The sequence below is a fragment of the Geodermatophilus sp. SYSU D01176 genome (genome assembly GCF_054050015.1).
In genome coordinates this window covers 1-53600 of the sequence record NZ_JBJGYN010000033.1, presented here as the reverse complement: position 1 = coordinate 53600, position 53600 = coordinate 1, and the positions used below count along the sequence as shown (strand labels likewise).

The following is a 53600-nucleotide window of genomic DNA, read 5'->3' as shown; positions in this document are numbered from 1 at the left end:
ACCACGAACCCCAACGCCATCACCGCAGCGATCGCGAACAACACCCGATCCACCGCCCAGTGCCGATCCGCAACACACGGCGGCGGCTCCGCGATCGCCGGATGCGTCCCACTCACCGACACATCCGGCACCGTGGCGGTGGAGCGCTCCTCCGCGGCTCCGTCGGGCGACGGGTCGTCGGCGACCGCCCCCGACCGGCTCGGGCGGTGGGGCGGCGGGGATCCCTGGCTACGCGACTGCTCCATGACACTCCTCAAGGCGTTGCGTCATACGAGACGGATCTCGCAAGAGGGAACCAGAAGAGTGGGCTCTGTCACAAGAGGCGCAGGGGAGGTTGCGCGGACGACCTGTCGACCACGGACGCGGGATCCCGGTGTCGCCGATCGGTTCCCCATGGCCGATCCGACCCGGCAGGGTCGGTGGGTCGAGGTGCGCGCCGGGCGTCCGTGGCGCGTGACACCATGCGGCCTGCCGGGTCCCCGCCTCGCGCCGGACCCTCGGACCCGTCGGGGCCGTACCGGCCCGACGGGTCGACGCCTCGTGATCGTGAGGAGCTCAGATCGTGGACAGCATCGGTGTGGTGGGCTGTGGCCTGATGGGCGCGGGCATCGCCGAGGTGAGTGCGCGCGCCGACCTCGACGTGGTCGTGGTCGAGTCCAGCCAGGCGGCGGCCGAGGCCGGCGAGGCGAGGCTGGAGCGCTCACTGCAGCGGGCCGAGGCCAAGGGCAAGGTGCGCGACGCGGCGGAGGTGCTCAAGCGGATCCGCGTGGTGACCGACCTCGAGGCGCTGGCCGACCGCGACCTGGTGATCGAGGCGATCGTGGAGGACGAGACGGCGAAGGTCGCGCTGTTCCGCCGGCTGGACGCCGTCGTCGAGTCGCCCGACGCCGTCCTGGCCTCCAACACCTCGTCGATCCCGATCATGAAGCTGGGCGTGGCCACCTCGCGGCCGCAGCAGGTGATCGGCATCCACTTCTTCAACCCCGTCCCGGTCCTCCAGCTGGTCGAGCTGGTGCCGTCGCTGCTGACCTCGGACAAGACGACCGAGCGGTCGCGGCGACTGGTCGAGGACACCCTCGGGAAGCGGTCCATCGCCTGCCAGGACCGCGCCGGGTTCGTGGTCAACGCGCTGCTGATCCCGTTCATCCTGTCCGCGATCCGGATGTTCGAGAGCGGCTTCGCGACCGCCGACGACATCGACCGCGGCCTGGTGCTCGGGGCCGCCCACCCGCAGGGGCCGCTGGCGCTCGCGGACCTCATCGGCCTGGACACCACCAAGGCCGTCGCCGAGTCGCTGTACGAGGAGTTCAAGGAGCCGCTCTACGCCCCTCCCCCGCTGCTGGCGCGGATGGTCGACGCCGGCCTGCTCGGCCGCAAGGCCGGCCGCGGGTTCTTCACGTACTCCTGACGCCGTCCGGGGCTGCACGGGGTTCGTGCCGTCCCAGCGGCGAGATCGGCGGTCCCGCACGGTCACCGGCCGCGAAGCGTGCGAGACCGCCGATCTCGCCGGTTGACCCCCCCCCGACCGACCCGAGACCCGCTGTCAGCGGGGGTGCTCGCTGACGTTGGCGTACAGGTCGTGCTCGGTGAACTCCCGGCCCAGCTGGCGGCGGAAGAACGCGTTGGTCGAGTAGCGGGTGGAGGAGAGGAAGAAGCGCTCCTCGTTGCTCCTGACCATGGCGAAGAAGGCATCCGCCGCGTCCGGGCCCAGGTCGAAGTTGTCGTAGTTGACGACGACGTGCACCCGCCGGTCGAGCGCGGAGAAGCGGCGGTCGAGCTCCCGGGCCAGGTCGGCGGCGTCCTGCGCGGTCACCAGGCGCAGCCCCTCGAAGTTGACGTAGACGGTGTCGGTGGCCGCGTCGAACCGGAAGCGCTCGTCCATGCCGACCGGGGGCCGGTCGCGCAGCCCCATCGGCCGGTCGCGGAAGATGGTCTCCTCCATCGTGCAGAGGTCGTCGCTGACGACGGGAGCGACGTCCATGTGGGCCAGCACGTCCCGCTCGACGTCGACGCCCGGGGCGACCTCGACCAGCTCGAGGCCCCGCCCGGTCAGCCGCAGGACGCACCGCTCCGTGACGTAGTGGACGCACTGCCCGCGCTCGGCGGCCAGGCGCCCGTTGAAGGTCACCTGCCCGACCCGGTCGCGGAACTTCGCGACCGCGCCGGTGTCGTCGATCACCAGGGCGCCGTCGCGCACGGCCACCCGCGAGCGGGCGGTGAACGTGCCGAGGAAGAACACCGCCTTGGCGTTCTGGCTGATGTTGATGAAGCCGCCCGCCCCGGCGACCCGGCGACCGAACCGGCTGACGTTGACGTTCCCCTCCGCATCGGCCTCGGCCATGCCCAGGAACGCCTGGTCCAGCCCGCCGCCGTCGTAGAAGTCGAACTGGTACGGCTGGTCGATGATCGCCTGCGGGTTGGCGACGGCGCCGAAGCTCAGCCCACCGGCCGGGATGCCACCGACACCGCCGGGCTCGACGGTCAGCGTGATGAGGTCGAGGATCCGCTCCTCGGCGGCGACCGCCGCCACTCCCTCGGGGATGCCGATCCCGAGGTTCACCACCGCGTTGGGGGACAGGAACATGGCGGCGCGACGGGCGATCACCTTGCGCGCGTCGAGCGGCATCGGGGCCAGCCCGGTGGTGGGCGCGGTGATCTCCCCCGTGTAGGCGGGGTTGTGCGCCTCGGCGAAGGTCTGACCGTGGTTGGCGGGCTGCGCGACGACGACCGCGTCGACCAGGATGCCGGGGACCCGCACCTCGCGCGGGCTCAGCGTCCGGTGCTCGGTGACCCGCTCGACCTGCACGATCACCACGCCGCCGGAGTTCTTGGCCGCCTGCGCCATCGACAGCACCTCGAGGGTGAGCGCCTCCCGCTCCATGGTGATGTTGCCCTCGGGGTCGGCCGTCGTCCCGCGCAGCAGGGCCACGTGCACCGGCTGCGCGGGGAAGAACAGGTGCTCCTCCCCGCGCAGCGTCACCAGTTCGACCAGTTCCTCCGTGGTGCACGCGTTCATCCGGCCGCCCCCGTGGCGCGGATCGACGAACGTGCCGAGCCCGACCTTGGTCACCACGCCCGGGCGCCCGCCGGCGATCTCCCGGAACAGGTGGCTGATCACCCCCTGCGGCCAGCAGTACGCCTCGATGCGCTCGTCGAGAGCGAGCGCGCCCAGGCGCGGCACGAGCCCCCAGTGCCCGCCGACGACCCGGCGCACCATGCCGTCGGCACCGAAGTGGTTGAGCCCCCGCGTGCCGCCGTCGCCCTGGCCCGCCGCGTAGACCAGGGTGAGGTCCCGCGGCGAGCCGGTGGCCTCGAACCGCCGTTCCAGCGCGAGCGCCAGCTCCTCGGCGAACCCGACGCCGACGAACCCGCCGGTGGCGACGGTGTCGCCGTCCAGGACGATCTGCGCCGCGGCGTCGGCCGAGATGACCTTGTTGCGCTGCACCGGACGGTGGGGGTCAGCGCCGGCCGGCGCCGGCCGGCGCCCGATCGGCGGCGGGGTCCCGCGTCAGGTCGCTGTGGGCGGTCTCCCGGCTCAGCACCACGGCGATCACCGTGAGCACCGCGGCACCGGCGAGGTACAGCGAGATCGGCAGCGAACTGCCGTACTCCAGCAGCAGGGCCGTGGCGATGATCGGCGCCAGGCTGCCCGCCACGATCGAGGACACCTGACCGGCCACCGACAGGCCGCTGTAGCGCACCTGGGTGGAGAACAGCTCGGAGAAGAAGGACGCCTGCGGCCCGTACATCGCGCCGTGGAAGATCAGGCCGATCGAGCCGGCGAGCGCCAGCAGCAGGAACGACTGCGAGTCGTAGAGCGCGAAGAAGACGAAGCCCCACACCCCGACGCCCACGGCCCCGGCCAGGTAGACCGGCCGGCGGCCGAACCGGTCGGACGCCGCACCCATCGCGGGGATGGCGGCGAAGTGGATCGCGGAGGCGATGAGCGCCGCGTTCAGCGCCGTGCCCCGCGAGATGCCCGCCTCGCCGGTGGCGTAGGCCAGCGCGAACGCGGTGAAGATGTAGTAGCCGATGTTCTCCGCCAGGCGGGCGCCGATGGCCAGGATGATCTCCCGGGGGTACTCGCGCAGCACCTGGACGACGGGCAGCTTGGGCGCCTCCTCCGCCGCGGCGGTCTGCTCCCGGGCGGCCCGGAAGACCGGCGACTCCTCGATCGAGACCCGGATCCAGAGGCCCACGCCCACCAGCACCGCGCTGAGCAGGAACGGGATGCGCCAGCCCCAGGACTCGAACTGCTGGTCGGTGGTGAACGCCGAGACCAGCGCGAGGACGGCGACGGCGAGGAGGTTGCCCGCCGGCGCACCCGCCTGCGGCCAGGAGGCCCAGTACCCGCGTCGCTCCGGCGTGCCGTACTCGGCGGCCATCAGCACCGCCCCGCCCCACTCGCCACCCAGGGCGAAGCCCTGCACCAGCCGGAGCAGGATCAGCAGGATCGGCGCCCAGACGCCGATCGCCCCGTAGGTCGGCAGCAGGCCGATGAGGAACGTCGCGCCGCCCATCAGCATCAGCGTGATGACCAGCATCTGCTTGCGGCCGACCTTGTCACCGAAGTGCCCGAAGACGATGCCGCCGATCGGCCGGGCCGCGAAGCCCACGGCGTACGTGGCGAACGCGAGCAGCGTGCCGACGAGCGGGTCGAAGTCGGGGAAGAACAGCGTGTTGAAGACCAGCGCGGCGGCCGAGCCGTAGAGGAAGAAGTCGTACCACTCCACGGTCGTCCCGACGAGGCTGGCGCCGACGACCTTGACGATGGACGTGCGCGACGCCGGTGGGACAGCGGCTTCCTGGTGGGACCTGGACAAGGCTCATCCCCTTCGCGGGTGCAGGATCTGGTCGGGTTTCGGAGTGCTCCGGCCGAGGGGCGGGAGCCCCCCGGCGATCGATCCGGCCGCTTCCCTCCGGGCGGGCGGGGCGGCGTTCGGGACGGGTGCAGCGGCCGCGTGAGGCGCGACCGGACGACGGTGCAGATCCACGGTCACCCCCTCGCTGCCCGAGCTCCGGGCCACAGCATCCCCGGGTTGCGGCGCAACGGCCAATTGCGACCGTTCTCGATCCGGTGAGCGGCGCCGGCGAGGCAGTCCGCACACCTCAGGAGACGGGGGCTGCGGGGCGAGCGGCGCCGCCCGCGCACCGACTGGACACCTGGCCCTGCGCCCTCGGTCGGCCGTCGCCGGCCACCAAGGGTGGATCATCGGTCCTACGGTGGTCGCGTCGTCCTGGACCGGGCATCCCCCGGTCCGCGCGACGGGCGCGCATGAGCTGGGAGGGGAACGGATGGCGACGAACCGGCCCGACCCGGGCGAGTTCCTCGAGCTCGCGCAGCGGATGCTGCGCGAGCTGTTCGGCGATCCGCGGAGCGATGACGAGCCGTGGGCGGAGGCGACGCGGCGTCCGCGCAGCCACTCCGGGACCTCGCCGGACGACCGCGAGCCCAGCGCCGAGCAGCAACGCGAGAACCTCACGTTCGCGCTCGCCACGCGCGGCGTCGAGGCGCTCGAGGACCTGGCGCTCAACGTCGCGGCGATCCGTCAGCGCCTCGAGCGCATGGACACGCAGGCCTCAACAGCGCGGCCAGAGAGCCAGGAACGGGGTCCGGACGGAGCTGACGCCGCCGGGCAGTGACGCGATCCGATCCGCCCGCCCGCAGCGGCGTTCCGCCGATGTCCCGTTGACCGGTCGGGTGGCCTGGCACACCCGCGGGGTCGTGCTGCCCACGGTCGCCGGCCTCGCCACCGCCGCCGTCCCCGGCGCCGCGCGGTGAACCGGCCCCGGTGGGCGCCCGAGCGTCCGTCGCCGACCGCGCGGGCCGCCGCGCTGATCGCGGCGGCCTTCCCCGTGCTGCGCGGCCGGCCCGTGGAGCCGCTGGCGGAGGGCTGGGACAACACCGTCTTCCTCGTCGACGGGGCCTGGGTCTTCCGCTTCCCGCGCCGGCAGCTGGGGGTACCCGGCTTCCGGCGGGAACTCGCCGTCCTCCCCCGGATCGCCACGCGACTCCCGCTCCCCGTTCCCGAGCCCGAGTTCGTGGCCGACGACGACGACCCGGTGGACCCCTGGCCGTTCGCGGGTGCCCGGCTCCTGCCGGGACGGGAACTGGCCGACACCGGCCTGCCGGACGCCGAGCGGCGGGCGGCGGCTGCCGCGATGGGGGCGTTCCTCCGGGCGCTGCACGCCGCCCCGACCCGGTGGGCCGTGCCTGCGGGGCTGCCGCTGGACCCGATGGGCCGCGCGTGGCCGCGGGCCCGGATCGATGACACCAGGGCTCAGCTGCGGCAGCTCGTCGAGGAGGGCACGTGGGCCGGCGACCCGGGCGTGGCGGCGCTGCTCGTCGAGGCCGAGCGGCTGGACGCCCCCGCCCGGCCACCCGTCCTCGTGCACGGTGACCTGCACGCGCGGCACGTCCTCGTCGACGACGGGGGCAGCGCGGTCGGCGTCGTCGACTGGGGCGACGTGTGCCTGGCCGATCCCGCCGTCGACCTCGCCCTGGCCTACACGGCCTTCTCCGGGCCGGCGAGGGCGGCCTTCCTCACCGCGTACGGAGCGGTGGACGCCGACCGGGAGCTGCGCGCCCGTGCCCTGGGCGTGCGGTTGAGCGCCTTCCTGGCCGCCTACGCCGCCGACGTCGACCGCGCCGCCCTGCTCGCCGAAGCCCTGGCCGGCCTGCACCGCGCGGTGGACTGACCGTCCGCGCCGTCCCACCCACGAAACCCCATCCGGCCGGCGCCCCCGGCGTCGGGAGTCGACGAGGGAACGACCCCCGGCAGGGCCTGGTGGGTGAACTGCTCGAACACCGCCCCGGGTTGCTGGACGTCCGAACCACGCGGACAGCGGTGGACGGCGGCCCTCATCGGACGGCCGCCGCGGACCGACCGGCAGGACGACGACCGCGACGCCGACCGGGACTCCGTCAGTCGGTGACCCGGTCCACGGGCCGGACGCACGTGTCCCCCTTCCGGGGCGGCCCGCTGGCATCCTCCGGGAGTCGCCAACGGACAGGAGACCGACATGACGAGCGGTTTCACCTTCCCCAAGCCGGAGTTCGACATCGAGTCGACCGTCGAGCGCGCCATGGCGCTGATCAACCGGACCCTCCAACCCTCCCTCGAGCAGGCCCAGAAGGTCGTCGACAAGGTCCGTGCCGGCAAACCCCTGGTCGCACCGGGGGACCTCGTCGGCGAGGTGACGCGCGGCAATCGGATCAGGGCGGCGCGAGCGGTCTCCTACTCCCTGCCGTCGATCCTCCCGGGGTACGGGACGGCGATCTCGGCTGCCGCGCTCCCGGTCGCACTGAGGGAGGTCCTGAAGGAGGCGGTGAGTGCGGCGATCAAGGTCGGACTGCTCTACGACAGGGACCTCGCCGACCCTGAGCTGACCCGCATCGCCGTCCTCCTGGTCCTCACGGACGGCGCGGTCGAGCTCGACAAGACCGGGCGGATCCGTCCGGACGCGATCCTGGGTCCGCACGCGTCCCTGCTGGGACAGGGCGCCGCGTACGACGCCCTGGCGACCCTGACGGCGGAGGAACGCCAGGAGATCGCCGCCTCGCAGTCGGAGATCCTCCGGGCATGGGCGCTGACGGTCGGACCGCCGCTCCTCGCCGGGCTGTTGCCCTTCGGCTTGGGTCCCATGGCCGCCGCGAACTACGTGCAACACGTCCTGAAGGGCACGGTCACGGCCGCCGTGAGGGTCTTCGGGCCGGCCACACCCGCGCCCGTGACCGTCGAAGAACTCCCCGGACGTGAGGTCCGGCAGGCCCGTCCCGAGTCCTGAGCCGGGATGGACGGCCGGCAGGAGGAGAACGCACCTGTCGAGTGGCGGATGCCGGGTGCCGGGACGTCGCCTCGAGCCGGACGGTGGCGGGGTGCTGGGGAGGTTGGCCGGGGGATCGAGTGGGGTTCCCGCTGGCGCGCGACGGCCTTTCACCCCAGGACGTCGGAACGCCTGTCCCGTGGGGGCGGGACCGGGTCAGCGCGGCGGCAGCGGTGCCCTGCTGCCGACAGCCCGGACGACGTCGGTGATGGCGCGCGCCGACAGCGCCGCGCCGTGTGCCTCGTCGAGCAGGCCCGCGTGGGTGGCGTCGGCAGCGCGGTGGCTGCTGTTGGTCGACAGCGCAGCCATCCGGTCGTGAGCGGCCGACCTGCTCGGATCACGGTCGTGGCCGGCGGCGGTGAGGACGACCAGCGGCGTGCTCCCGAGAGTGGTCAGCGCCCCGGCCTGGTCGAGCAGTGCCGGCATGGTGGCGGTCTCGTCGCGGATGTTGCGCCAGCCGCGGGGGCTGGCGGTGAACGCCTCGACCTGACCGGCAGCCGGCTGCGGCAGCGCGGACCAGGAGGAGGTGGGCAGCAGCCGCCCGATGCCGAGGCGGGCCAGGCTGGGCAGCACCGCGATCGCGCTGGGCGGGCCGGCGTGCACCGCACCGGTGACCGCGGACCGGTAGGGGTTGGTCGCGTCGAGCAGGACCATGCCGGCGACCTGCTCGGGGTAGCGGGCGGCGTAGGCCATCGCGTGGTCGCCGCCGATGGAGTGCCCGACCAGCACGTGAGGCCCGTCCTCACCGGCCCGGCGCAGCAGCGTGTGCAGATCAGCGGCGGCCTGCACCCCGTCCTGGAGATGGGGGGCGTCCTCGCTCCAGCCCTGTCCGGCGCGGTCGTAGGCGCACACCCGGGTGGTGCGGCTGACCACGGGGACGATGCGCGCCCAGTTCGCCGACATCGCGCCGAGGCCGTTCTGCAGCACGACGGTGGGGCCACCGGAGCCGGTGCAGGTCAGGTGCAGCCGGTGGCCGCCGACGTCGTAGGACTGCCCCGGCATGGCGTAGCTGCGTTGGTCGGAGGCGAGCCCGATGGTCTCGACCATGCCGCCGACGGCGGCCGCGGCCGTGACCGCGACGACGGGGTAGAGCAGCCAGCGGCCCCCGCCGTCGGCCAGCGAGCGGCGGATGCGCACGCCCATCCAGGTGGCGAGCGCCAGGAGCACCGGAGGCCAGCCCCAGCCGCTCAGGGTGAGGGCGCGGTCGTCCGGGGTGAGGGCCAGGAGCCCCAGCCCCGTAGCGGCCAGGCCTGCGGCCGGGACCCACGCCCAGTTCTGGGGCTGGTTGGTCAGCCGGGCCGACAGCACCGCGAGCACCGCCCAGCCGGCCGCGAACCCCAGCAGCGCCGCCCCGGTGATGACGTGCTCCCGGGCGCCGGCGAACACCACCACGGTGAGGACGGCGGCGGCCACTGACCCGAAGAGCAGCGACCCGGCGATGATCCGGCGGATGGAGCCGGTACGGGCGGGCGGGGCAGCGGGCACCGCCGCGGCGGCGACGGTCGGAGCGGGGGTCATCGTCGGGTCTCCCGATCGGATGAGGTCGACGTGCTGGGCGCGTTGCGCCAGGCGGCGACGCTGCGTGCCGCCCAACTGGCCCGGGTGACCCCCTCGCCGGCCAGCCGTCGCAGCGCCGGGCCGGCCGGAGAGCCGCCGACGTGGACGGGAACGGCGTGGATGCCGCGCACGCCGTGCGGAAACGGCGTGGCGGAGGCCTCGTCCTGCCACTGACCGGTCGTGGTGCGGCAGCGGACGCGCAGCTGGTGCCGGCCGGGCGTCGCCGTCCACCTGGCGGTCCAGGGCCGCCAGGCGTCCGGGCCGAGGTCGACGCCGAGGGCCGCATCGGTCCACGGGCCGCCGTCGACCTGCAGCTGCACCCGGTCGACGCCGACCGGTGGCGCCCAGGCGTAGCCGCGCACGGTGACCTCCCCGGGCTCGAGGTGCGCGTGGGTGCCGGGGACGTCCATCCGGGAGGCCGGGTGGACCGGGTAGGTGCCGTCGGCCCAGCCGCGCCGGCCCCAGTAGGACAGCGGTGGAGTGTCGGTGACGGTGAGGCGCCGCAGCCACTTGAGGTTGCCGTCCTGCCCGTGGCGGCCGGAGACGAGCAGCCGGGCCGGGCTGCCGTGCTCGCGGGGCAGCGGCTGCCCGGCCATGCCCACGGCGAGGAAGCCGTGGGCGCGGGCGAGGTGCAGCGGCAGGACGTTGGTGTAGCCGTCGACGGCCTCGGCGACCAGCCAGCCGTCGTCGCCGGGAGCGCCGGCCTGCTCCAGCAGCTCCGCCAGGCCGATGCCGGTCCAGCGGGCGCAGCCCATCCGCGTGCCGCCGACCGGGTTGTGCACGCACACCATGAGCAGGTCACGTTCCTCCAGCGGGAGGGCGAGCAGTTCGGGCAGGGTGAGGGTCAGTGGCTCGTCCACCTGGCCGTCCACCGCCAGCCGCCAGGTGCTCAGGTCGATCCGAGGCTCGGGCACGGTGACGTCGATGACGACGAACTCACCGGGCTGCGCGAGCAGCGGCGCGACGCCCGGCCGCGGCGCTGCAGCGCTCGACGGGATCGGCGAGAGCGGCCGGGTCGGGGCGGGGAGCGTCACGCCGTCGCGCAGGGCGGCGGCGCCACGGCGGCGGGCGCGCCGATCGGCAGCCACGACGGCACTGGTCGCGGCTGCGGCGGCCGCCAGCACCGCCGGCGGCCGCACCCGCAGCGGAGCGACCGCGGTTGCGGCGGTGAGCGTCCCGGCGGCCGTGGCGGCGGCGGTGTCCCGGGCGGAGGCGTCGCCGCGGCGCAGCGCGAGGTAGCCGCCGAGGGCGTGCGGCACCGCGGCGAGGGCGGCGCCGAGCAGCGGGCGGCGGACGGCCACGGCGCCGCCGGCGGCCGCAGCCAGGCTGCTGGCGCCGGCCGCGAGCACGGCCAGGCCGGGCTTGTCGGCGCGGCCGACGAGGGCGACGCCGCCGTCGACCAGCACCGCCGGGGCGGCGTCCACCAGCCCGCGGGCCAGCCCGGAGGACGGTGACCGTCCACGGCCGGTGGCGGAGGCGGCGATCTCGCCGGCCGCGGCGGCCAGCAGCCCGGCGAGCAGGCCGGTGCGGGAGGTGGTCATGGAGCGCTCCTCGGGAACTCGGGCGGGCGGTCGGGCGGTCAGTCGTGAGTCGAGGCTCGGCGGAGGTCGGGCGACCCGGGCGCCGGCGGTAGGGCGGCCATGACCAGCGCCGCGGCCAGCACGGTGCTCACCGGCCCCCAGAGCACCAGCCCGGCCGGGGGCAGCCAGCCGAGCGCGGCCGGGCCGGCCAGCACGGCCGCCGGAGCGGCGATGACCGCCCGCACGGTGCCCGGCTGCCAGCCGCGGCGGTGCAGCCAGGCAGCGGTGGCCAGCGCCCAGCCGGTGACGACCGCCACGGCCGCCGGCCACGTGTCCGCGGCGTACCGCCCACATCCGACCTCGAGGCCGATCACGGCGGCGAGCAGTGGCAGCAGCGTGCCGCTGGAGCGGGCGAGGAACGCCCGGACCGCCGTGGAGCCGCCGATCCCCGCGGGCCCAGTGGGACGGGCGGTCGACGTCGCTGGGGCGTCGTGCTCGGAGGTGGAGGGCAGGGTCGCGGTGGGCATCGGTGCCTCCTTCGGGGGCTGCGGCGGGCTGAGGCCGACGCTGGGAACGCCGCGGCGGCGTCACGCTGGGACTCGAGATGACCGGCGCGGTGCGGCGGCGGGTGCGCGCGGTCAGACGAGGCCGACGGTGAGCAGCGCGGTGGCGATGCTGAGGTCGGCGACGAGGCAGGTCTCGGCGTACCAGCGGGGCACGACCCGGCCGATGCGGTGGTGGGCGACGTCCCAGGCAGCGTGGGCGAGCCAGCCGGCAGCGAGCACGTAGCGGGCCACGCCGGGGTCGACGGCGGCCGCGGCGATCGCGACCGCGCCGAAGCCGAGCACCGCGGCGGTCTGCGCGGTCAGCAGGCGGCGGTCGCCGAGGTCGCCGCGGGCGGTGCCCCAGGTGAGGTAGATGACCGCGGCCAGCAGCACGCACCAGGCGCTGATCCAGGCCTGCGTGTGCTGCGGCAGCTGCGCGACGAGCACGAGACTGTTGACGGCGGCGACGGCGCCGAGCGCGGCCGGCCAGCGGCGGGCGAGCGCGCCACGCACGCCGGTGGCGCGGCGGATGGTGGGCGACGCGGTCGCGGCGGTGCTGGTCATGAGGGGCTCCTTCGTCCGGCCTGGGTCTGGCTCGGACGCTAGGAGCGCACCGGCGGCGTCACGCCGGGAAAACCGCCAGGTCCACGGTCGGGCCCACGTTGTCGGAGCGACCCGGGGAGCCTGCGGCTAGTCCAGAGGCAGCGCGATGAGCTCGGCGCGGGAGGCCACGCCGAGCTTGCTGAACACGTTGCGCAGGTGGAAGTCCACGGTGCGAGGGGACACGAACAACCGCGCCGCGACGTCCCGGTTCGACAGTCCCTGCCGGACCAGCCCGGCGACCTGGCGTTCCTGCGCGGTCAGCTCCGTGGTGGTGGTCACGTCACGACGCCGGGCGGTCTCCCCCGAGGCGCGCAGCTCCTGGGCGGCGCGTTCGGCGTAGGGCGCCGCGCCCAGCTCCTCGAACAGGGTGAGCGCGGCCCGCAGGTGCTCGCGGGCGTCCACCCGCCGCCGGGCCCGCCGCAGGTGCTCGCCGAAGGCCAGGTGGGTGCGGGCCCGGTCGGGCAGGCGCGGGGAGCTCGCGTGCGCGTCCAGCGCAGCCCGGAAGTGCTTCTCGGCGTCGGCACCGTCGGCGAGCAGAGCCCGGCCGTGCTCGGCGACGGCGACCGCCGACGCGGTGCCGGTGGCCGCGGCGAACTGCTCGACCTCGGCCAGCCGGGCGCGGGCAACGTCCTCCCGGCCGGCTCGGACGGCGATGTCGAGCACGTCGAGGGCGGCCATGCGGCGCAGCATCGGGAGCCCCATCTGCTCCAGGTGGTGCAGTGCCGACGCGGGCTGCCCGTCGGTGCGCAGCGCCTGCGCCCAGTGCGCCAGGTCGGCCACGAGGCCGTCGGTGATGCCGACCGGGTGCGCCGCGCGGATCGCGGCGACGTCGGCCAGGTGCCGGTCAGCGGCGTCATCGCCCCGCAGGGCCGCGACCACGGCCAACTGGGCGGTGGGCAGCGCCGTCAGCCCGGTGGAGCCGGTGCTGGCGGTCAGCGGCAGCGCCTCGGCGGCGGCGCCGGCGGCCTTCGCCCACGCACCGGTCGCCAGCTGGGCGTGGAAGCCCCGGGTGAGGGCGTGCTCGACCATGGTCAGCGCACCGGCGCGGCGGGCGGCGGTCAGTTGCTCGTCGTGCAGCCGCAGAGTGCGCTCGTCCTCGTCGATGTGCCAGGCGGCGATGCCGAGGTTGGGCTGCAGCACGTGGTCGCCCTCGAGCGGGTCGGCGTCGGTGAGCTCGAACGCGCGGCCGAAGGATGCCGCGGCGGTCGCCCAGTCGCGGCGGCCGACGGCGGCGAACCCCTGCAGCAGCGCCCAGGCGGCCCGGGCCGTGGCCGGTGCGTCAGCGGCGGGCTCGGCGACGAGCGCGGCCGGGTCCACCGGGCGCGGCGATCGCGCCCCGAACGCCGACAGCGATGCGGCGAGCATCGCCAGCGGCCGCGCCATCGCCTCCTCGACGTCGGCGGCGAGCTCTGCGGCCTGCAGGACGAGGTCGTAGCCCTGGCTCAGGGAGTGGATGTGCCACTCGATCTGGCCCTGCAGGGTCAGCAGCCGCACGCGCTGCACCGGGTCGGTCACGTCGGCCGCCGCGGCGGCCGCCAGGCCCGCCGCCCGGGACGGATGGGCACCGAGCCAGGCGGACGATGCGGCCAGGAGGAGCCGGCGGCCCCGGGCCTCGCTGCCGACGCTCAGCTCGGCGGCGCGGGCCCAGGCGGCGGAAGCGGCCTCGTGGCCGCCGCGGGCGACGGCGCGCTCGGCGACGCCGTCCAGGGCGGCGACCACCGACTCGTCGGGGCGCTCGGCGGCGGCGGCCAGGTGCCAGGCCCGCCGGTCGGGGTCGGCGCCGAGGACGTCGGCCAGCGCCCGGTGCGCGGCGCGGCGCTGCACGCTGGTGGCCGCCCGGTAGACGGCCGAGCGCACCAGCGGGTGGTACAGCGCCAGGTCGTCGCCGTCGATGCGCAGCAGCCCGGCCTGCTCGACCTCGTCCAGCGCGTCGTCGTCGACGTCGAGACGTGTGGCGGCGTCACGGACGACGGTGAGCCGGCCGGTGTCGTCGGCGGCGGCGAGGAGCAGGAAGCGCTGCGCGGGCTCGGCCAGCCGCCGGCAACGGTCCAGGAAGCCGCGTTCCACGCCGCCGGTGAGCGGCAGCTGCGCCGGCAGCGGCGCCCGGCCCCCCAGCTGCTGGGCCGTGAGCGCGGGGACCAGCTCGACCAGCGCCAGGGGGTTGCCGCCGGTCGCAGCCACCAGGTGGTCCCGCACTGCCGGATCCACCGCGGCGCCGGCCCGCGCGGTCAGCAGCGCGTCCGCGGCCTCGCCGGCGACCCCGCCCAACACGATGGCCGGCACGCCCTCGGCCTCGAACCGGCGCTCGCTGCCGTCGCGGGCGGCGAACAGCAGCGCCACGCGCTCGGCCTGCAGGCGGCGGGCGGCGAACAACAGCGCCGCCGCCGACGCCTCGTCCAGCCAGTGCGCGTCGTCGACGACGGCGAGCACCGGGGCCTCCTCGGCGGCGTCGGCGAGGAGGCTCAGCGTGCCGAGGAACGCGAGGAACCGGTCGCCCTCGCCCTCGGCCTCGCCCAGAGCGGCCCCCAGAGCGATCCGCTGCGGCGCGGGCAAGGTCCCGAGACGACCACGCAGCGGCCACAGCAGCCGCTGCAGCGCGGCGAACGCCAGCGGGGACTCCGACTCCACCCCCGACGTGCGCAGCACCCGCATGTCCGTGGCGGTGCCCAGGGCGTCGGTCAGCAGCGTCGACTTCCCCGACCCGGCCACGCCGCGGACGACCAGCGCGCCGCCGGTCCCGGCGCGCGCCGCGTCGAGCAGGGCGGCGATGGCCGCGCGTTCGGCATCCCGTCCGGCCAGCACGGGCGGAACCGTACCGACCGCAGCGGACGGGGCCGGCGATCGTGAACCTGGTGGTTCTCCCGGCGTGAGGCAGCTCGGCGGCGGCGAGCGTGGGGGCCGGTCCCGCAGTCCCCACCTCGAGGAGGAGCCATGTCGGCCCGCTCCGCCGCCGAACCGGCGGCCCCCGCCCACGGATACCAGCAGGCCCCCGGCGACGCTGCACCCCACGGCCAGCCGTCGCCGGCCGCGGACGAGCCGCGCCGGCCGTGGACGGTGTTCACGCTGATGATCGCCGCCCAGTTCATGGTCATCCTCGACGTGTCGGTGGTGAACGTCGCGCTGCCGTCGATCAGCACGGACCTGCAGCTGTCGGCGACGGACTACCAGTGGGCGATCAGCGCCTACGTGCTGCTGTCCGGTGGCCTGCTGCTCCTCGGCGGCCGGATCGCCGACCTGCTCAACCGGCGCGGGGCGTTCCTCGCCGGCATCGGCCTGTTCACCGCCGCCTCGCTGGTCAGCGGCCTGGCCCAGACCCCCTTCACGCTCGTCCTGGCGCGGGCCGCGCAGGGCGCCGGAGCGGCGCTGCTCACCCCGGCCGCGCTGTCGATCATCGTGACCGCCTACGCCGGCAGGCAGCGGCAGGCCGCGCTGGCGGTGTGGGGCACCGTCGGCAGCCTCGGCATCGCCGCCGGGGTGCTCTTCGGCGGTGCGCTGACCAGCGCGCTGGGCTGGCGGGCGGTGTTCTTCATCAACGTGCCGATCGGCGTCGCCGTGGTACTCGGCACCCTGCGGACCGTGGTCCGCGGCGGCTCGCAGCCCGGCGCGCTGCGCCGCCTCGACGTGCCGGGCGCCCTGACCCTGGTCGGCGGTCTGCTGGTCCTCGTGTTCGGCATCGAGGCCACCCGTTCGGCCGGCTGGACCGCGCCGCGCACGTGGGTGGCGCTTGCCGCCGCGACGGTGCTGCTGACCGCCTTCGCCCGACTCGAGCGGCGCGCCGCCGACCCGCTGGTGCCGCCGGCGACGTGGCGGATCCGCTCGCTGGTCTCGGCCTCGGCGGTGATGGCCGGCGTGACCGGTGTCGTCGTCGGCGCCATCTTCCTGACGTCGCTGTACCTGCAGTCCATCGTGGGTGCATCGCCCGTCGTGGCCGGGCTGCAGTTCCTCCCGCTGGCCGCCGCCATCACCCTGGCCGCCGCCGCCGCGTCGAAGGTCATCGGGCGGTTCGGCGCGCGCACCCTGATCCTCGGTGGACTGGTGGTCACGGCCGCCGGGGTGCTGCTGCTGGCCGCCGGTGCGGGGGGCACCTCCTACGCCGCCGACGTGCTGCCCGGGTTCCTGCTCGTCGGCGCCGGCGTCGGCCCGATGTTCGTGGCCATCGCCGTCGCCGCGATGAGCGACGTGCCGGCCGAGCGCTCCGGGCTGGCGTCGGGGCTGATGATGACCGGCCACGAGATCGGCGCCGCCCTGGGTGTCGCCGCGCTGACCGCGATCGCCGGGGACCTGGCCACCGCCGCCGGCCTGATCGACGGCTACGGCCGGGCGTTCACCGTCAGCGCCGGCGTGCTGAGTGTGCTGTTCGTGCTCACCCTGCTCGCCGTTCCCGCCGGCAGGCCGGCAGCCGGTGCGGGCGTTCACGGCCACGGCGGGCACGGCCACTGACCCCGGACAGCTGGGCGGTGCGGCGGGTACTCGCCGCACCGCCCGGTGCAGCGTCCACCACCGGCGCGGAGGAGATGTCGCCAGGCGGAGTTCTCCGGCACCCGCCCCCTGGCCGGGCGGCGGTTTTAATACGTCGTTGCACTGATCTAGCACTGATTCGTAATATATATGCGTGGCGACAGCGGATGCGGACCGTGCCCCGCAGATGTCCGTGCTGTTCGACCTGTGGCTGGTCAACCACGTGATCTCCGGTGCGCTGGATGACGTGCTCACCGGTGCTGGCGGGCTGTCCGGAGAGGACTTCGGGTTCTACTCGTTGCTGCGCCGCTTCGGCCCGACCACCCCCAGCCAGGTGGTGCGCTGGACGGCGATGCGGCCGACGACGGTCTCGACGCTGGTCCGCCGGCTGCAACAGCGCGGCCACGTGGAGCAGCGACCCAACCCCGCCGACGGGCGGTCCCGGCTGCTGGCCCTCACCCCGGCCGGTGAACAGGCGCACGCGGCGACGGCGGAGACCTTCTTCGCCGCAACCCGCACGCTGGCCGCCGCTCTCGGCCCCGACGAGCCGCGGCAACGCGCCGCCCTTCAGCGCCTGGACACCGCGCTGCGGGAGGTCGGCGGGTTGGACCCGCGGCCCTACACGGTGCCGGCCGCCTCCCCGGAGGGCGCCAACCGGCTGACCTACGACGGCCCGCCGTTGACCGCCGAGGAAGAGGCGCACGTCCGTGCCTACATCGACTTCGTCCGATCCCGACGCTCGGAAGGAACCGACGATGGCCTCGACCCCGTCATCCGCCCGCCCCGCTGACCCCGCCGGACTCGACACCGCCCGCGCCACGATCACCGAGCTGATGGCCCGCCACTCCGTGCCCGGACTGACCGTCGCCGTCACCGACGCCGACCGGCTGCTGTTCGCCGAGGGGTTCGGGTACGCCGACCTGACCGCGCGGCGGCCGGCCACCGCCGACACCTGCTACCTGTGGTTCTCCATGTCCAAGATCGCCACCGCCACCGCAGCGATGCGGTTGGCCGACGAGGGCCGGCTCGACCTCGACGCCCCGGTGCGCGAGCTGGTGCCGGACTACGCGGCCCGCTCGGGTGAGCAGCCTCAGGTGCGGCAGCTGCTCGACCACACCGCCGGCGCGGCCAACCCGGTGCCGGTGCGCTGGGTGCTGCCTGCCGACGCCACCGATGAGGACGTCGACGCCTTCGCCCGGCGGGTGCTGGCCCGGCACGCCAGCCCCGAGCGGCCCGCGGGCGGGCCGGCCCGCTACTCCAACCTCGGCTACCTCGTCCTCGCCGAGGCCATCGCCCACGCCACCGGAGAGGCGTTCACCGACCACGTGCGGCGGGCGCTGCTGGCCCCGGCCGGCATGGCTGCCACCGACTACACCCACCGGAACGGCACCGACGACGCCACCGGCTACGTGCGCCTGCCCCGGCCGCTGACGCCGGCGCTTCGGGCCGCGTTACCGGCGGGGATCGTGGGCGGCCGCTGCGGGCAGCACGTGGCGTTGCGCCCGTTCCGGGTGGCCGGCGCCGGCTACGGCGGGCTCATCGGCAGCGCCCCGGACGCCGCTCGGCTGCTCCGGCTGCACCTGGGCGACGGCACCGTCGACGGCAGCCGGGTCCTGGCTCCGGCGACCGCCCGTGCCATGCGCACCATCGCCACGCCGGGAAAGCCCTTCGACCTGGGTCTCGGCTGGTTCCGCCGCCCCGCCGCCCCGCCGACCGGAACGCCCGGCCTGGGTTCGTCGAGCACTGGGGCACCGGCGGCGGCTTCTGGAACGCCATGCGCCTGTACCCGGACCTGGGCCTGGGAGTGGTCGTCATGGCCAACACCACCCGCGCCTACGACCACCACACGGTGATGACCGCGCTGGTCGCGGCGTTCCCCCGATGACCACCTGGAGGCGGCACCAGCGGCCAGACAGCCGCCTCGACCGTGGCGCGCGGAGCCCCGCGGTGATCCTCCGGATCACCGCGCCGACCAGCCGCCGTCGGAGGCGATCACCTGCCCGGTGATCCAGTCGGCCTGACAGCGGTGTGCTGGTTGGTCGGCGGTTCGTGCCGTCGCAGCGGCGAGATCGGCGGTCTCGCACGGTCACCGACCGCGAAGCGTGCGACGTCGCCGATCTCGCCGGTCGACCCATCCCCCGACCGACCCGACAACCGCGCTGAGGTCGAGCTCGGTGACGGTCAGCCGGTCCAGGTCCTGCGCGCTGCTGCCGTCGTGGTCGGCGACGAGGACGTCGACGTGACCGAACGCGGACCGGGCGGCGTCGATTCGGCTCGGGCTGCTCCCCGTCGGTTGCCCCGACCACCCGGTGCAGCTCGCAGACCACCGGATCACGGTGATCGACCGGCCGGCGCAGGACAGCCCCGCCGGCACGCCTCCGGTCCTGGTGCACGCCCACGGGCTGAGCCGGCACGTGTGGCGCGGCACCATCGCCGCGCTCCCCGACCGACCGCCGGGTCCCCGCCTACGACCTGCGCGGACACGGCACCGCCGGCGAGGCGCCACAGGCGCAGGACCTCCGGCACTTCGCCCGGGACCTCGACGACGTCCTCGACCGGCTCGCCGTGGACCCCGCCCACCTCGTGAAGCTGTCCCCGAGTGGGGCGGTCACCCGGTGACCCCCGGCTGACCCACCGCCGGGCTCCGCCGGGCCGCGGCAGTGGGTTGCCCTGCAGCGCGGCGTCCGTTCAGATCCCGGCGATTTCCCCGGTGAGACGACTCCACCCCCGCGCCGACGCTTCTCCCCGACCGCAGCACCACCCGCACTCCCGAGGAGTCCCCATGCTGTCCAGCACGCCGCGCACCTTCATCGGCTCGACCACCTTCACCGTCACGGGCATGACCTGCGGGCACTGCCAGCGCGCCGTCGCCGAGGAGATCGCCGCCGTCGACGGCGTCGGGTCGGTCACGGTCGACCTGGCCAGCGGCACCGTCACCGTCACCGCCGACCGTCCCGTGGACCGGGCCGACATCGCCGCCGCCGTCGACGAGGCCGGCTACGCCCTCGTCCCGTGACCCCCGCCCACCTCGATCCCCACCGGAGACCCGCCGTGTCCACCCCGACCCACACGCCCCACGCCGCCACGGCACACGCCGGGACCGCGCACACCACCCGCCCCCTGAGCGCCAAGAAGTTCACCCTCCACTTCCTCGAGATGGTCGTCGCGATGGCCGTCGGCATGGTGGCCCTGCACCCGGTGTGGACCCTCGTCCTCGACGCCGTCGGCGCCTCCGGACTGATGCACGACCCCTACACGAGCGCGCTGATCATGGCGACGAACATGACCGTCGCCATGTCCGCGTGGATGAGGGTCCGCGGCCACCGCTGGCGACCCATCGTCGAGATGGGCGCGGCCATGTACCTGCCCTTCCTGGTGCTGTTCGTGCCGCTCGCACTCGGGCTCATCGGCGAGGGCGCCCTGATGCTCTGGGGCCACGTGCTCATGCTCCCGGCGATGGCCGCGGCGATGCTGATGCGCCCCCACGAGTACGCCCACTGCTGAGACCCGGCCACCGGCACGCCGTCCCGTCCCCGCCGGGGGGGGGGGGGGGGGGGGGGGGGGGGGGGGGGGCGGGGGGCGGCGCCCCCCGCCCCCCCACCCCCCCACCCGCCCGCCCCCCCCCCCCCCCCCGCCCAGCGCCCGCCACGGCCCCCCCCGGGCAGGGCCCCCGCGCCGCGCCCCGCCCCCCCCCCCCCCCCCCCCCCCCCCCCCCCCCCCCCCCCCCCCCCCCCCCCGGCTGGAGCTGCTCCTCCCACCCGGGACGGCGCCGGACGCCGCGCTGCCCCGCCTCGAGCAGGCGCTGGCCGCGGCCTGGGCGGGGGAGACCGAGCTCGACGGCCTCTCCCGGCTGACCGTCGGCGCCGGACTCCCGGTGCGCGACGTCGCCGTGCTGCGGGCCGCCTGCCGCTACCTGGCCCAGGTCGGGCTGGGTCTCTCGCGCGGCTACGTCGAGGAGACGGTGCTCGGCGCGCCGGAGTTCGCCCGCGCGCTGCTGGCGCACTTCGCCGCCCGGCACGACCCCGACGCCGCCGACCCCGCGGCCGCCGCGTCGGCCGCCGAGCACCTGGCCGAGCTGCTCACCCGCACCACGAGCCTGGACTCCGACCGCATCCTCCGCGGCCTGCGCGACGTGCTCGCCGCCGTCGTGCGCACCAACCGCTACCAGACCGACGCCGCCGGGGCGCCCCGCCCGGCCCTGGCGCTGAAGATCGCCTCCGCGGAGCTGGACCTGCTGCCCCGGCCGCGGCCGGAGGTGGAGACCTTCGTCTGCTCGCCGTCGATGGAGGGGCTGCACCTGCGCGGCGCCCGCGTCGCCCGCGGCGGGCTGCGCTGGTCCGAGCGCCCGGAGGACTTCCGCACCGAGGTGCTCGGCCTGGTCAAGGCGCAGATGGTCAAGAACGCGGTGATCGTGCCGGCGGGGGCCAAGGGCGCGTTCGTCGTCCGCGGCGACCTGCGCGGCCTGGACCGCGCGGCGGTGCAGGAGCGGGTGGCCGGCGCCTACCGCACCTTCGTCGGCGCGCTGCTGGACGTGACCGACGACCGCAGAGGCGACGGCAGGGGTGGCGACCGCGTCGTGCACCCGCCGCGCACCGTCGTCCACGACGGCGACGACCCCTACCTGGTGGTCGCCGCCGACAAGGGGACGGCGACCTTCTCCGACCTGGCCAACGAGGTGTCCGAGCGCCGCGGCTTCTGGCTGGGCGACGCGTTCGCCTCCGGTGGCTCCAGCGGCTACGACCACAAGGCCATGGGCATCACCGCCCGCGGCGCGTGGGTGTCGGTGCGCCGCCACCTGCGCGAGCTCGGCGTGGACCCCGACGGGCCGCTGACCGCGGTCGGGATCGGCGACATGTCCGGCGACGTGTTCGGCAACGGCATGCTGCTGTCCGGCGAGCTGCGGCTGGTGGCGGCCTTCGACCACCGGCACGTGTTCCTCGACCCGGACCCCGACCCCGCGCGGTCGGCGGCCGAGCGCCGCCGACTGTTCGCGCTGCCGGGCTCGTCGTGGGACGACTACGACCGCGGCGTCCTGTCCCCGGGCGGCGGCGTGCACCGCCGCGACGCCAAGCGGGTGCCGCTCTCCCCGCAGGTGCGGGCCCGCCTGGGGGTGGACGCCGAGGAGCTGTCGCCGGCCGAGCTGGTGCGGGCGGTGCTGCGGGCGCCGGTCGACCTGCTGTGGAACGGCGGCATCGGCACCTACGTCCGCGCCGCCGACGAGACCGACGCGCAGGTCGGCGACCGCGCCAACGACGCCGTCCGCATCACCGCCGGGGAGCTGCGCTGCCGGGTCGTGGGGGAGGGCGGCAACCTGGGGCTGACCCAGCGCGCCCGGATCGCCGCGGCCCGGGCCGGGGTCGCGCTGAACACCGACTTCATCGACAACTCCGCCGGCGTCGACACCTCCGACCGCGAGGTCAACCTCAAGGTCCTGCTGGCCGGGGTGCCCCGCGCCGAGCGGGACGCGGTGCTGCGCGCGGTCGAGGGCGAGGTCGCCGCGGCGGTGCTCGCCGACAACGCGCTGCAGGCCCGGGCGCTGTCGGTGTGCGCCGCCCAGGCGCCGTTCCTGCTCGACCGGCACGCCCAGCTGATCGGCGACCTCGAGCGGCACGGCCTCGACCGCGACCTCGAGCAGCTGCCGTCGGAGGCGCAGGTCGAGCGGCTGCGGCAGGCCGGGGCCGGGCTCACCCGGCCCGAGGCCGCCGTGCTGCTCGCGCACTCGAAGAACCTGGTGCGCGAGGAGCTGCTGGCCGGCGACCTGCCCGACGACCCGTCGGTGGCCGGGGTGCTGGCGGCCTACTTCCCCCGGGCGGTGCGCGAGCGCTGGCCCGACCGGGTGGCCGCCCACCCGCTGGCCCGGGAGATCACCGCGACCCAGCTGGCCAACGACCTGGTCAACCGGGTGGGCCCGGGCTTCCTGCTGCGGCTGGAGGAGCGCCACGGCGTCGCCACGGCGGTGGCGGCGCGCGCCTACACGGTGGCCACCCGGGTGCTCGGCCTCGACCCGCTGTGGGCGCAGGTCGACGACGAGGTGCCGCTGGCGGTGGAGCGGCTGGCGCTGCCCGAGCTGCAGGCGGCCACCGAACGCGTGGCCGACCGGCTGCTGCGGGCCCACCCCGACCCCGCGGCGCTGACCGCGGCGGCGCCCGCGCTGGCCGCGGTCGCCGCCGAGCTCGACGCGGCCGCCTGGCCGGCCCGGCCGGGTGCCGCGGGAGACCGCGCCCGCGGGCTGCAGGCCGAGCTCACCGCCGCGGGCGCGGATCCGGAGCTGGCCGTGCGGATCGCCGTCCTCGGGTGCCGGGCCGACCTCGTCGACCTGGCCGCCGTGGCCCGCGCGGTGGGGGTCGCCGTCGGCCGGGTGGTCGACGCCGACGCCGCCGTGGAGCGGCTGCTGGCACTGCCGCGGGTGCAGGCCTGGACCGCGGAGCAGGCCGGCATCTCGCACTGGGGCGTCGCCGCCCGCGCGGCGCTGCGCGACGAGGTCGACCGGCTGCGGTGGGCCCTCGTGGCGGCGCTGCTGCGGGACGCCGACGGTGACGCGGAGGCCTTCGCCGCCCGCCACGCCGCCGCGCTGGCCCGCTTCACCGCCGTCCGGGAGCAGGCCGGCTCCGCCCGCGACGAGGTGCTGGGCCGGGCCTGCGTGGTGGTCGCGGAGCTGCGCCGGCTGGTGGAGACGGTCGGCTGACCTCCCCCGGACGGAGGGCGCCGGGCCCCCGGGTGGTCGTTACCATCCGGGGGCCCGGGGCCGCCGGGTCTGTCGGGACCGAGGCGGGAGGGTGACCGGTGACCATCCGTCGGCAGTTCGTGCTGGACGACGTCTCGCGGGCGATCATCGAGCAGCTGCAGGAGGACGGCCGTCGTCCCTACGCCCGGATCGCCGCGGCGGTCGGGCTGTCGGAGGCCGCCGTCCGGCAGCGCGTGCAGCGGCTGCTCGACGCCGGCGTCATGCAGATCGTCGGGGTCACCGACCCGCTGCAGGTCGGCTTCTCGCGGCAGGCGATGGTCGGCGTGCGCACCAGCGGCGACGCCCGTGCCGCGGCCGACCGCATCGCCGCGTTCACCGAGGTCGACTACGTGGTCATCACGGCCGGGTCGGTCGACCTGTTCGTCGAGGTGGTCTGCGAGGACGACGACCAGCTGCTCGACGTCGTCGCCCGCATCCGCGCGGTGGAGGGCGTGGAGTCCACCGAGACCCACCTCTACCTCGGGCTGGCCAAGCAGACCTACGCCTGGGGCACCCGGGGTCCGCAGGGCGCGGCGTCGGCCGACACCGGGCTCTGAGGCGCCGGCGGGCGACCACCGACGCGGCGGGTCAGCTCGGCGGCGGCCCGTGCCACCCGGGAGGCGAGCCGGTCGCGGGCAGCGGCGTCCAGGGCCTCGGCGGGGAAGGTCACCGCGGCACCGGCCACCGGGTGCCCGGAGTGGTCGAAGACGGCCGTGGCCACGGAGGCGAAGCCGGGCGTGACCTGGCCGTCCTCGGTGGCGTACCCGCGCCGGCGGACCTCGGAGAGGACCCGCCGCAGCGCCGACAGGGACGTCGGGCCCGTGCCGTGCCGCTCGACGAAGGCGCTGGGGTCGGGGAAGAGTGCGCGGACCTGGACCGCCGGCAGGTGGGCGAGCACGGCCCGTCCGCTGGCCGTGAGCTGGGCGGGCAACCGGACGCCCACGTCGGTCACCAGGGGCGGGCGGCCGGGGGCGCGTTCCTCGACCACGTAGAGGACCTCCCGGCCGTGCAGCACCGCCAGGTGGGCGGTGTGGCCGACGGCGTCGACCAGCCGGCCCAGCACCGGCCGGGCCAGCCGGGCGAGCGGTTCCTGCCGCAGGTACGCCGAGCCGAGCTCGAACGCGCTGACCCCCAGGCCGTACCGGCGTTCCTCGGGGAGGTGGACGACGAAGCCCGCGGCCGCCAGCTCGGCCAGCAGGTGGTACGTCGTCGACCGCGGGAGGCCGAGGTCCCGGGCCAGCGCCGCCGCGGGGACGGGGCCGGGCTGGCGGGCCATCGCCTGCAGGACCGCGAGGGCCTGCCGGGCCGCGGGCACCCCGCCGCGGGGTCTGCGGCGGCCCTCGTCCGTCCCCGACACCACCACCGCAGCTTAGGCAGGTGTCTGGCATACCGGACACGAGTGCGGCCGGACGGCTGGGATCGCGGCCCTCCGGGGTGTGCCATGACTCCCGTGGACGCGGAGCGGATCGCAGTGGGCCCCGGCGCGGTGGACCCGGACGACGTCATCCGGGTCGCCCGCCACGGCGTCGGTGTCCGGCTCACCGACGGTGCGCTGGCGGAGATCGCCCGGAGCCGGGCGGTCGTCGACGCGCTGGCCGACGACGACCAGCCGCACTACGGGGTCTCCACCGGCTTCGGCGCGCTGGCCACCACGCACATCCCGCGGCACCGGCGGGCCCAGCTCCAGCGCAGCCTGATCCGCTCGCACGCCGCGGGCAGCGGCCCGGAGGTGGAGCGCGAGGTCGTGCGCGCCCTGATGCTGCTGCGCCTGTCGACCCTGGCCACCGGCCGCACCGGCGTGCGGGTCGGGGCGGCGCAGGCCTACGCCGCGGTGCTCGACGCGGGGCTCACCCCCGTCGTGCGCGAGTACGGCTCCCTGGGGTGCTCCGGTGACCTCGCGCCCCTGGCGCACGTCGCGCTCGCACTCATGGGCGAGGGCGAGGTGCGGGACCGGGCGGGCGACCTGCGGCCGGCCGCGGAGGCCCTCCGCGAGCACGGGATCGAGCCGGTCGAGCTGGCCGAGAAGGAGGGGCTCGCGCTGGTCAACGGCACCGACGGCATGCTCGGGATGCTCGTCCTGGCGCTGGCCGACCTGCGCCGGCTGCTGACCACGGCGGACATCGCGGCCGCCATGAGCGTCGAGGCGCTGCTGGGCACCGACGCCGTCTTCGCCGCGGACCTGCAGGCGCTGCGGCCGCACCCGGGGCAGGCCGACACCGCCGCGAACCTGCGCGCCCTGCTGGCCGGCAGCGGGATCATGGCCAGCCACCGCGGTCCGCAGTGCACCCGGGTGCAGGACGCCTACTCGCTGCGGTGCGCACCGCAGGTGCACGGCGCCGCCCGCGACACCGTGGCGCACGCCGCGGCCGTGGCCGGCCGGGAGCTGGCCGCGGCCGTCGACAACCCGGTGGTGACCCCTGACGGGCGGGTGGAGTCCAACGGCAACTTCCACGGCGCCCCGGTCGCCTACGTGCTGGACTTCCTCGCGATCGCCGTCGCGGACGTCGCGAGCATGAGCGAACGGCGCACCGACCGGTTCCTCGACGTCGCCCGCAACCACGGGCTGCCGCCGTTCCTGGCCGCCGACCCCGGCGTCGACTCCGGCCACATGATCGCCCAGTACACCGCGGCCGGGATCGTCAGCGAGCTCAAGCGCCTCGCGGTGCCGGCCAGCGCCGACTCGATCCCCTCCTCGGCGATGCAGGAGGACCACGTCTCCATGGGCTGGGCCGCGGCGCGCAAGCTGCGCCGCGCGGTCGACGGCCTCAGCCGCGTGCTCGCCGTCGAGGTGCTCACCGCCGCCCGCGCGCTGGACCTGCGCGCCCCGCTGGAGCCGGCACCGGCCACCGCGGCGGTGCGGGACGCCGTCCGCGCGGCCGGCGTGCCGGGACCGGGCGCCGACCGCCACCTGGCCCCGGAGATCGGCGCCGTCGTCGGCCTCGTGGACAGCGGCGCGCTCCTGGCCGCCACCGGCCTCGCCCTGCACTGACCTTTCGCGCCTTTCGCGCGCGAAAGCACCGAAGGAGGACCCATGGACGGAGCCCGACCGGTCCGCGCCCCGCGCGGCACCACCCTGACCGCGCGGAGCTGGCAGACCGAGGCGCCGCTGCGGATGCTGCAGAACAACCTCGACCCCGAGGTCGCCGAACGCCCCGACGACCTGGTGGTCTACGGCGGCACCGGGCGGGCGGCCCGGGACTGGGCGAGCTTCGACGCGATGGTCCGCACCCTCACGACACTGGCCGAGGACGAGACGATGCTCGTGCAGTCCGGCCGCCCGGTCGGCGTGCTGCGCACCCACGAGTGGGCGCCGCGGGTGCTCATCGCCAACTCCAACCTCGTCCCCGACTGGGCGACCTGGCCGGAGTTCCGTCGGCTGGAGCGCCTCGGCCTGACCATGTACGGGCAGATGACCGCCGGCTCCTGGATCTACATCGGGACCCAGGGCATCGTCCAGGGCACCTACGAGACCTTCGCCGCCGTCGCCGCCAAGAGGTTCGGCGGCACGCTCGCCGGCACCCTCACGCTGACCGGTGGCTGCGGGGGCATGGGCGGCGCCCAGCCGCTGGCGGTCACGCTCAACGGCGGCGTGTGCCTGGTCGTCGACGTCGACCCGGCCCGCCTGCGCCGCCGGGTCGAGCACCGCTACCTCGACGAGGTCGCCGACTCCCTGGACGACGCCGTCGACCGCGGCCTGGCCGCCCGGCGCGACCGGCGGGCACTGTCGGTCGGGCTCGTCGGCAACGCCGCGACGGTGTTCCCGGAGCTGCTGCGCCGGGGTGTCGAGGTCGACGTCGTCACCGACCAGACCTCGGCGCACGACCCGCTGTCGTACCTGCCCGAGGGCGTCGATCTGACCGACTGGCACGACTACGCCGCGGCCAAACCGGAGGAGTTCACCGACCGGGCGCGGGCGTCGATGGCGCGGCACGTCGAGGCGATGGTCGGCTTCCTGGACGCCGGCGCGGAGGTGTTCGACTACGGCAACTCCATCCGCGACGAGGCCCGCCTGGGCGGGTTCGACCGGGCCTTCGCCTTCCCGGGGTTCGTGCCCGCCTACATCCGCCCGCTGTTCTGCGAGGGCAGGGGCCCGTTCCGCTGGGTCGCCCTCAGCGGGGACCCGGCCGACATCGCGGCGACCGACCGCGCCGTCGTGGAGCTGTTCCCGGAGAACAACCACCTGCACCGGTGGATCCGTGCCGCCCGGGAGCGGATCGCCTTCCAGGGGCTGCCGGCCCGGATCTGCTGGCTGGGCCACGGCGAGCGGGATCGCGCCGGGCTGCGCTTCAACGAGATGGTCGCCTCCGGGGAGATCGGCGCGCCGGTCGTCATCGGGCGGGACCACCTCGACTGCGGCTCGGTGGCCTCGCCGTACCGGGAGACCGAGGCGATGGCCGATGGGTCGGACGCGATCGCCGACTGGCCGCTGCTCAACGCCCTGGTCGCCACCGCCAGCGGGGCCAGCTGGGTGTCGATCCACCACGGCGGGGGAGTGGGCATCGGGCGGTCGATCCACGCCGGCCAGGTCAGCGTCGCCGACGGCACCGAACTGGCCGCGGCCAAGCTGGCCCGCGTCCTGACCAACGACCCCGGCACGGGCGTGCTGCGGCACGTCGACGCCGGCTACGACCGGGCCGTCGAGGTCGCGGTGGAACGCGGCGTGCGGGTGCCGATGCGGGAGGGACCGACCCCCGGGCTCAGCCGAGAACGCGGCGCATGAGCACGCGGGGGAACCCGCCCGCGACGGCACCGGTGTCCGCGGCCTTGGTGAACCCTGCCTTCTCGAACAGCCCCCGCGTGCCGACGAAGGCCATGGTCGTGTCGACCTTCTGGCCCTGGTTGTCGACCGGGTAGCCCTCGACGGCCGGGGCGCCCTGGGCGGCTGCGTAGTCCACCGCCCCGCGGACGAGCGCGTGCGCGATCCCCCTGCCGCGGTGACCGGGGCGCACGCGGATGCACCACAGCGACCAGACGGGCAGGTCGTCGACGTGCGGCATCTTCGTCGAGCGCTCGAAGGGCAGCTCCGCCCGCGGCGCGACCGCGGCCCAGCCGACCACCTCGCCGTCGTCGTACGCGAGCACTCCCGGGGCGATCGGGCGCTCGGTCAGTCGCCGGACGTACTCGCGGCGCGCCGGCCCGGCCAGTTCCCGGTTCGTCCTCGAGTCGACCCGGTGGCTGAGGCACCAGCAGACGCTGGAGGCCGGGTTCCTGGGACCCAGGATCGTCGCCACGTCGTCGAACCGCGCACTCGTCGCCGGCTCGATCGCGATGCCCACCTGTCCACGCTAGTGCCGTCGTCAGCGGGGCGGGACCACCTGCCGGCCGGCCTGCCAGACGCGTTCGACCAGGGCGACCCCGGGCCGGTAGGCCAGGTGCAGGTACGACGGTGCGTCCAGGAGGACGACGTCGGCGCGCGCGCCCACGCGCAGGGTGCCCACGTCGTCGCGGCGCAGCGCCTGCGCGCCGCCGGCAGTGGCGGCCCACACCGCCTCCTCCGGCGTCATCCGCATCTCCCGGACGGCCAGCGCGATGCAGAACGGCATGCTCGTCGTGTAGCTCGAGCCCGGGTTGCAGTCGGTGGCCAGGGCGACGGTGATGCCCGCGCCGAGCAGCCGCCGGGCGTCGGGGTAGGGCGAGCGGGTCGAGAACTCCGCGCCGGGCAGCAGCGTGGCGACGGTGTCACCGCCGGCCAGCGCGTCGACGTCCGCGTCGGTCAGATGGGTCAGGTGGTCGGCCGAGGCGGCGCCGAACTCGACGGCCAGCCGCGCACCCGGGCCGTGGTGCAGCTGGTTCGCGTGCAGGCGGGGCACCAGACCGCGCTCGGCGCCGGCGCGCAGGATCGCCCGGGTCTGCTCACGGTCGAACGCCCCGCGGTCGCAGAAGACGTCGATCCACCGCGCGTGCGGCGCACAGGCCTCGAGCATCGGCCCGCGCACCAGGTCGACGTAGTCGTCGGGGCGGTGGGCGTACTCCGGCGGGACGACGTGCGCGCCGAGGAAGGTGACCTCGTCGGTGTGCTCGGCGGCCACCTCGACGCTGCGCCGCTCGTCGTCGACCGTGAGCCCGTAGCCGGACTTCGACTCGATGGTGGTCGTGCCCGAGCGCAGCGCCTCGGCGACGAGGGCCGACGTGCGGCGGCCCAGCTGCTCACGCGACGCGGCGCGGGTCGCGGCGACCGTCGTGGCGATGCCACCGGCGGTGTAGGGCGTGCCGGTCATGCGGGCGGCGAACTCGGCCGCCCGGTCGCCGGCGAAGACCAGGTGGCCGTGGCTGTCGACGAAGCCGGGCAGCACGGCCCGCCCGTCGGCGTCCACCCGCTCGTCGCCCGCGCCCTGCGGCACCACGGACCGCGGGCCGGCCCATGTCACGACGCCGTCCTGGAGCAGCAGCGCGGCGTCCTCGACGACGCCCAGCGGGCCGCGGCCCAGCGAGGGGTCGTTGGTGACCAGGCTGCCGATCCGGTCGATGAGCGTGGACGTCATGGCAGCACCTCGTCGATGGCCTCGGACAGCGCCCTCGGGACGTCGTCCACGAGCAGGTGCCGGCCCTCGGCGACGACGCGCCGTCCGCCCACCACCACGGAGCGGACGTCGGAGGCCGTCGCCGCGAACACGACCGACTCCAGCAGCGTCTCCGGGCGCGCCCCGGCCAGGCGCACCGAGTCCGGCCCGACGGTGACCAGGTCGGCGAGGGCACCGGGTTCGATCCGGCCGGCGTCCGGCCAACCGAGCGAGGCCGCGCCGCCCGCAGTGGCAGCGCGCAGCAGGTGCGCCGCCGACCAGTGGCCGCGCCGCTCGGTGGCCAGCCGCTCGTGGAGCTCCACGCCGCGGGCCTCCTCGAACAGGTCGACGACGGCGTTGCTGTCGCTGCCGAGGGACAGCGGGCAGCCGGCGTCCGCCAGGGCGCGCGCCGGGCCGATGCCGTCGGCGAGGTCCCGCTCGGTCGTGGGGCACAGGCACACCGTCGTCCCCGAACCCCCGAGCAGGCCGGTGTCGGTGGCGGTGAGGTGGGTGGCGTGCACGGCGGTGCAGCGCGGGCCGAGCACGCCGGAGCCGGCGAGCAGCTGCGCCGGGGTGCAGCCGTGCGCCGCCAGGCAGGCCTCGTTCTCGGCGCGCTGCTCGGAGAGGTGGACGTGCAGCGGCGCGCCGCGTTCCTCCGCCCAGGCGGCGACGGTCCCCAGCTGGTCGGCCGGTACCGCGCGCACGGAGTGGACCGCCGCGCCGATGCGGGCCCGGGCGGTGCCGCGCAGCCGCGACGCGCGGTCGGCCCAGGCCGCGGCGTCCGCGTCGCCGAAGCGCAGCTGCGGACCCTGCAGCTCCCGGCCGAAGCCCCCGGCTGGATAGCAGGTGTCGAGCAGTGTCATCCGGACGCCGGCGTCGTCGGCGGCCGCCAGCAGCGCCTCGCCGACGGCGTTGGCATCGGCGTAGGGCACCCCGCCGGGGGCGTGGTGCAGGTAGTGGAACTCCCCGACGCAGGTGACCCCGGCCAGCGCCATCTCCGCGTAGGTGGCCCGGGCCAGCGCGTGGTACGCGTCCGGGGTCAGCCCGGCGGCGACGGCGTACACGTCCTCCCGCCACGTCCAGAACGAGCCGCCGGCCCGGTGGGTGCGCCCCCGCAGGGCCCGGTGGAAGGCGTGCGAGTGGCCGTTGACCAGCCCGGGCAGGGTGAGCCCGCGCAGGTGGACCGCGCCGGGCGGCCGCTGCGCCCCCGGCCGCACCGCGGCGATGCGCTCGCCGTCCACCTCGATCAGCACGGCGGCGTCCGCGCGGCCGCCGCCGAGCCACGCGGAGTCGGCGAAGAACGTCGTCACCGGCACGTCAGGTCCTCCGCCATGCCCCCATCGCACACCGTCGGGGCGGCGCGGCCCAGGTCCGCGGAGGCGCGGCTGTCTGCGATCCCGGACGGTCCGGGTCAGGCGCGGTTGCGCGCCAGCACCGACAGCAACTCGTAGCCCACGTGGGCCGCGGCGATGCCGGTGAGCTCGGCGTGGTCGTAGGGCGGGGACACCTCGACGATGTCGGCCCCGACGACGTCCAGCCCGACCAGCCCGCGCAGGGTGGTGAGCAGCTCCCGGCTGGTGAGCCCGCCGGCTTCCGGCGTGCCCGTGCCCGGCGCGTGCGCGGGGTCGAGGACGTCGATGTCGACCGACACGTAGACCGGGCCGCCGGCCAGCCGCGCGCGCATCCGCTCGACGATGCTGCGCGCGCCGTCGACCTCGTAGTCGTCGGACCGGATCACCGAGAAGCCGAGGACGGCGTCGTCCTCGAGGTCCTGCTTGCTGTACAGCGGGCCGCGGATGCCCATGTGCAGCGAGCGCTCCAGGTCGATCAGGCCCTCCTCGCCGGCGCGGCGGAACGGCGTGCCGTGCGTGTAGGGGGCGCCGAAGTAGGTGTCCCAGGTGTCGAGGTGGGCGTCGAAGTGCAGGACGGCCACCGGCCCGTGGTCGCGGGCCAGCGAGCGCAGGATCGGCAGCGCGATGGTGTGGTCGCCGCCGATGGTGAGCAGCTGGGCGCCGTCGGCGCGCAGCGCGGTCGCCTCGCGGTCGATGGTCTCGATCGCCTCGCCGAGGTCGAACGGGTTGACGCCGATGTCACCGGCGTCGGCCACCTGCTGCGTGCCGAAGGGCGTGGCGTCCAGCGCCGGGTTGTAGGGCCGCAGCAGCTTGGAGCCGGCCCGCACGTGGCCGGGGCCGAACCGGGCGCCGGGCCGGTAGCTGACCCCCGAGTCGAACGGCACCCCGAGGACGGCGACGTCGGCGCGGGAGACCTCGTCGAGGCGGGGCAGCCGGGCGAAGGTGGCCGGGCCGGCGTAGCGGGGGACCCGCGTGGCGTCGACGGGGCCGATCGGGGTCTGCTCCGGCACGGGGGCTCCTGAGGGCGCGGCGACGGCGGGGGACGGGCTCCACCGTCCGGGTCGGCCGCAACTGTCAACTTGTGTTTCCCAGTTGTCAACTCCGTGGCGCGAACTAGTGTCCGGTCCGGACCCGGGAGGTGGCGGTGGAGGCAGCACTGGAGGACGGCGTGCCGCGGATCGGCGGGCGGCTCAAGGCGGTGCGGCAGGCGCGCCGGCTGACCCTCACCGACGTGGCCGAGGCCAGCGGGCTGACCAAGGGGTTCCTCAGCAAGCTCGAGCGCGACCAGGCCAGCGCGTCGGTGGCCGCGCTCGTGCGGGTGTGCGGCGCGCTCGGCATCTCCCCGGGCAGCCTCTTCGAGGCGGCGCCGGGCGGGGAGGCCGTCCGCGCCGGCAGCTACCCGCCGATCGCCTTCGGTGGGCGGGGGTTGACCGAGTTCCTGCTCACGCCGTCGGGGGAGCGGCGGGTGCAGGCCATCTTGTCCGAGATCGCGCCCGGCGGCGGCAGCGGCGAGGAGGCCTACGCGCTGCCGGCCGAGGTCGAGTTCGTCTTCGTGCTGGAGGGCGACCTCGAGGTGACGGTGGCCGGTGAGGTCACGGCGCTCGGCCCCGGCGACGCGTTCACCTTCTCGCCGGGTACCGAGCACGGGTTCCGCTCGCTGCGCACCGACGGCGTCACCCGCGTGCTCTGGGTGTTCGCCCCGGCGCTCCCCGACGGACGGCCGCCTAGTCATGAAACTGTCGTTGACAGCTGAGCAACTGATGGTGATGCTCCCTGCGACCCAGACCACAGCACCCGCCGCAGAGGAGCACCCGTGAGCACAGTCAGCGCCGGCCCGGGCAGCGTCGCCCCGGCCCGCCGCAGTCAGTTGTTCCGGATCAAGCCCGTCGACGTGATCGTCGCCCAGCACGTGGAGGAGGGCGGGCACGGCCTGCGCCGGTCGATGGGCCTGCTCCAGCTGACCGCCCTCAGCATCGGCGCGACCCTGGGCACCGGCATCTTCGTCATCCTCGGCGAGGCCGTGCCCCTGGCCGGGCCGGCCATCGTGCTGAGCTTCGTCCTCGCCGCGGTGACCGCGCTGTTCTCGGCGCTGTCCTACGCCGAGCTGGCCGGCAGCATCCCCGTCTCGGGCTCCTCCTACTCGTACACCTACGCCACCATGGGCGAGCTCGTCGCCTGGGTGTGCGGCTGGTGCCTGATGCTGGAGTACGGCGTCTCGGTGGCCGCCGTGGCCGTGGGCTGGGGCGCCTACATCGACGACCTCGCGGCCAGCACGATCGGCGCGGTGCTCCCCGCGGCGCTGTCCGCGCCGCCCGGTGACGGCGGGGTGGTCAACACCCCCGCCGTCGTCGTCGTGCTGCTGGCCATGGTGCTGCTGCTGCGCGGCACCAGCGAGAGCGCGCGGGTCAACACCGCGATGGTGGTGCTCAAGGTCGGCGTCCTGCTGTTCTTCTGCGTGGTGGCGTTCACCGCCTTCCGCGCCGGCAACCTCGCGCCGTTCGTCCCCATGGGCGTCGCCGGCATCACCGCCGCGGCCTCGCAGGCCTTCTTCTCCTACATCGGCTTCGACGCGGCCTCGACCGCCGGCGACGAGGCGCGCGACGCCCGCCGCGACCTCCCGCGGGCCATCGTGCTGTCGCTGCTGGTGGTCACGGTCGTCTACTGTCTGGTGGCCCTCGCCGCGGTCGGCGCGGTGCCGTGGCCGTCGATCAGCGGCTCGGAGGCGGCGCTGGCCGACGTGCTGAGCATCGCGACCGGCCAGACCTGGACCGCCGTGCTGCTGTCCATCGGTGCCGTCGTCGCGATCGCCAGCGTCGTCCTCACCGTGCTCTACGGGCAGACCCGCATCCTCTACGCGATGTCCCGCGACGGCCTGGTGCCGCCGGTCTTCTCGAAGGTCAGCGCCCGCCGGCGGATCCCGGTGGCCAACACCGTCATCGTCAGCGTCGTCATCGCGCTGCTGGCGGGCCTCGTGCCGCTCGGCGAGCTCGCCAACGCCACGAGCATCGGCACGCTGTTCGCCTTCGCGCTGGTCAACGTCGGCGTCATCCTGCTCCGCCACACCCGGCCGGACCTGCCGCGCACCTTCCGGACGCCGCTCTACCCGCTCACCCCGGTGCTCGGCGTGGTCTTCTGCGGTCTGCTGGTGCTCGGGCTGGGCTCGGCGACCTGGCTGGTGTTCCTCGCCTGGATGCTGCTGGGGCTGGCCGTGTACTCCGGCTACGGGTACCGCCACTCGGCCCTGCGCACGGGGGCCTGACCGTGCGCATCGCTCTGCTGCAGGGCCCGGCCGAGACGCCGGACCCCGAGGCCGGGCTGGCCGCGGTCGCCGACGCCGCCGCCCGGGCCGCCGCGGCCGGCGCCCGGCTGCTGGTCACGCCGGAGATGTCGCTGACCGGATACGCGATCGGGGCCGACCGGGTCGCCGAGCTGGCCGAGCCGGTCCCCGGGCCGCTCACCGGGCGGGTGGCCGCCATCGCCGCCGAGCACGGGCTGGCGATCGCCGTCGGGCTGCCGGTGCGCACCCCGGCCGGTGTCGCCAACACCGTCGTCGTGGTGGACGCCGACGGCGCCCTGCTCGCCTCCTACGCGAAGGCGCACCTGTACGGCGACGTCGACCGCGACGCGTTCGTCCCGGGCGACGTCGGGGTCGTGCAGTTCCGGCTCGACGGCGTCGTGGCGGGGCTGCTGGTCTGCTACGACGTCGAGTTCCCCGAGGCGGTGCGCGCGCACGCCGTGGCCGGCAGCGAGCTGCTCGTCGTCCCCACCGGGCTGATGGACCCGTACGGCTCCGTCGGCACCGTGCTGGTGCCGGCCCGCGCCTACGAGAGCCAGCTGTTCGTCGCCTACGCCAACCGCACCGGCGCCGAGGGGGAGTTCGTCTACTGCGGCGCGAGCTGCGTCATCGCCCCCGACGGCACCCAGCTGGCGCGGGCCGGCCGGGGCGAGGAGCTGCTGCTCGCCGACGTCGACCCCGCCGTCCTCACCGCCTCCCGCCGGGTGAACACCCACCTGGCCGACCGCCGTCCCGAGCTCTACCTCCCGGAGAACCCCGCATGACCTCCGCCATCCCCGTCGCCGCCCACGAGCCGGGCGAGGAGCGGCCGATCCGGCCCCTGACCATGTTCGGCCCGGACTTCCCCTTCGCCTACGACGACTGGCTGGCCCACCCGGCCGGGCTCGGCGAGGTCCCCGAGGCCGCACTCGGCACCGAGGTCGCCGTCATCGGCGGTGGCCTGTCGGGCACCGTCACGGCGTACGAGCTGATGAGGCTGGGCCTCAGACCGGTCGTCTACGAGGCCCACGAGATCGGCGGGCGGCTGCGCTCGGTCGGCTTCGAGGGGCACCCCGGCGTGGTCGCCGAGATGGGCGCGATGCGCTTCCCGCCGTCGTCGACGTCCTTCTTCTCCTACGTGCACCGCCTGGGCCTCTCGACGACGCGCTTCCCCAACCCGCTGGACGTCGCCACGCCGAGCACCGTGGTCGACCTCAAGGGCGAGACCCACTACGCGCACACCCTCGACGACCTGCCCCCGCTCTACCGCGAGGTCGCCGACGCCTGGCACGAGACGCTGGTCGGCGGCGCCCGCCTGGAGGAGGTGCAGCAGGCGATCCGCGACCGCGACGTCAAGGCGATCAAGGCGATCTGGGACGAGCTGGTCGAGCAGCTCGACGACACCACCTTCTACGGGTTCCTCGCCGCCTCGCCGGCGTTCCGCTCCTTCCGGCACCGCGAGGTCTTCGGTCAGGTCGGCTTCGGCACCGGCGGCTGGGACACCGACTACCCGAACTCGATGCTCGAGATCCTGCGGGTGGTCTACACCGCCGCGGACGACGACCACCTGTCCATCGTGGGCGGCTGCCAGCAGGTCCCCGTCGGGCTGTGGCGGGCCGAGGTCGAGGCGCCGGCGCACTGGCCGGCGGGCACCAGCGTGGCGTCGCTGCACCCCGGCGGGCGGCCGCTGCCCGCCGTCACCCGGCTGCACCGGACCGCGCCCGACCGCCTGACCGTCACCGACGCCGCCGGGGGCATCCGCACGTACCCGGCGGCGGTGTTCACCGCGCAGAGCTGGAACCTGCTCTCGCGGATCACCTGCGACGAGGAGCTGTTCCCGATCGACCACTGGACGGCGATCGAGCGCACCCACTACATGGGCTCGACCAAGCTGTTCTGCCTGGTCGACCGGCCGTTCTGGAAGGACGTCGACCCGCGGACCGGCCGGCACCGGATGAGCATGACGCTGTCGGACCGGATGACCCGCGGCACCTACCTGCTCGACCACGGGGAGGGGAAGCCGGGGCTGATCTGCCTGAGCTACACCTGGGCCGACGACTCATTGAAGTGGCTGCCGCTGTCGGCGACCGAGCGCATGGAGGTCATGCTCGCCTCGCTGCGCGAGATCTACCCCGACGTCGACCTGCGCCGGCACGTCATCGCCTCGCCGGTGACGGTGTCGTGGGAGTCCGAGCGCGACTACATGGGCGCGTTCAAGGCCAACCTCCCCGGCCACTACCGCTACCAGCGGCGGCTGTTCACCCACTTCAAGCAGGACGAGCTGCCCGAGCGGTACCGCGGCCTGTTCCTCGCCGGCGACGACATCTCCTGGACCGCCGGTTGGGCCGAGGGCGCGGTGCAGACGGCGCTCAACGCGGTGTGGGGCGTCGTCCACCACCTCGGCGGGCGCAGCCACCCCGACAACCCCGGCCCCGGTGACCTGTTCGACGAGCTCGCGCCGGTCCGGCTGCCCGAGGACTGACCGGCGGCTGCGCCGGTCGGCTCGTGGGCGTGCACACGAGCCGACCAGCGAGTCCGCCCCTGATCAGGAGGGCGGGCGTCGTCCTCCTGATCCGGCGAGCCGGTGGGGGCGGGGGGCCGGAGCATCGTCCCGGACGACGTCGCCTATGGCCCGTCCTCAGCGCCCGGCGTAGACCGCCCGCTCGAAATCGGCGTAGACCGCCAGCGCCTCCTCCGGGATGAACGGGAGGAACTGGGTGTAGATGGCGCCGGTGACCCCGCTGGTCCGGTCGACCCAGAAGTGTGTGTTGAACACCCCGGCCCAGGCGCCGCTGCCGACGGCACGCATGCCGGGTTGCTGCTCCGTGGTGAGCAGCAACCCGTACCCCCACTTCTGCCCCGTCGGACCGTTCCAGGGGTGGGTCACCGCGGGATCGCCCGACGGGATGTGGCTGGGGAACTCCAGCTCGCCGATCTGGTTGGTGAAGGCCGCGTCGACGGTCTCCGGCCGGAGGACGCGCACCCCGTCCAACTCGCCGTTGCGGAGCAGCATCCGCTGGAAGCGCAGGTAGTCGCGAGGAGTGGAGTACAGCCCGTGCCCGCCGGCCCACCACTCCGGCTCGTCGGCCCAGTCGATGTCGGTGGGGACCCAGTGCCCCTCCTCGTCCTTGACGTGCACGGGCACCAGGTCGGCCCGCTGCTCGGCGGTGGGAGTGAAGGTCGTCTGGGTCATGCCCAGGGGCGCGAGGACGTTCTCCTGGAGGTACTTGTCCAGCGTGCGACCGCAGACCGCCTCCACCACGAGGCCCAGCCAGTCGGTGTTGATGCCGTACTCGAACTGCGTGCCGGGATCGGCGACCAGCGGCGCGCTGAGGCACGTCCGGCTGCCGCTCATCACGTTGGGCGTGCCGGTGGTGCTCTCCCAGCGGACCAACTCGGGGTTCCAGAACCAGTAGGTGAGGCCGCTGGTGTGGGTGAGCAGGTGGTGGACGGTCGCGCGGGTGGCCGGGGGTCGGGTACGCGCGGTGTCGCCGTCCCACCCCTCGAGGACCTCCAACTCCGCCCACGCGGGGACGAGCGTGTCGACCGGCGCCTGTAGGTCGAGCTCGCCCCGTTCGGCCAGCTGCAGGGCGGCGACCGTGGCAACCATCTTCGTCATGGACGCGATCCGGAAGAGCGTGCCGCCGTCGAGTGGCTGGTCCGTGCCGGCCGTCCGGGCACCGGCGGCCCCCTCGTAGAAGGGCCCATCGGTGTCCGCAGCGGTGGCGACCACGTTGGGCACCGCTCCGCTGTCGACCGCCCGCCGCAGGACCCCGTCCATCCCGCTGGTGTCCACCTGTGCCGCCATGACCCCTCCTCGATCGTGTGCCGGACGGCACACGGTGGGGAAGGCGTGGCCCGCGGTCAACCGTGCGGCGGCTGCCGCGGATGGTCGCCCCCGACCGGCCGCTCGCCCCGGTGTGGTGATCGGTGGCCCACCGGGCCCGCGCAGGTCTCCGGAGTCGCCTCAAGCGCTGCACTGATCGCGCGGGAACCCGTGTCGAGCACGGCGACGGGTGCCCGACGACCGGCACACCACTGCCAACCGTCAGCCCGGGACGGCGCCACGCAGCGCGTCGCACGCCCGCACTGCCGCCAGCAGCAGCGCCACGACCGCCAGCAGCCCCGCGACCGGCCCGACCCACGAGCTCAGGCCCGTCGTCGCGTGGTGGGCGGCGGTCACCGGCGGGTGCGCGGCGAGCATCGTCGTCGTCAGGACGACGTGCAGCGCCCACGCCGCCCGGCCCGGCCGGCGCCACAGGTGCGCCGCGCAGGCCAGGCAGGCGAGGACCAGAGGGGTCGTGCCGGGGTGCAGCGCCGCGAGCGAGGCGAGCCCGTGCACGGCGGCACACCCCGCCGCGGCCCCCGCCGCACCGCGGGCGAGGAACCGCGGCAGGGCCGCCGCACCGAGCGGCTGCACGACGCCGCCGGGCATCACCGGTGGCAGGCCCCCGGGGTGGGCGGGACGTCGAGCGCCGGGTTGCGGTCGAAGAAGCCCACCGGCTTCAGCTCGAACGACACGACGTCCACCGGCATGACCGGCCAGTCCTCGGGCCGCGGGACGTGGTGGATGCCGAAGACGTGCCAGAGCACCAGGTCGGTGTCCACGAGCGACCGGTCCGCCTGCTGCCAGGCCGGCAGCCCGTAGTCCTGGCGGCTCTGGTTGCAGAACTCGCCGGAGGGCCAGCGCTGCTCCTCGTCGAACGCGCTGACCCACACCGGGTGGTCGATGACCTGCGCCCGCTGCCGGAACGGCGCGCTCGGGTCGGCGAGCGCGGGCAGCGCGGAGGTCGGGTACAGCTTGTAGCCCGGCGCCGTCCCCAGCCGGTTCGGCTTGGTCCGGTTGACCACCTTGAACGAGCGCTGGGTGGCGAAGTCGAGGTCCAGGCGCCCCTCGGCCTCGGTCTCCACCGCGCGGCTGCGCGTGACGACGGCGAGCCCGTACGGGTTGTCCTCCGACACCGGGAGCGCCTCGCTCTCGGTGACGACGACGGTGTTCTCCGGGCCGTCGACCTCCATGTCCAGCCGGGCGACGACGAAGTGCTGGTGGATCGGCGCGTAGGTGCGCTCGTCGACGACGGTGCCGTAGGCCGGCGGGGTGTCCTCGTACGCGCTGGTCACCATGATCCCGGTGGCGCGCACCTCGCACTGGATGGTGCCGTCCTGGTGGAAGCGCCAGTAGGTCAGGTACTCGTAGTTGGCCACCGTCGCGTGGAACGAGACGACCATCCGCCGGGACCGCCGCACCTCGGCCCCGGCCTGCTCGTCGACGTGCTTCCACAGCACGCCGTCGTCCTCCTCGTGCAGGCAGATGGCGTTCTCGATGGTGTAGGGCTCGCCGCGGGTGTCGTGCAGGACCGCGTCGACGTAGGTGATGTCGCCGAGGCAGTCGCAGCCGAGCTTCAGCGACGTCGTCATGAAGCCCAGGCCCCACTCGCCGACGTCGAACGCGGTGCGCCGGTGGTGGTCGGGGCTCGGGTCGCGGTAGGGCACCACCATCTCGGCGAACGACATCCGGTGCGCGATCGGCCGGCCGTCGTAGGCGACCCGGTGGATCACCAGGCCCTCGCGGTGGTTGAACCCCAGCCGCATCGTCCACTTCTGCCAGCGCAGCTCGTGCCCGTCGAGGGCGAACGAGACGCCCTCGGGCTGGGTGATCTCCAGCGGCTTCACGTCGGTGCGCTGCTGCAGGCCGGGCACCAGCGACGGCACGTACTCGCCCATCACCGCGGGCTGCACCGGCGGCGGGGTGTCCTCGATCCGCAGCAGCTCCATCGTGTTGAGGTCGACGACGAAGTGCAGCCCCATCACCGGGTTGGCGTAGGGGTTGCCGCCGCGCACCGAGCGGCGCCACACGTCGGTCCAGCCGACCCGGCGGTCCTGCAGGCCCTCGGGGATCAGCGAGTGGCCGTAGGCCCAGGTGTCGATGAGCACCAGGTCCAGGTCGGTGATGCCGCGCTTCGCCAGCGCCTCGACCACGTCCGGGTGCTCGATGAGGACCTCGTGCGCCTCGTGCCACTCGTCGAGGGTCATGTTGGCCTGCTCGCCGGGCACCGCCTCCCAGGAGACGACGGCGTCGTCGGTCAGCGAGACCACCGCCTTGTACGGGGTCCCCTCCTCGCGGCTCCAGCAGGTCACCCGGGCCTCGCGGCGGATCGGGTCGCCGGGGCGGAACGCGCGGACGACGTCCTTGGCCGGCTCGCGCAGCTCGATGGAGGCGAACCGCCAGCGCTCGTCCACCCCGCGGTCGCGGCGCAGGACCGCCGCGGCGGCGCGGAACTCCTCGGCGCTCAGCGGGTCCAGCGGGTGCGGGGTGCCGGCGGCGGCGCGCGTGCCGGCCGAGCCGGAGCCGTGGCAGGACGTCGCGAGCTCGGTCATGACGGGTTCTCCTGGGTGGTGTCGGGGCGGTTCGCGAGCAGCGGGACCGACGGGTCCCAGCGGGTGCCGTCGCGGGCGTCGCGGCGGCGGCGGGCGATGGCCGAGAGCGCCTCGAGGACGACCCGGTTGGCCAGCGCCGCGGTGATGTCGGCGTGGTCGTAGGGCGGGCTGACCTCGACGACGTCGACGCCGACCACGGGCAGCTCCAGGCACAGCCGGCGGACGGCGTCCAGCAGCTGGCGGGCAGTGAGGCCACCGGGCTCGGGCGTGCCGGTGCCCGGCGCGTGCCCGGGGTCGCAGACGTCGATGTCGACCGACAGGAAGACGCCGTCGCACTCATCGGTGGCGATGGCCGACGCCTCGGTGAGGCAGGCGTCCAGCCCCCGGTGCCCGATCTCGGTCATCTCGTAGGAGCGCATCCGCTGCGCCGCCATCCAGTCCAGCGTCTCCGGCGGCGGCCAGTAGCCGCGCAGGCCGACCTGGAGGAACCGGTCGCCGCGCAGCGCCCCGGACTCGATCAGCCGCCGCATCGGCTGGCCGTGGCCCCACAGGGAGCCGAACTCGATGTCGCCGGTGTCGGCGTGCGCGTCGAAGTGGACCATCGAGACGCGGCCGTGGCCGAGCACGTTGGCCACCCCCTTGGCGTCGGCGAAGGCGATCGAGTGGTCACCGCCCAGGACGACGGGGATGGCGCCGCTGCGGGCCACCGTCTCGACCGCGGCCTCCAGCGCGCCGAGCGCGGTCTCGATGTCCCCGGAGTACATCTCGACGTCCCCTGCATCGAGGACCCGCAGGTCGCGCAGCCCGTCGGTGCGCAGCGCCAGGCTGGGCCGCGACCCGTCGTGCGCGAGGTAGTCGGTCATCCGGATCGCCTGCGGCCCGAAGCGGGTGCCCGGGCGGTGCGAGGTGCCGCCGTCGAAGGGGGCGCCGAGGACGACGACGTCGGCGCCGGCGAAGCTCGCCGGGTCACCGAGGTCGCAGCGCTCGATCCCGAGGTAGGTGATGTCGGGCCCGAACTGGGCGCCGTAGCGCGTCATGGTGGGGAGGTCCGATCGGGAGGGGGTAGGCGTCGTCCAGGCGCACCGGACGACGAAATCCGTGCCGGAACGCAGACTACACAACGATTTCCGGTGTCACCAGCATGAGGGACGCTGGTTCGTGGCCGTCACCAGCCGCCCGCTCCGCCCCGGTGGACGATGCCGCCGTCCACCGTGGTGAGGACGACGGGCGCGTCGGCGAGCTCGTCGGGAGGTGCCTGCAGGGGGTCGACGGCGAAGGCCGTCAGGTCGGCGCGCATGCCCGGGGCGATCCGTCCCGCGCACGCGGCCTCCCCGGCCGCCCAGGCGGCCTGCGTGGTGTACCCCTGCAGGGCCATCAGCGGCGTGAGCCCCTGGTGGGGCTGCACCGGGGCGACGTCCGGCTCGCCCGCGGGCCGGCGCAGCTGCGCGTCCGCGAGGACCCGCCGGGGGTCGAAGGGCGCCACCGGCCAGTCGGACCCCAGCACCAGCGGCACACCGGCGTCGCGGAGGTCCCGGCAGCGCCACGCGCGGCCGGCGCGCTCGGGGCCCAGCCGGGTGGACCAGTTGTCGGTGTGGTCGGCCCGGGTGAAGTGGGTGCAGTGCGTCGGCTGCATGCTCGCCACGACCCCCTGGCGCACGAACGCGCCGATGAGCGCGGTCGGCAGCGTCTCGATGTGCTCGATGCGGTGCGGCCCGGCTGCCGGGCGGGCCGGGCCCGCGAGGGCGGCCAGGGCGTGGCGGACGCCGGCGTCGCCGATCGCGTGCGTGGCCGTCGGGACCCCCGCCGCCGCCAGTGCGCGCACGGCCCGGGCGTACTCCGCCGGCTCCGGCCAGAAGCTCTCGGTCGACTCGCCCAGCGCGTCGGGCTGCTCGAGCCACGCCGTCCCGTTGTCGATCGTCCCGTCGACCATGAACTTGACCCCGCCGACGGCCCACCTCCGCCCGCCCCGGCCCTGGAGGTCGACGAGCTCGGCCAGCCCGTCGGCGTCCACGCCCGGCAGGCACCACGGGGCGAAGCGCAGCCGCAGCGGCAGGTCCTGCGCGTCCTCCGCCGCCGCGACGACCGCCCGGCTGTCCCCGAGCAGGTCCATGACGTGCCCGCCGGTCAACCCGGTGGCCGCCATGGCCGTGAGGAGGTCGAGCAGCTGCCGCGCCCGCACCGGGACGGGGTCGAGCGGGACGTGGTCCTGCACCAGGTCCATGGCGGCCGCCTCGAGCAGGAGGCCGGTCGGGTGCCCGCCGTCGTCGCACACGACGACGGCCCGCTGGGCGAACGACCGGGGACCGTCCACCCCCGCGATCCGCAGGGCGCGGTCGGTCGCGAGCGCGGAGTGCGCGTCGAAGAGCCGCACGAAGGCCGGCCGCCCGCCCACGGCCGCCTCCAGGGGGGCGTTGGTGACGGGGGAGCCGCCGAACAGGTTGGGGTCCAGGCCCCATGCCTGGACCCACGCGTCCGGCGCCCGGCCGGCCGCGGCCGCGGCCAGCAGGTGCTGCGCCTCCGCCAGCGACCGGGCGCCGGAGAGGTCGACGTCCGCGGTCAGCTGCAGGCCCATCACCGGGTGCAGGTGCCCGTCGGTGAGGCCCGGCGTCAGCGTGGCGGCGCCGAGGTCGACGACCTCGGTCCGGGCGTCGCGCCAGTCGGCGACGTCGCGCCGGGTGCCGGTGGCGACCACGAGGCCGCCGGCGATCGCGACCGCCTCCACCGGCGGGCCCTCGCCGGTCAGCGTGTGCACGGTGTCGGTCGTGATGACCAGGTCGGCGTTCACGGGGTGCTCCACTCTCATCGGTCGTCGGCGGTCGCGAGCAGCTCCGGGGTGGGGGCGGCGTCGACGTCGGCCCCTTCCCCGATCCCCGCGTAGCGCTCCGGGTGGCGGGCGCGCAGCCACAGGGCGACCGCCGTCCCGATGGCCAGGGACAGCGGCACGATGCCGACCAGCAGGACGTTGACCGTCGTCGGCGCGGCGGTGAGCAGCTCGATGTCGTCCACCAGGACGTAGGTGGCCGCGGCCAGCAGGACGCCGGACGCGACGCCGGCGCCGACGGCCCCCGGTGTGGCGGCGGCGCGGTTGCGGCGGACGAAGTACGCCACCGTGGCCGCGGCCGTCATCGTCTGCAGGACCAGGACGCCGACGACTCCCGGCGTGTTCACCCACAGCAGCAGCTGCTCGTAGGGGTCGGCCCCGGCCGCGGCGAACACCGCGATGACGACGACGGCGAGGGCCGTCTGCAGGAGACCCGCCCGGTACGGGGACCCGAACCGCGGGTGCGCCGTTCCGACCCAGCGCGGCAGCACGCCGTCCCGGGACAGCGCGAACGCGTAGCGGTTGATCGCGTTGTGGAAGGCGATCTGCGAGGCGTAGACGCTGCTGACGACGAGCAGGTGCATGAGCGTGCTCGCCCACGGCCCCACGTACGTCTCGATGACGGTGAAGAACATGCCGGCGAGGTCGCCCTCCGCGGCGGCCACCGCCTGCGCGCTGCCGAACGCCTGCACCACCGACCAGACGATGAAGCAGTAGAAGAGCGCCATGAAGCCGACGGCGAGGTGGGTGGCCCGCGGGACGGTGCGCTCCGGGTCCCGGGCCTCCTTGCGGTACAGCACCGTGGACTCGAAGCCCATGAACGCGGCGAAGCTGAAGGCCAGCACGCCGGCCATGCCGGGGCTGAACACCGCGTCGGCCGTGAAGGAGGCCGCGTCCAGCCCCGACGCGCCACCCTCGACGAGGACGCCGACGGCCATCAGCAGCAGGATGCCGGTCTCGAGGACCAGCAGGACGCCGAGCACCTTGGCACCCACGTCGATGCCCAGCCACCCCACGAGCAGGACCAGGGCGACGGCGACGAGGGCGATGACCGGCCACGGGACCGTGACGCCGAAGACGTCGGCCAGGGTGGCCTGCGCCTGCACGGCGAACAGGCCGTACACCCCGATCATCAGCGCGTTGTAGGACATCAGCGCGAGCAGTGCGGCGGCCAGCCCCCAGGTCCGGCCGAGCCCCTTGGCGATGTAGGCGTAGAAGGCGCCGGCGCTGCCCACGTGCCGGGTCATGCGGGTGAAGGCGACCGCGAAGACGGTGAGCACCACCCCGGAGGCCAGGTAGGGGACCGGGGCGCCGATGCCGCCGACCAGGATGGCGAGCGGGGCGACGCCGGCCATGACGGTCAGCGGGGCGGCCGCGGCGACCACCATGAAGACGAGGCTGCCGGTGCCCAGGACACCGCGCTTGAGGTGGCCGTCGCCGTCGTGCGCGACGGCGGCCGGGGGAGGGGAGGAGGCGGGCACGGCGGTCCTTCCAGGGCCGGAGGTGCTTAACCGAATGGCGTTCGGTTAAGATGGTGGCCCACCTCACAGATGTCAAGCGCCCCGTGCCGACTGGAGGCGCGGGCCGATCCGGGGAGGGACACGTGGTGCAGCGGCGGAGGCGACTGCTGGACGTCGAGGCGATCCTCGACGCGGCGCTGGCCTGCATCGACGAGCGGGGCCGGTTGACGATGGCGGACCTGGCGGCGCGGCTCGGCACGAGCGCGTCATCGATCTACCACCACGTCAGCGGGCGGCCGGAGATCGTCGAGCTGCTGCGCGAACGGCTGGTCGCCCCCCTCGAGATCCCACCGCTGGACCGGACCGACTGGGGAGACCAGGTGGCGGCGTGGATGCGCTCCTACCGGCAGGCGCTCGCCGAGCACCCCAACCTGATCCCCCTGCTTACCGAGCAGACGATGACCGCCGGTTCGGTCCTGCTCGGGTACGACCGCGTGGCCGACCTCCTCCGGCTCGCCGGCTCGCCCCCGGACCAGGTCGTGCTGTGGCTGAGCGTGCTGGACAGCTACGCGCTGGGCGCCGCGCTCGACCTCGCTGCACCCGACGAGGTCTGGCGCGCCGGCGGCGGCGGCACCCCGGCCCTGGACGCCGCGCTGCGTGCGGCGCCGCTGGGGCGGGCGCGTGCCGACGCCGCGTTCGAGCTGGGCCTGGAGGCGCTGCTCGCCGGGATGCGGAGCCGGCTCCCGGCCGGCCGGACCTGAGCCGGACCTCACGCCCTCGGGGACAGCGCTGTCACCCGACGGAATGGACAGCCGCGCGTCGGACACGCGCACGAAACAGTCGTCGTGCATGCTCGCCGCGCTCGGATCCGTGGACGGCGACCATGCCGAAGTGTCGACGGGACCGGGTGCGGGTGTACACGCCGGCCCCTTCCGCGAACTGCGCCGACCTGGCTGGCTGTCGTGTGTGAGCCGCGGCACACCCGCCGGCCGAGGACAGGCCGCTGCGGCGGCGCGAGGAGGGAGGACCGCATGGCGGTCGAACAGGGTCCGGTGACCGGACGTCGGACCGACCTGCGGGCCAAGGGGCTGGCGGGCGGCTCGGTCGGCCTGCTGGCCAGCGTGGTGCTCGGCGTCTCGAGCATCGCGCCGGTGTACGCGCTGACGGCCACCCTCGGGCCCACGGTGACCGAGGTCGGCCTGCAGATGCCCGCGGTGTTCCTGGCCGGCTTCCTGCCGATGCTGCTGGTCGCCTACGCCTACCGGGAGCTCAACCGGGTGGCGCCGGACTGCGGGACGTCGTTCACCTGGACCACCAAGGCGTTCAACCCCTACGCCGGCTGGCTGTGCGGCTGGGGCGCGCTGCTGGCCACGGTGATCGTGCTGTCCAACCTCGCCGGCGTGGCGGTCTCCTTCTTCTACCTGCTGCTCGGGGAGATCACCGGCTCGGAGTCGGTGGCGAGCCTCGGTGACGACACGGTCGTCAACGCCCTCACCTGCGTGGCGTTCGTCGCCGTCGCCACCTGGATCACCTACCGCGGGGTGGAGGCCACCAAGCGCGTGCAGTACGTGCTGGTCGGCTTCCAGATGGCCGTGCTCGCGCTGTTCGCCGTCCTGGCGCTGGCCAGGGCCGGCTCCGCACCGGGTGGCATCCCGTTCGAGTTCTCCTGGCTCGACCCGACGGCCATCACCAGCTTCAGCGCCTTCACCGCCGGCCTGTCGCTCTCGCTGTTCATCTACTGGGGCTGGGACACCTGCCTGACGGTCAACGAGGAGACCGCCGGGAGCGCCCGCACCCCGGGCCGGGCGGCGCTGCTGACCATGGTCGTCATCATCGTGACCTACGTCGGCGTGGCGATCGCCGTGCAGATGTACGCCGGCATCGGCACCGAGGGCACGGGCCTCGGCAACCCCGACACCGGGGACAACGTGTTCGCCGCGCTGGCCGGCCCGGTCCTGGGCCCGGGCCTGGCGTTCCTGCTCTTCCTCGCCGTCGTCGCGAGCTCGGCGTCGTCCCTGCAGACCACGTTCCTGCCGACGACCCGGACCATGCTGGCCATGGGCACCTACGGGGCCCTGCCCGAGCGGCTGGCCGAGGTGCACCCGCGCCACCGGGTGCCGTCCACCGCCACCCTGGTCGCCGGGGCCGCCACGGCGGCGTTCTACGTGGGCATGACGATCATCAGCGAGAACGTCCTCATCGACACCATCTACGCGCTCGGCCTGATGATCTGCTTCTACTACGGCCTGACCGCGTACGCCTGCGTCTGGTACTTCCGGCACGAGCTGCGCCGCAGCGCGCGGGACCTGGTGTTCAAGGGCGTCCTGCCGCTGCTGGGTGCCCTCATGCTGACCGCGGTGTTCGTGCAGACGGCGATCGACACCCTCGACCCCGCCTACGGCAGCGGCTCGTCGGTGTTCGGCGTCGGCAGCGTCTTCGTCGTCGGGATCGGGCTGCTGCTGCTCGGCGCCGTCCTCATGCTCGTCTGGCGGGCGCGGCACCCGGAGTTCTTCCGCGGCCAGACGCTGCGGGTCGACACCCCGTCGCTGGTCTTCGACGAGTGACGCCGGCCCGGTCGGAGTAGCCGCGCGGCCCGCCCCCCGGAGGGGAGGCGGGCCGTTCGACGGGAGGGTCAGCGCTCGCCGGCGCCGACCACCTCGGGCTGCTCGACCTGCGGCCGGGTGGCGGGCCGCTCCAGCGCGGCGCCCTCGACGTCGAGGGTCGGCAGCCACCGCAGCCAGCGCGGCAGCCACCACGCCCTGTCACCGAGCAGGGCCAGCGCCGCGGGGACGAGCACCATGCGGACGACGAACGCGTCGAAGGCGATGCCCGCGGCGAGGGCGAAGGCGATCGACTTGATGGTCGCGTCCCCGGAGGGCACGAAGCCGGCGAACACCGAGAACATGATCAGCGCGGCCGCGACGACGACCGGGGCCGCCTGCCGGAACCCGGTGCGGATGGCCTCCAGCGGGCCGGCGCCGTGGGCGTGCGCCTCGTGCATCCGGGACACCAGGAAGATCTGGTAGTCCATCGCCAGCCCGAACAGGATGCCGATGACCAGGATCGGCGTGAGGCTGATCAGCGGGCCGGTGCCCTCGAGGTTGACCAGGTCGGCCAGCCAGCCCCACTGGAACACCGCGACGGTGGCGCCCAGCGCCGCGCCGACGGTGAGCACGAACCCGAGGACGCCGACCAGCGGCACCAGCAGCGAGCGGAAGACCAGCACGAGCAGCACCAGGGCCAGGCCCACGACCAGCGCCAGGTAGACCGGCAGGGCGGCGTCCAGGCTCGCGGCGACGTCCACGCTGACCGCCGTCGCGCCGGTGACCGACGCCTGCGCGCCCTCGACGTCGGCCAGCAGGTCGCGGAGGTCGGCGACGAGCCGCTCGGTGGCCGGGTCGGTCGGGCCCGACTGCGGGATGACGCTGACCAGCGCGGCCGTGCCGTCGGCGTTCGGCACCGGCGGGGTCACGAGCGCGACGTCGGCCAGGCCGGGGATCTCGCCGGCGGCCGCCGTCGCGGCCGGCACCGCGCCGTCGCCCTCGAACAGCACGGTGAGCGGCCCGTTGAAACCCTCGCCGAAGCCCTCGGCGAGCAGCTGGTCGGCGCGGGCCTGGGTGCTGTCCTCCGGCGGGGTCTGCACCAGCGTCGTCTGCATCGAGAAGAACGGGACGGCGACGGCGCCCAGGGCCACGGCGGCCAGCAGCAGCGCGACCAGGCGGTGTCGGGTGACCGTGGCGACCCAGCCGGCGAGGAAGCCCCGGCTCGCCGCGTGGTGGGTCGGCGCGGGGGTCCGCTGCCGCTTCGGCAGCGCACGCAGCCCGAGGAAGCCCAGCGCGGCGGGCACCAGGGTGAGCGCGACCAGGACGGCGACGACGATGGTCGCGGCCGCGGCGAGACCCATCTGGGTGAGGAAGGGGATGCCGGCGACGAACAGGCCGGTGAGCGCGATGACGACGGTGAGCCCCGCGGTGACGACCGCGGAGCCGGCGGCGCCGACGGCGGTGGCGACCGCGGTGCCGACGTCGGCGCCCCGGCGCAGCTCCTGGCGGAACCGGCTGACGATGAACAGCGCGTAGTCGATGCCGACGGCCAGCCCCAGCATCGCGGCCAGGATCGGGGTGGTCGAGGACAGCTCGGTGAAGCCCGTGGCGATGGTGATGCCGAGGACGCCGATGCCGACGCCGACGACCGCGGTCAGCAGGTTCATGCCGGCCACGACCAGGGAGCCGTAGGTGACGGCGAGGACCACCAGCGCGACCACGACGCCGATCACCTCGGCCGGACCGCCGATGTGCGGGGGCGCCTGGATCGCCTGGCCGGTGACCTCGACGGTGAGCGCGCCGTCCCCGGCGTCCTCGACGGCGGCGGTCAGCGCGTCCTGCTGCTCCGGCGGGACCTCGCCGACCGGCGCCTCGTAGGTGACGGTGCTGTACCCGGTGGTCAGCTCGGGGTTCACCGACGGGGCGGCCGGGTCCAGCGGGTTGCTGGCCGAGGTGACGCCGGGCAGCCGGCCCAGGTCGGCGACCAGCGCGCCGAGCGCAGCGGCGTTCTCGGGCGCGGCCAGCGTCTGGCCGTCCGGGGCCACGACCGCGACCTGCGCCGTCGCGCCGCCGGCCGCGCCGAACTCCTCGCTGATCCGCTCCAGGGCGGTGGTCGACTCCTGGCCGGGGATCGCGAAGCTGTCCGACGTCTCGCCGGCCAGGGTGACCGCGCCCACGCCGCCGCCGACGAGCAGGACGAGCCAGACGAGGACGACGGCGACGCGGTGCCGGTGCGCGGAGGCACCGAGCCGGGACAACAGCAGTGCCATGGGTGATCAGGCCTCCACCTGGTCGGGGTGTGGGGGAGTGGCGCCCGGACGGTGGTGACCGAGCGCGTCGAAGCAGGTGGCGACGATGTGCTGCCGCCACGCGGTGGTCCGGTCCTGGGCGTGGGCCGCGAGGGTCAGGACGGCGAGCGCCGAGAGTGCGCCGATGACCCGGACGAGCCGGGGCGGCTCCGTGGTCTCGGGGTCCACGCCGAAGGCCTGCAGCACCAGGTCGGCGACGACGGGCTCGGGGTCGCGGGCGTCGAGCTGGGTGGCCGGGGCGAGCATCAGCGCCACCAACCCGGGGTGGGCCAGCGCGACGTCGACGAGCACCTCCAGCGCCTGCCGGTCGCGGGCCGGGCCGAGGGGCAGGTCGCCCAGCTGGTCGCGCACGCGCGCGGCCAGCGTGTCGGCCTGGGCGAGCACCGCCGCGTGCAGGGCGTCCTTGCTCGGGAAGTGGTGCAGCAGCCCGGCCTTGGACAGGCCCACGGCGTCGGCGACGTCCTGCACCGAGGTCTTGGCGAACCCGCGCCGGGCGAAGAGTGCGGCGGCCTGGTCGAGGATGCCCTCGTCGACCTGCTGCCGGAACGATCGTGCCACGGGCACGACGGTACGACGTCACCAACCGTTTCGGTCGGTACACCGACCGGATCGGTCGGTGCGCTCGGTCACACGTCGGGCGCGGTCGTCAGTCCGTCGACCGCGGCGGCACGGTGATCTTGTACTGGGCGATCTTCCGGTAGAGCGTGGCGCGGCCGATGCCGAGCTCCTCGGCGGCACGGGTGACCGTGGTGCCCGGCTCGGTCAGGCAGCGCACGATCTCGTTCCGCTCGAGCTGCTCCAGGCGGCTCAGCGGGCGGGTCCCGCCGTCGAGGACCTCCGGGGGCAGGTGGTGCAGGTCGACGACGTCCGCCCGGCTGACGGCCTCCTGCACGGCGCGGCGCAGCTGGCGCACGTTGCCCGGCCAGGAGCAGCCGGTCAGCGCCCGTGCCGCGCGGGGAGTGAAGTCCACCGGGCGGTGCCGCTCGGCGCGGGCGACGGCCCGGGCGAGCGGCAGCACGTCCTCGACCCGGTGCCGCAGCGGGGGCGCCTCCACGACCGTGTCCACCAGGAGGGCCAGCGGGTCGGGGATGCCGCCGAACTCGGGAGCCGTGAGGACGAACGGCTGGGGTCCGCCGTCCGTCCGCCGGGCCGCCGACAGGGTCCCGGCCAGTTGTCCGGCCGCCCAGGCGGGCAGTCGTTGGGTTCCGGAGACGATGATGCAGACCTCGGGGTCGCGCAGCTCCGGCGTCCAGAGCTCCAGCCACGCGGCGACACCGTCGTCGCCGGGGGTGCGGGCGTGCAGGATCCGGCGCCGCGGCCCCAGCCGGCGGCGGGCGAGCGCGGCCAACGTGGACTTGCCCACGGCCGGCTCGCCGACCACCGCGACGACCCGGCCGGCGGCGTCGGCGGTGGTCACCTCGGTCAGCGCCGCGTGCCAGCCGGCGGAGACGCACGGGTCGCCGTCCTCCCCGGCCACCGGCCCGCCGACGACCCGGAACACCTCGCCGCGGGGAGCCGGGCGCACCGGCCGGCCGGTCGCGCGCTGCAGCATCAGGCCCGTCGTCGCCCCCGCCGCCGCCTGGGCCAGCGCGAGCAGCAGCTCGGAGGACGACCGCGACCAGGTGGTGAGGTTGATCGTGCCGGCCAGGTCGCCGGACACCGGGTGCAGCACCGGCACGGCGGCGCAGGTGTAGCCGCGCAGCCCGGTGCAGTAGTGGTCGCCGGCCCGCACCAGCGAGGGGGCGCGGTCGGCCAGCGACAGGCCCAGGCCGTTGGTGCCCGCGGTGCGCTCGGAGTAGTGGAAGCCCGGCGCCAGGTGCACCCGGTCGAGGGAGCGGCGGATGCCGGCGTCGTTGCACAGCCGGGCCAGCACCAGGCCCTCGGCGTCGGCGACCATGAGGCTGACCGGCTCGTTCGCGATCGTCGACTGGAGGCCGGTGAGCACCTCGTGCGCACACTCGTACAGCAGCGAGCCGGTGTCCACCGAGCCGGTGAACACCGGCAGCACCTCGTCCGGGGGCACCCCGTACTGCTCGCTGCGCCGCCAGGACGCCCGCAGCCGCGGCGCCGCGCTGCGCGACGCCAGCTCGGGGTCGGCCAGGGGCGCCGGCTCCGCGGCGGGGGTGTGGTCGGTGCTCATGGGCGCCTCCCGCCCCTCCCGTGCACCCACCCGGGGCGCACGACACCTCGTCGTGTGCCGAGAACGCTAGGCGTGGCCCTCAGCGGGGGCACCGGGGTCGGTGTCCCAAAGTGAGACAGCGCACAGCTTCTCGGTGGTGCACAACATACATAGCGTTCCGGCCAGCAGCGTGACCGCAGCCACACCCCGCCCGGAGGCAACCATGTACAGCAAGGACGGCGAGGACTACTTCATCGTCGACTCCCACATCGCCCTGTGGGACGCCCGCCCGGAGAACCAGCGCAACATCCAGGGCAAGCAGTTCATCGACTGCTTCTACGACTACCACCGCAACCTCAGCCCCGAGTCGGAGGTGTGGTCGTACGAGGAGTACCTGTACCAGGGCGGCGAGCGGCTGATGCAGGACCTGTTCGGCGACGGCATGGTCGACCACGCGATCTTCCAGCCGGCCCGGCTCGCCGAGTTCTACCACCGGGGCTTCGGCCAGACCGACGAGGCGTCCGCCCTCGCCGCGCAGCACCCGGACAAGCTGACCTACAACCACTACTTCGACCCGCGGGACGGCGAGGAGGGCCTCGACCGGCTGCGCGCCGACGCCGAGCGGTTCGGGCTCAAGGGCGTGAAGCTCTACACCGCCGACTGGCACGGCGACTCCCGCGGCTGGAAGCTGCACGACCCCATGGCCTACCGGTACTTCGAGGTGTGCCGCGAGGTCGGGATCACGAACATCCACATCCACAAGGGCCCGACCATCCGCCCGCTGGACCGCGACGCCTTCGACGTCGCCGACGTCGACCACGTGGCCACCGACTTCACCGACCTGAACTTCGTCGTCGAGCACGTCGGCCTGCCGCGGCTGGAGGACTTCTGCTGGATCGCCACCCAGGAGCCCAACGTCTACGGCGGCCTGGCCGTGGCGATCCCGTTCATCCACACCCGGCCGCGGTACTTCGCCCAGATCATGGGCGAGCTCCTCTACTGGATCGGCGAGGACCGGATCATGTTCGCCAGCGACTACGCGCTGTGGACGCCGCAGTGGCTGGTGCGGTCCTTCGTCGACTTCCAGATCCCCGAGGACATGACCGAGTACGCGCCGATCACCACCGCGCAGAAGAAGAAGGTCCTCGGTCTCACCGCCGCCAAGCTCTACGACATCCCGGTCCCGGCCGAGCTGCGGCTGCCCGACGCCGACGAGACCGAGACCGGCCCGCGCGAGCCGGCGGCGGCCGACCTCGCCTCGGTCTGAGGGGAGCGCCGATGACCGCCGTCCTGCCCGACCTCCACACCGAGGTCCGCACCGCACTGGGCACCGTCGTCGACCCCGAGCTCGACGAGCCGATCACCGACCTCGGCTTCGTCCGCTCGGTGGCGGTGGAGGGGGCCACGGTCCGGGTGCACCTGCGCCTGCCGACGTCGTTCTGCGCGCCCAACTTCGCCTACCTGATGGCGTCGGACGCGCAGGACGCCGTGGCCGCCCTGCCGGGGGTCGAGCGGGGGGGGGGGGGGGGGGGGGGGGGGGGGGGGGGGGCGGGGGGGGGGCGGGGGCGGCGGGGGGGGGGCGTGGGGGGTGTGCGGGCCCTGTCTGGGCC

The 53600-nt window shown here is 75.0% G+C and carries 42 protein-coding genes and 1 pseudogene; 21 read left to right on the top strand and 22 right to left on the bottom strand.

What is annotated here, in order from left to right; translation table 11 throughout:
• Positions 1-245 (bottom strand): annotated as a pseudogene (locus ACI78Z_RS17080) (BCCT family transporter); the annotation flags it as partial.
• 317 nt (positions 246-562) lie between these two features.
• On the opposite strand from ACI78Z_RS17080, the gene ACI78Z_RS17075 reads away from it, so the two are divergent.
• Positions 563-1408 (top strand): 3-hydroxybutyryl-CoA dehydrogenase, encoded by an 846-nt coding sequence (locus tag ACI78Z_RS17075; protein WP_457037737.1) that lies wholly within the window; start codon positions 563-565, stop codon positions 1406-1408.
• A gap of 135 nt (positions 1409-1543) precedes the next feature.
• On the opposite strand, the gene ACI78Z_RS17070 is transcribed toward ACI78Z_RS17075, so the two are convergent.
• Positions 1544-3445: an acyl CoA:acetate/3-ketoacid CoA transferase gene (locus ACI78Z_RS17070; protein ID WP_457037736.1), complete on the bottom strand. Its 1902-nt coding sequence runs from the start codon at positions 3443-3445 to the stop codon at positions 1544-1546.
• Positions 3446-3458: 13 nt separating this feature from the next.
• Complete coding sequence (locus ACI78Z_RS17065; protein WP_457037735.1) at positions 3459-4823, bottom strand: MFS transporter; 1365 nt, start codon at positions 4821-4823, stop codon at positions 3459-3461.
• A gap of 472 nt (positions 4824-5295) precedes the next feature.
• Between ACI78Z_RS17065 and ACI78Z_RS17060 the strand changes: the two genes are divergently transcribed.
• From ACI78Z_RS17060 to ACI78Z_RS17050, 3 genes are all read left to right on the top strand, one after another.
• Positions 5296-5643: a hypothetical protein gene (locus tag ACI78Z_RS17060; RefSeq protein WP_457037734.1), complete on the top strand. Its 348-nt coding sequence runs from the start codon at positions 5296-5298 to the stop codon at positions 5641-5643.
• 135 nt (positions 5644-5778) lie between these two features.
• A complete protein-coding gene (locus tag ACI78Z_RS17055) occupies positions 5779-6699 on the top strand; it encodes a phosphotransferase (RefSeq protein WP_457037733.1) in 921 nt (306 codons plus the stop codon).
• Between the two features lie 324 nt (positions 6700-7023).
• Positions 7024-7788, top strand: coding sequence for a hypothetical protein (locus ACI78Z_RS17050; protein WP_457037732.1), 765 nt, complete (start codon positions 7024-7026; stop codon positions 7786-7788).
• A 195-nt stretch (positions 7789-7983) separates the two neighbouring features.
• On the opposite strand, the gene ACI78Z_RS17045 is transcribed toward ACI78Z_RS17050, so the two are convergent.
• The 5 genes from ACI78Z_RS17045 to ACI78Z_RS17025 form a co-directional block, all read right to left on the bottom strand.
• The gene (locus tag ACI78Z_RS17045) at positions 7984-9345 is read right to left on the bottom strand and encodes an alpha/beta fold hydrolase (protein ID WP_457037731.1); all 1362 of its coding nucleotides are present in this window, start codon (positions 9343-9345) and stop codon (positions 7984-7986) included.
• The gene (locus ACI78Z_RS17040; protein WP_457037730.1) at positions 9342-10925 is read right to left on the bottom strand and encodes a molybdopterin-dependent oxidoreductase; all 1584 of its coding nucleotides are present in this window, start codon (positions 10923-10925) and stop codon (positions 9342-9344) included. Before ACI78Z_RS17040 ends, ACI78Z_RS17045 begins: the two co-directional genes overlap by 4 nt.
• Before the next feature lie 38 nt (positions 10926-10963).
• The gene (locus ACI78Z_RS17035) at positions 10964-11431 is read right to left on the bottom strand and encodes a hypothetical protein (RefSeq protein WP_457037729.1); all 468 of its coding nucleotides are present in this window, start codon (positions 11429-11431) and stop codon (positions 10964-10966) included.
• Between the two features lie 111 nt (positions 11432-11542).
• Entirely contained in the window at positions 11543-12013 is a 471-nt protein-coding gene (locus ACI78Z_RS17030) for a hypothetical protein (protein ID WP_457037728.1), read from the bottom strand.
• Positions 12014-12139: 126 nt separating this feature from the next.
• A complete protein-coding gene (locus tag ACI78Z_RS17025; protein ID WP_457037727.1) occupies positions 12140-14854 on the bottom strand; it encodes an ATP-binding protein in 2715 nt (904 codons plus the stop codon).
• Positions 14855-14983: 129 nt separating this feature from the next.
• Between ACI78Z_RS17025 and ACI78Z_RS17020 the strand changes: the two genes are divergently transcribed.
• The 7 genes from ACI78Z_RS17020 to ACI78Z_RS16990 all read left to right on the top strand — a co-directional run bounded on the left by ACI78Z_RS17020 (position 14984) and on the right by ACI78Z_RS16990 (position 23791).
• Complete coding sequence (locus tag ACI78Z_RS17020) at positions 14984-16492, top strand: MFS transporter (RefSeq protein ID WP_457037726.1); 1509 nt, start codon at positions 14984-14986, stop codon at positions 16490-16492.
• Between the two features lie 172 nt (positions 16493-16664).
• Complete coding sequence (locus tag ACI78Z_RS17015; RefSeq protein ID WP_457037725.1) at positions 16665-17300, top strand: MarR family winged helix-turn-helix transcriptional regulator; 636 nt, start codon at positions 16665-16667, stop codon at positions 17298-17300.
• Complete coding sequence (locus tag ACI78Z_RS17010; RefSeq protein ID WP_457037724.1) at positions 17266-18363, top strand: serine hydrolase domain-containing protein; 1098 nt, start codon at positions 17266-17268, stop codon at positions 18361-18363. The genes ACI78Z_RS17015 and ACI78Z_RS17010 overlap by 35 nt, the downstream gene beginning before the upstream one ends.
• 929 nt (positions 18364-19292) lie before the next feature.
• Entirely contained in the window at positions 19293-19526 is a 234-nt protein-coding gene (locus ACI78Z_RS17005; RefSeq protein ID WP_457037723.1) for a heavy-metal-associated domain-containing protein, read from the top strand.
• 35 nt (positions 19527-19561) lie between these two features.
• Positions 19562-20014, top strand: a complete 453-nt coding sequence (locus ACI78Z_RS17000; protein ID WP_457037722.1) for a hypothetical protein — start codon at positions 19562-19564, stop codon at positions 20012-20014.
• 370 nt (positions 20015-20384) lie between these two features.
• On the top strand, positions 20385-23195 hold the full coding sequence (locus tag ACI78Z_RS16995) for an NAD-glutamate dehydrogenase domain-containing protein (protein ID WP_457037721.1): 2811 nt from the start codon (positions 20385-20387) through the stop codon (positions 23193-23195).
• Positions 23196-23293: 98 nt separating this feature from the next.
• Positions 23294-23791 carry an Lrp/AsnC family transcriptional regulator gene (locus tag ACI78Z_RS16990; RefSeq protein WP_457037720.1) on the top strand — a complete coding sequence of 166 codons (498 nt, stop codon included), beginning with the start codon at positions 23294-23296 and terminating at the stop codon, positions 23789-23791.
• Here the strand turns inward: ACI78Z_RS16990 and ACI78Z_RS16985 are convergent.
• Entirely contained in the window at positions 23734-24594 is an 861-nt protein-coding gene (locus tag ACI78Z_RS16985; RefSeq protein ID WP_457037719.1) for an IclR family transcriptional regulator, read from the bottom strand. The genes ACI78Z_RS16990 and ACI78Z_RS16985 overlap by 58 nt on opposite strands.
• Before the next feature lie 81 nt (positions 24595-24675).
• Between ACI78Z_RS16985 and hutH the strand changes: the two genes are divergently transcribed.
• Complete coding sequence (hutH, locus tag ACI78Z_RS16980) at positions 24676-26223, top strand: histidine ammonia-lyase (protein ID WP_457037718.1); 1548 nt, start codon at positions 24676-24678, stop codon at positions 26221-26223.
• A gap of 42 nt (positions 26224-26265) precedes the next feature.
• Positions 26266-27954, top strand: coding sequence for a urocanate hydratase (hutU, locus tag ACI78Z_RS16975; protein WP_457037717.1), 1689 nt, complete (start codon positions 26266-26268; stop codon positions 27952-27954).
• Here hutU and ACI78Z_RS16970 read toward each other — a convergent pair.
• From ACI78Z_RS16970 to speB (ACI78Z_RS16955), 4 genes are all read right to left on the bottom strand, one after another.
• Positions 27932-28510 carry a GNAT family N-acetyltransferase gene (locus ACI78Z_RS16970; RefSeq protein WP_457037716.1) on the bottom strand — a complete coding sequence of 193 codons (579 nt, stop codon included), beginning with the start codon at positions 28508-28510 and terminating at the stop codon, positions 27932-27934. The two genes, hutU and ACI78Z_RS16970, sit on opposite strands and share 23 nt — an antisense overlap.
• A 21-nt stretch (positions 28511-28531) precedes the next feature.
• The gene (gene hutI / locus ACI78Z_RS16965; RefSeq protein ID WP_457037715.1) at positions 28532-29716 is read right to left on the bottom strand and encodes an imidazolonepropionase; all 1185 of its coding nucleotides are present in this window, start codon (positions 29714-29716) and stop codon (positions 28532-28534) included.
• Positions 29713-31050, bottom strand: coding sequence for a formimidoylglutamate deiminase (locus ACI78Z_RS16960; protein ID WP_457037714.1), 1338 nt, complete (start codon positions 31048-31050; stop codon positions 29713-29715). Before ACI78Z_RS16960 ends, hutI begins: the two co-directional genes overlap by 4 nt.
• A 95-nt stretch (positions 31051-31145) precedes the next feature.
• Entirely contained in the window at positions 31146-32096 is a 951-nt protein-coding gene (gene speB, locus ACI78Z_RS16955; protein ID WP_457037713.1) for an agmatinase, read from the bottom strand.
• Between the two features lie 134 nt (positions 32097-32230).
• On the opposite strand from speB (ACI78Z_RS16955), the gene ACI78Z_RS16950 reads away from it, so the two are divergent.
• Genes ACI78Z_RS16950 through ACI78Z_RS16935 form a run of 4 tightly spaced genes read left to right on the top strand, consistent with a single transcriptional unit; the run spans position 32231 to position 36842 of the window.
• Positions 32231-32839, top strand: coding sequence for a helix-turn-helix domain-containing protein (locus tag ACI78Z_RS16950; RefSeq protein WP_457037712.1), 609 nt, complete (start codon positions 32231-32233; stop codon positions 32837-32839).
• 60 nt (positions 32840-32899) lie between these two features.
• A complete protein-coding gene (locus ACI78Z_RS16945) occupies positions 32900-34345 on the top strand; it encodes an amino acid permease (protein WP_457037711.1) in 1446 nt (481 codons plus the stop codon).
• A 2-nt stretch (positions 34346-34347) separates the two neighbouring features.
• Entirely contained in the window at positions 34348-35145 is a 798-nt protein-coding gene (locus ACI78Z_RS16940; protein ID WP_457037710.1) for a carbon-nitrogen hydrolase family protein, read from the top strand.
• On the top strand, positions 35142-36842 hold the full coding sequence (locus ACI78Z_RS16935) for a flavin monoamine oxidase family protein (RefSeq protein WP_457037709.1): 1701 nt from the start codon (positions 35142-35144) through the stop codon (positions 36840-36842). The genes ACI78Z_RS16940 and ACI78Z_RS16935 overlap by 4 nt, the downstream gene beginning before the upstream one ends.
• 156 nt (positions 36843-36998) lie before the next feature.
• On the opposite strand, the gene ACI78Z_RS16930 is transcribed toward ACI78Z_RS16935, so the two are convergent.
• The 6 genes from ACI78Z_RS16930 to ACI78Z_RS16905 form a co-directional block, all read right to left on the bottom strand.
• Complete coding sequence (locus ACI78Z_RS16930) at positions 36999-38168, bottom strand: serine hydrolase domain-containing protein (RefSeq protein WP_457037708.1); 1170 nt, start codon at positions 38166-38168, stop codon at positions 36999-37001.
• Positions 38169-38408: 240 nt separating this feature from the next.
• The gene (locus ACI78Z_RS16925) at positions 38409-38798 is read right to left on the bottom strand and encodes a hypothetical protein (RefSeq protein ID WP_457037707.1); all 390 of its coding nucleotides are present in this window, start codon (positions 38796-38798) and stop codon (positions 38409-38411) included.
• Complete coding sequence (locus tag ACI78Z_RS16920) at positions 38795-40738, bottom strand: primary-amine oxidase (RefSeq protein ID WP_457037706.1); 1944 nt, start codon at positions 40736-40738, stop codon at positions 38795-38797. Before ACI78Z_RS16920 ends, ACI78Z_RS16925 begins: the two co-directional genes overlap by 4 nt.
• A complete protein-coding gene (speB, locus tag ACI78Z_RS16915; RefSeq protein WP_457037705.1) occupies positions 40735-41775 on the bottom strand; it encodes an agmatinase in 1041 nt (346 codons plus the stop codon). Before speB (ACI78Z_RS16915) ends, ACI78Z_RS16920 begins: the two co-directional genes overlap by 4 nt.
• A 128-nt stretch (positions 41776-41903) precedes the next feature.
• Entirely contained in the window at positions 41904-43523 is a 1620-nt protein-coding gene (locus tag ACI78Z_RS16910) for an amidohydrolase (RefSeq protein WP_457037704.1), read from the bottom strand.
• A 14-nt stretch (positions 43524-43537) separates the two neighbouring features.
• Positions 43538-45040, bottom strand: coding sequence for an APC family permease (locus tag ACI78Z_RS16905; protein WP_457037703.1), 1503 nt, complete (start codon positions 45038-45040; stop codon positions 43538-43540).
• A 122-nt stretch (positions 45041-45162) separates the two neighbouring features.
• Between ACI78Z_RS16905 and ACI78Z_RS16900 the strand changes: the two genes are divergently transcribed.
• Positions 45163-45780 (top strand): TetR/AcrR family transcriptional regulator, encoded by a 618-nt coding sequence (locus ACI78Z_RS16900; protein ID WP_457037702.1) that lies wholly within the window; start codon positions 45163-45165, stop codon positions 45778-45780.
• Positions 45781-46050: 270 nt separating this feature from the next.
• Complete coding sequence (locus ACI78Z_RS16895) at positions 46051-47583, top strand: APC family permease (protein ID WP_457037701.1); 1533 nt, start codon at positions 46051-46053, stop codon at positions 47581-47583.
• A gap of 68 nt (positions 47584-47651) precedes the next feature.
• Here the strand turns inward: ACI78Z_RS16895 and ACI78Z_RS16890 are convergent, their stop codons facing one another.
• The 3 genes from ACI78Z_RS16890 to ACI78Z_RS16880 all read right to left on the bottom strand — a co-directional run bounded on the left by ACI78Z_RS16890 (position 47652) and on the right by ACI78Z_RS16880 (position 52011).
• Positions 47652-49832, bottom strand: coding sequence for an MMPL family transporter (locus ACI78Z_RS16890; protein ID WP_457037700.1), 2181 nt, complete (start codon positions 49830-49832; stop codon positions 47652-47654).
• Positions 49833-49838: 6 nt separating this feature from the next.
• On the bottom strand, positions 49839-50429 hold the full coding sequence (locus ACI78Z_RS16885) for a TetR/AcrR family transcriptional regulator (protein ID WP_457037699.1): 591 nt from the start codon (positions 50427-50429) through the stop codon (positions 49839-49841).
• A gap of 88 nt (positions 50430-50517) precedes the next feature.
• Positions 50518-52011 carry an AAA-type ATPase lid domain-containing protein gene (locus tag ACI78Z_RS16880; protein ID WP_457037698.1) on the bottom strand — a complete coding sequence of 498 codons (1494 nt, stop codon included), beginning with the start codon at positions 52009-52011 and terminating at the stop codon, positions 50518-50520.
• 202 nt (positions 52012-52213) lie between these two features.
• Between ACI78Z_RS16880 and ACI78Z_RS16875 the strand changes: the two genes are divergently transcribed.
• Together ACI78Z_RS16875 and ACI78Z_RS16870 are read left to right on the top strand one after the other, a co-directional pair.
• Entirely contained in the window at positions 52214-53257 is a 1044-nt protein-coding gene (locus ACI78Z_RS16875; protein WP_457037697.1) for an amidohydrolase family protein, read from the top strand.
• Positions 53258-53268: 11 nt separating this feature from the next.
• On the top strand, positions 53269-53600 hold a 332-nt coding region (locus ACI78Z_RS16870), incomplete at its 3' end, for an iron-sulfur cluster assembly protein (protein WP_457037696.1).

Bases quoted from the DNA above. Each gene is read 5' to 3' on its own strand.
- ACI78Z_RS17060 (WP_457037734.1), top strand. From the start codon at position 5,296: ATGGCGACGAACCGGCCCGACCCGGGCGAGTTCCTCGAGCTCGCGCAG.
- ACI78Z_RS17050 (WP_457037732.1), top strand. From the start codon at position 7,024: ATGACGAGCGGTTTCACCTTCCCCAAGCCGGAGTTCGACATCGAGTCG.
- ACI78Z_RS17045 (WP_457037731.1), bottom strand. From the start codon at position 9,345: ATGACCCCCGCTCCGACCGTCGCCGCCGCGGCGGTGCCCGCTGCCCCG.
- ACI78Z_RS17040 (WP_457037730.1), bottom strand. From the start codon at position 10,925: ATGACCACCTCCCGCACCGGCCTGCTCGCCGGGCTGCTGGCCGCCGCG.
- ACI78Z_RS17035 (WP_457037729.1), bottom strand. From the start codon at position 11,431: ATGCCCACCGCGACCCTGCCCTCCACCTCCGAGCACGACGCCCCAGCG.
- ACI78Z_RS17030 (WP_457037728.1), bottom strand. From the start codon at position 12,013: ATGACCAGCACCGCCGCGACCGCGTCGCCCACCATCCGCCGCGCCACC.
- ACI78Z_RS17020 (WP_457037726.1), top strand. From the start codon at position 14,984: ATGTCGGCCCGCTCCGCCGCCGAACCGGCGGCCCCCGCCCACGGATAC.
- ACI78Z_RS17010 (WP_457037724.1), top strand. From the start codon at position 17,266: ATGGCCTCGACCCCGTCATCCGCCCGCCCCGCTGACCCCGCCGGACTC.
- ACI78Z_RS17005 (WP_457037723.1), top strand. From the start codon at position 19,293: ATGCTGTCCAGCACGCCGCGCACCTTCATCGGCTCGACCACCTTCACC.
- hutH (WP_457037718.1), top strand. From the start codon at position 24,676: ATGACTCCCGTGGACGCGGAGCGGATCGCAGTGGGCCCCGGCGCGGTG.
- hutU (WP_457037717.1), top strand. From the start codon at position 26,266: ATGGACGGAGCCCGACCGGTCCGCGCCCCGCGCGGCACCACCCTGACC.
- hutI (WP_457037715.1), bottom strand. From the start codon at position 29,716: ATGACGTCCACGCTCATCGACCGGATCGGCAGCCTGGTCACCAACGAC.
- ACI78Z_RS16935 (WP_457037709.1), top strand. From the start codon at position 35,142: ATGACCTCCGCCATCCCCGTCGCCGCCCACGAGCCGGGCGAGGAGCGG.
- ACI78Z_RS16930 (WP_457037708.1), bottom strand. From the start codon at position 38,168: ATGGCGGCACAGGTGGACACCAGCGGGATGGACGGGGTCCTGCGGCGG.
- ACI78Z_RS16920 (WP_457037706.1), bottom strand. From the start codon at position 40,738: ATGACCGAGCTCGCGACGTCCTGCCACGGCTCCGGCTCGGCCGGCACG.
- speB (WP_457037705.1), bottom strand. From the start codon at position 41,775: ATGACGCGCTACGGCGCCCAGTTCGGGCCCGACATCACCTACCTCGGG.
- ACI78Z_RS16895 (WP_457037701.1), top strand. From the start codon at position 46,051: ATGGCGGTCGAACAGGGTCCGGTGACCGGACGTCGGACCGACCTGCGG.
- ACI78Z_RS16890 (WP_457037700.1), bottom strand. From the start codon at position 49,832: ATGGCACTGCTGTTGTCCCGGCTCGGTGCCTCCGCGCACCGGCACCGC.
- ACI78Z_RS16880 (WP_457037698.1), bottom strand. From the start codon at position 52,011: ATGAGCACCGACCACACCCCCGCCGCGGAGCCGGCGCCCCTGGCCGAC.
- ACI78Z_RS16875 (WP_457037697.1), top strand. From the start codon at position 52,214: ATGTACAGCAAGGACGGCGAGGACTACTTCATCGTCGACTCCCACATC.